Below are 54,898 nucleotides of genomic sequence, written 5' to 3' on the forward strand. Positions count from 1 at the left end.
CAGCACCGCCTCGGACGGCCCGTACAGGTTGGCCAGTGGCACGCCCAGCACCCGCACCGACTCCCACGCCAGGTTCTGCGGCAACGCCTCACCGGCACAGATCACCACCCGCAGGCCCGTGCACGCCGCCGCCTTCGGCGACTGGAGGAAGACCCGCAGCATCGAGGGCACGAACTGGACCACCGTCACCCGCTCGGCGACGATCACCTCGGCCAGGTAGTCGGGGTCCCGGTGCCCGTCGGCCCGCCCCACCACCTGGACCGCCCCCTGCAACAACGGCCAGACGTACTCGAAGAACGACACGTCGAACCCGGACGGGGTCTTCACCAGCACCCGGTCCGCGGCCGACAGCCCGAACTCCCGCTGCAACGCCGCCAGCCGGTGGACCACGGCACGGTGCTGCACCACCACACCCTTCGGCCGGCCCGTCGACCCCGACGTGTAGATCACGAACGCCGGCTGCTCCGGGCGCACCGCGACCCCGGCGCAGACCGCCTCCGGCAGCTCGACGTCCGCCAGCGCCACGCACCCCGGCGCCGGCCGCGACGACAGCACCACCACCGGCCGGGCGTCCTCGACCATGTCCCGCACCCGGCGCACCGGATGGTCCGGATCCAACGGCAGGTACGCGCCACCGGCCTTCCACACCGCCAGCATCGCCACGGTCAGCTCCGCCGACCGGTCCAGCCACAGGCCCACCAGCGACTCCGGGCCCACCCCCCGATCCCGCAGCCACGACGCCAGCCGGCCCGCCGCGACGTCCACCTGCGCGTACGTCAGCCGCCGCTCGCCGTCGACCACCGCGAGAGCGTCCGGGGTCCGCGCCACCTGCTCCGCGAACAACTCCCCCAGCGACACGTCCCGCACCGCCGCCGCGCCGCCGTCACCCGCCGCCAGCAGCTCCCGCCGCCGCGCCGGCCCCAGCACGTCGATCCGGCCGACCGGCGCGGACGGATCCCCGGCCATCGCCGCCAGCACCCGCAGCAGGCAGTCCACCATGCCCCGCACGGTGGACTCGTCGAACAGGTCGGTGGCGTAGGTGAGGCCGCCCCGTACCCCGCCGACGCCGGGCCGCTCGACGAGCTGCAGGTTGAGGTCGAACCGGGCCGGTGGCGGGCCGGTGGGCACCGGCTCCATCCGCAGCCCGCCGAGGTCGACCGGGGACACGCCGGTGGTCTGCACGGCGACCATCACCTGGAAGAGCGGGTGCCGGGCCGTGGACCGGGCCGGCGCGAGCTCCTCCACGAGCCGCTCGAACGGCACGTCCTGATGGTCGAGGGCCTGCAGGCCGGTCTCCCGGACCCGGGCCAGCAGCTCGGCGCAGGTCGGATCGCCGGACAGGTCCGTCCGTACCACCAGCGTGTTGACGAAGAAGCCGACCAGCTCGTCGAGCGCCTCGTCCATCCGTCCGGCGGTCGGGGTGCCCAGCGGGATGTCGTCCCCGCCGCCGAGCCGCGACAGCACCACCGCCACCGCCGCCTGGACCACCATGAACAGGGTCACCCCGTGCGACCGGGCCAGCGCGGCCAGGCGGGCGTGCAGCTCCGGCGGGATCTCGACCGCCACCACCTCACCGGCGAAGGACGCCACCGCCGGTCGCGGCCGGTCGACCGGCAGCGCCAGCTCCTCCGGCAGGCCCGCCAGGGCCCGCCGCCAGTAGGCGACCTGCTGGTCGAGCAGCCCACCGGAGGAGAGCAGCTCCCGCTGCCAGAGGGTGTAGTCGACGTACTGCACCGGCAGCGGCGCCCAGCCGGGCGGCTCGCCGGCCCGGCGCGCCCGGTAGGCCACGGCGAGGTCCCGGGCCAGCGGCCCCATCGACCAGCCGTCCACGGCGATGTGGTGCATCGCCAGCACCAGCACGTGCTCCCGGTCACCGGCCACCGCGAGCGACGCCCGCAGCGGCGCCTCCCGCGCCAGATCGAAGGGGTACGCCGCGGCGGCGGCGACCTCGTCGACGGTGATGCGCGTCAGGTCCACCGTGTCCGGCACGGCGAGCACCTGCTGGTGCGGCTCCCCGTCCACGGCCGGGAACACTGTGCGCAGCACCTCGTGCCGGGCGACGACGTCGCGCAGCGCGGCGCGTAACGCCGCCACGTCGAGGTCGCCGGTCAACCGCAGCGCGATGGAGCTGTTGTAGGCGCTGCCACCGTCGATCTGGTGCAGGAACCACAACCGGCGCTGCGCGAACGACAACGGGATCACGAGGCATCCTCCGGACGGGGCATCCGGCGCAGCCGGGGCCGGGCTTGGGGAGCCGAGTCGAGGATGCGGGCGAGACCCTCGGCGGTCGGGTTCCGGGACAGGGACTGCAGGGACACCTCGCGGCCGAGCGTCGAGCGGACCCGGCCGACGACGCGGATCGCGAGCTGCGGATGGCCGCCGAGGTCGAAGAAGTCGTCCGTGACGCCGACCGTGGGCAGGCCCAGCACGTCGGCGAAGATCGCGCAGAGGGCGGTCTCGTAGCGGGTGGGCGCCGCGCGGGCGGTCCGGGCGTCGACCGGCGCCGGCAGCCCGGCCCGGTCGAGTTTGCCGTTGACGGTCACCGGCAGCGCGTCGAGCTCCACCACCGCGGCGGGGACCAGGTGCTCGGGCAGCCGCCCGGCGGCGAAGTCCCGCACCCCGGTCCCGTCGCCGACCACGTACGCGACCAGCCGTTTGCCACCGGGGCCGTCCTCGCGCACCACCACCGCGGCCCGGCGGACCCCGGGGCAGGCCGCGACGACCGCCTCGACCTCGCCGGGTTCGACCCGGAACCCGCGGATCTTGACCTGGTCGTCGGCGCGGCCGACGAACTCGAGCTGCCCGCCGGCCGACCACCGCACCACGTCCCCGGTGCGGTACATCCGTTCCCCCGGGCCGAGGAACGGGTCGGCGACGAACCGGCCCGCCGTCGGCGCGGGGCGGTGCAGGTAGCCGCGAGCCACCCCGGTACCGGCCACGTAGAGCTCTCCCGGGACGCCGGGCGGGACGAGCCGGAGCCGGTCGTCCAGCACGTACACCCGGGTGCCGGCGATCGGCCGGCCGATCGGCACCGGGCCGGCGCCGGCCAGCGGGTCGCTGACGGTGGCGCAGATCGTCGTCTCGGTCGGGCCGTAGGCGTTGATCATGCGGCGGCCCGGGGACAGGGTCGCGGCCAGGTCGGCGGGGCAGGCCTCACCGGCGACGACCAGGGTCGGCACCCGGACGGCGGCGGCGGGCAGCGCGGCGAGCACCGACGGCGTGACCGTGGCGTGGGTGAGCGCCGCCCCGCCGGTCAGCACCCCGAAGGGGTTGTCGGCCGGCCCGACGACGAGCGTGGCGCCGGTGAGCAGCGCGCCGAGGATCTCCCACACCGAGGCGTCGAAGGCCGGCGAGAACACCTGGGCGACCCGGCTGCCCGCACCGAGGCCGAGGTGACGTCGCTGCGCGGCCACCAGGTCGGTGAGGCCGCGGTGGCTGACCACCACGCCCTTGGGCTCGCCGGTCGAGCCGGAGGTGAAGATGACGTACGCGGCCTGGTCCGGCCGGTGCCGGACCTGCGGCGCGGTCGCGGGCCGGTCACCGGTGCCGGTCACCGTCCGCGCGTCGTCGACGACCAGCGCGGGTCTCGCGTCGGCGAGCAGCCGCTGGATCCGGGCCGCCGGGTGACCGGGGTCGACGGGCAGGTAGGCGGCGCCGGCCTTCAGGACACCGAGGACGGCGACGACGAGGTCGACCGAGCGGGGCAGCAGCAGCGCGACGACGTCGTCGGTACCGACGCCACGATCGACCAGCAGGTGCGCGAAACGGTTGGCGCGGCGGTCGAGGTCGCCGTAGGTCAGTTTCCGCGCACCGCCGACGACGGCGAGCGCGCCGGGCAGACGTCCCGCCACGACCGCGAACATCTCGGCCGCCGTGGTCGGGGCTGCGGCGGCGGGTCCACCGTGCCCCAGGGCGAGCATCCGCCGACGCCCGGCGTCGTCGAGACGCGGGGGGATCGCAGTGTCGTGGGCCGCGCCGTCCCCGGGCGTGGTCACGAGGGACAGCCCGCGCCGGGTACGGCACAGCGGTATCCGTGGCCGGCGCGCCCGCACAGCTCCGTGGGGGTGGCGGCGGCACCGATCGACACCGCGACGCGTTCCGGCGCGCTGCCGGAGATCTCGGGGCCGCCGATGGTGCGCATTCTTTCCCCACTCACTGTCGTTGACGGATCTCGCGGTACGGCTGTCTCGGTGCCTTATGCTCGGATCCGGGCCGAACCGGCGGCATCTGCAATCACCACCGTTACAGCCGTCACGCCGCGAACGACGACGCCCCGGGGCGCGCACTTCCCGCTCGGCGCGGGACGCGGCCTTGGCCCGACCCCAGCCGTCTTTCACAAATGCTTCGTCACGCGCACCGGTGACAACCGGACGTGGCTAGCCTCCCGGAAGGAATCGCGCAACGAAGGAGGCCCGGTGTACGACCCGGCTCGCGGCTTTCCCCACGTGGTCGTCGAACTCGCCTACGCCGACCCCGATCGCGCCGTCGACTGGCTCGTGGGCGTCTTCGGATTCCGCCTGCTCCTCCGGCAGCCGGCCACCGGGACCATCCGCCATGCCGACCTCGACACGGGCGGTGGGATCGTCATGGTCCGGTCGACCGGCGGACGGCACACCGGCGCCTGCGCCGGCGGGCACACCTGCAAACAGGTCATCGTCTGGGTGCCCGACGTCGACGCGCACTTCGTCCGCGCCGCCGCAGCCGGCGCCGACATCGTCCAGCCCGTGACGGACAAGCCGTGGGGGCTGCGCCAGTACCTGGTCCGCGACCTCGAAGGCCACCTGTGGGAGTTCACCCGGCACCTGCGGGACGTGCCACCGCACGAGTGGGGCGCGGTCACCCTGCCGTAGCCTCCCGCACCGCCGAGGCGAGCTCGGACAGGGTGCCCTTCTCGAACACCGTCCGCATCGGCAGGGTGACGCCCCACTCGTCGCGGATCCGACCGGCCAACCGGGTCGCCAGCACCGAGTGACCGCCCAGCGTGAAGAAGTTGTCGCCCGGCCCGACCTCCGGCACCGCCAGCAGCTCCCCGACCATCGCACACAGCCGGCGCTCCACCGACGCGGACGCGTCACCGCCGCGCTCCCCCGCCCGGTACGCCGTCGACGCGGCGAGATCCCGCAACGCCGTACGGTCGATCTTGCCGTTGGGAGTGACCGGGAGCCGCCGCAGCACCCGGACCGACGACGGCACCATGTGCTCCGGCAGGGTCTGCGCCGAGTGGGCGCGCAGCTCGGCAGCCGGCACCTCGACGCCGTCGACGGTGCTGACGTAGGCGGCGAGGCGCGCGCCCGCGAGGTCGCCGACCACCACCACGGCGGCGACGTCCACGGCGGGATGCGCCGCCAACCGCGCCTCGACTTCGCCCAGCTCGACGCGGAAACCACGGACCTTCACCTGGCCGTCGCCCCGGCTGGAGAAGACCAGCTGCCCGTCCGCGCGGCGGTGGCCCCGGTCACCGGAGCGGTACATGCGACTGCCCGGCGGCCCGAACGGGTCCGGCACGAAACGACCGGCGGTCAGCCCCGGCCGGTTCAGGTACCCGCGCGCCACACCGTTACCGGCCAGGTACAGCTCACCGTCGCGGCCGTCGGGGACCGGACACAGCCGCTCGTCGAGGACGTACACGCTGTTGCCCGACCACGGCGTCCCGATGGTGATCTCGTCGGCGACGGTGACGGGACCGGCGATGGTCGACCCGACCGTCGTCTCGGTCGGCCCGTACCCGTTGAACATCCGCCGCCCCGGCGACCACCTGGCCACCATGGCGGGCGTGCACGCGTCACCGGTGGACATCAGCGTGCCGCCGACCAGCACGCCCTCGGGGTCGGTGACGCTCAGCGCGACCGGCGGCAGCACCGCGTGGGTGACCGCGTGGCGGCGCAGCGTGTCGCGCAACGGTTCGCCGGGCAGCAGTTCCTCGGCCGGGGCCACGACCAGCGCCGCCCCCGACAGCAACGCCGCCGACCAGTCCCAGAACGCCGCGTCGAAACTGATCGACGCCCACTGGAGCACCCGGTCACCCGGGCCGGGCGCGATCGACGCGGACTGGGCGGCCACGATGTCGGCGACACCCTGGTGGGTCACGGCGACACCCTTGGGCGCCCCCGTCGAACCCGACGTGTAGATGACGTACATCAGGTGCCGGGGGTCCAGCGGAGCAGCCCGGCACCCGTCGGTCAGGTCGTCGCCCCGCCGCGACCCGATGTCCCGCACCGCGTCCGGGTCGTCCACCACCAGCTCGGCCACCGGCGCGCCGAGGTCCAGCGACACCCCCACCGACCGGACCAGCAGAACCGGCCGGGCGTCGTCGACCATGTGCGCCAGCCGCCGGGCGGGATACTGCGGGTCCAGCGGGAGGTAGGCGCCGCCGGCCTTGAGCACCGCCAGCAGCACCACCATCAGCTCGTCACACTTCGGCATCGCCACCGCCACCGTGGTGTCGGCGCCGACGCCCCGCTCGACCAGCACCCGCGCCAACCGGTTGGCGCGGGTGTTGAGCTCGGCGTAGGTGACCACGCGGGCACCGGAGACCACCGCCGGGTCGTCCCCCGCACGCGCCACCACGGACTCGAACAACTCCGGAACGGTCGGCACCTGCTCACTCCGTCCTCTGCGGTCCCCGGGTACGCGGGCGCTGCCCGGGAACCGACGCTAGCCGCCCGCCGACGCGCCGGTACCCGACGGCGAAAGGATCACGACAGGGCGGACGCCCCCGGACGATCCCTTTCGCGTCCCTGTCACCGGGCCGGCACCGGCGTCACGACCCGGGCCACGCTGGAGCGTCGGCGTCGCCACGCCGTACTGGTCAGCTCACCGACCCTGTGGGGTGGACGCGATGCTCGATGGATGTGTGCCCTGGCCCGAGGACCTCGCCACCCGCTACCGCCGCGAGGGCTACTGGCAGGGACGACCGCTGGGGGACCTGCTCGACGAGGCCTGCGCCCGGCACGCCGACCGGACCGCGCTCGTGTGTGGCGAACGGCGGATCACCTACGCCGACCTGGCGGCGCAGGCCCGCGCCGTCGCCGGCGGGCTGTCGAACCTGGGCATCGCGCCGTTGGACCGGATCGTCGTCCAACTGCCCAACGTGCCCGAGTTCGTCGTGGTGGTCCACGCGCTGCTGCGGATCGGCGCCGTACCCGTCATGGCCCTGCCGGGACACCGCAGGGTCGAGCTCACCCACCTCTGCGCCCACTCGCAGGCCGTCGCCCTGGTCGTCGCCGACCAGGTCAAAGGCTTCGACCACCGCGCACTGGCCCGACAGGTACGGGCCGACGTGCCCACACTGGAACACGTCGTGGTCTGCGGTGACGCCGAGGAGTTCACCGCCCTGACCGACCTGCACCTGCCGGGGCCGGACCTGCCCGCCGTCGACCCCAGCGAACCCGCGCTGTTCCTGCTCTCCGGCGGCACCACCGGCCTGCCCAAGCTCATCCCCCGGACCCACGACGACTACGCCTACAACATGCGCGCCACGGCGGAGGCCCTGCGGTTCGACGAGCACGGCGTGTACCTGGCCGTCAACCCGATCGGCCACAACTCCGCCCTCGGCTGCCCCGGCGTCCTCGGCACCCTGCTGGTCGGCGGCACCGCCGTACTCACCTCCAGCGTCCGCCCCGACGAGGTGTTCGACCTGGTGCGACGGGAACGAGTGACGCTCACGACCCTCGTGCCACCCGTGGTACGGCTCTGGATCGACGCCGCCCGCAGGTCCGGTACCCGGCTGCCGAACCTGACACTCCAGGTCGGCAGCTCCAAGTTCGATCCCGCCCGCGCCGCCGAGGTACGCACCAGCCTCGGCGCCGGGCTGACGCAGTGGTTCGGCGTCGGCGAAGGACTGCTGACCTACACCCGGCTGGACGACCCGGAGGAGATCGTCCTCGCCACCGAGGGACGCCCCCTCGCCCCGCACGACGAGATCCTCGTCGTCGACCCCGACGACCGGCCCGTCCCCGACGACGCCGAGGGTGAACTGCTGGTACGCGGCCCGTACACCATCCGCGGCTACTACCGCGCCGACGAGCAGAACCGTCGCTCGTTCACCCCCGACGGCTACTTCCGCACCGGCGACCTGGTCCGCCGCCGGCCCGACGGCAGCATCGTCGTCGTCGGCCGCATCAAGGACGTCATCAACCGGGGTGGGGAGAAGGTGCCCGCCGAGGAGGTCGAGGAGCACCTGCTCACCCACGCCGCGATCCGGGACGCGGCGGTGGTCGGCGTGGCCGACCCCACGCTCGGCGAGAAGACCGTCGCCTTCGTCATCCTCCGGGACGAGCCGGTCACCTCGGCGACCGTCAAGTCGTTCCTCCGCGAGCGCGGTCTGGCCACCTACAAGATCCCGGACCGCGTGGTGCCGCTCGACGAGTTCCCGCGCACGGCCGTCGGCAAGGTCGACAAGGTCGCGCTGCGGGCGTCGGCGTAGCGACCGGGCCACCGGCGGCCCCGGCCACGGCGACAGCCGAGCGCCGGGGCACCGGTCGGGCGTCGGCGGGCCGGGCCGCGCCCCGCAGACCGCCCCGCTGCCGCCGGGCCGGTCAGCGGCCCACGAAGGTGACCGGGAGGCTGTGGTAGCCGTTGAGGAAGTTCGAGTAGACGCGCCGCGGCGACCCGGCCACCTCGATGCCACGGACGGCCCCGGCCAGCGCGGTGAGCAACGCCCGCAACTCGGCCCGCCCGAGATAGGCCCCGAGACAGAAGTGCGGCCCGTGGCCGAACGACACGTGCCTGTTCGGCGTACGCTCCACCGCGAACCGGCCCGGCCGGTCGAACTCCCGCTCGTCGAAGTTCGCGGACAGGTTCCACAAGGTGACGATGTCACCGGCGCGGACCTGCCGACCCCCCAGCTCGAGATCCGTGGTGGCGGTCCGGGCGAAGTGCATGGCCGGCGTCGCCCACCGCACCACCTCCTCGACGGCGGTGTCGACCGCGACGCCCCCGTCACGCACCGCCCGCCACTGATCGGGGAAGTCCGCGAACGCCTTGACCGCGCAGATCGCCGACACCCGCGACGACTCGTCACCACCGAGAATCAGGCTGTAGCAGTTCAGCGCGACCTCCTCGACGGACAACAACTCCCCACCCACGGTGGCGGTGGCGACCATGCTGACCACGTCGTCACCGGGACGGGCCCGCCGCCGCTCCGCGAGGTCGACGAAGTACAGCAGGATCTGGTTACGGGCCTCCACTGCGGCGTACGGGTCGACGTCGGCCTCGTCCGACGACAGCGCGCTCTTGTTCCACCGCAACAGGTCCGCCCGATCCGCCGCCGGGACGGACAGCAGGTCACAGATCGTGCCCATCGGAAGATGCTCGGCGACCTCGGTGGCGAAGTCGAAGTCCCCGGCCCCGGTGACCCGCCGGACCAGCTCCTGCGCGCGACGCTCGACCCGCCCGACGACCTCACCGAGCACCCGGGGAGAGAACGCGCGCAGCATGACGGTCCGCAGCTCGCGGTGACGCGGCCGGTCGGTGACCGCCAGCATCCGACCACCGGCGGAGTCGTCACCCCGCAGCAGGACGTCCAGCACCGTACCGCGCGCCGAACTCAGCCGCGCCGCGTCCGCGTAGCAGGCGAGCACGTCGGCGTACCGCGACACCACCCAGAACCCGGGGCCCCCCTCCCGGCCGTCGTGCCAGTACACGGGACTGCGGTCACGGACCTCGGACCAGAACGCGAGCGGGTCGTTGCGCACGAACGTCGTCGGGTCGGCGAGGTCGAGCGCCGTGGCGCCGGCCGTGGGCGAGCTCATCGGCAACACCTTCCGTCCTGGATCCGGACACCCGGCGCAGCGACAGGCCGTACCGTCCCCGCATCGTCACAGGCCGCCACCCCGGCCGGCCCGCATCTGGCGCAGTTCTGTCGGAACGGATGCCGATCCGCCCGCCGGCCGACAGATTGGACCGCACACACCAGCCCGGTCGAGGCGGAGGTCATGCTCGCTACCGCTCATCGCGTCACCGGACCCGCGTCCCGGCCGCACCCGCCGCAGCACCCGGCCACCCCGGCCGGTCACGTCGTCGCGGTCCCCCACCCCGGCGCGGGCGTGACCGGCCGTGGCTGAGCCGGGCGACGGCATCGCCGGCCGCACCGTGATCGTCACCGGCGCCGGCACGGGAATGGGACGCGCCATCACCGAGCACCTGCTGGCACGCGACGCGACCGTGGTCGCGGTCGGACGCCGTGAGGCGGCGTTGCGCCAGCTCACCGCCGCCGGTGACAACCGCGTCGAGGTGATCGCCACCGACATCACCCGGCCGGGCGCGGCCGAGCACATCGTGGCCGCCGCGACGGCCCGCTTCGGTACGGTGCACGGCCTGGTCAACAACGCCGGCCTGGCCCGCTTCGCGGCGCTCGACACCGCCACGGACGACGACTTCGACCGCCTGCTGGCCACCAACGTCCGCGCCCCCGCCGCGCTGATCCGCGCGGCGCTACCCCACCTGCGTCAGCATCGGGGCGCCGTGGTGAACGTGTCGTCCGTCGGCGGGGTGCTGGCCATGCCGGGACGGTCCCTCTACGGCGCCAGCAAGGCCGCCCTGAACAGCCTCACCCGATCACTGGCCAGGGAACTGGCCCCGGACGTCCGCGTCAACGCCGTCCTCCCCGGACCGGTCGACACCCCGATGTGGGACGACATGGGCCTGGACGCCGCAGCGTCCGCCACGCTGCGCTCGTCGTTGCTCGCGGCGACGCCCCTGGGCCGCTTCGGCCAGCCCGCCGAGGTCGCCGGCTGGGTGTGCGGCCTGCTCGACCCGGAATTCTCCGGCTGGATCACCGGAGCGTTGATTCCCGTCGACGGCGGTCGCACCTCCTGATGCCCTCCGCACGCCGCCACCACGACCGAAACGGAGAGGTCATGCCCCTGCCGAGCCCTCGACCCCACCTGCTGGACGGCGCCCCGGTCGCATCGACGATCCCCTCCTCCCAACTGCACCGCGTCTTCCGCGAGGCCGACGACCGCGAGCGTGTCAGCGGTGTCCCGGTGACCAAACTGCACGTCGGCGAGCCCTACTTCACCCCGCCGCCCGAGGTCGCACAGGCCCTCGCGCAGGCGGTGACCACCGGGCGCACCGAGTACACCGCGGTCGAGGGCCTGCTGGAACTCCGCGAACGCCTGGTGCGCAAACTCGCCGACGAGAACGGCGTGGACACCGACGTCTCCAGGCTGTTCGTCACCCCCGGCTCCTGCCAGGGCCTGGCCGCCCTGATGCAGGCCGTGGCCGAACCCGGCGCGGAGATCCTGCTGCCGGAGCTGCACTGGCCCATCCACCTGCAGCAGGCCCTGCTCGCCGGCCTCCGCCCGGTGTTCTACCCGCTCGGGCGCGACTACCGCACCGATCCCGAGTCGGTGCTGGCCGCCGCGACCGCGAACACCAGGGTGCTGCTGATCAACTCACCCGCCAACCCCACGGGAGCCGTCCTCGACACCCCGACCCTGCGCGCGTTGATCGACATGGCACGCGCCCGGGGCTGGCAGATCATCAGCGACGAGGCGTACGAGCACTTCGTCTTCGACGGCGAACACGTCTCCACCGCGTCACTGGAACGCGACGTGCCGGTCCCCGAGCGGATCGTGCACAGCTCCTACTCCTTCTCGAAGAGCCTGGCGATGACCGGCTACCGGCTGGGATACCTCAGCACCGCCACCGACCGCACCGCCCAGGCCGTACGGATCGTGCAGGAGGCCAACCTCATCGCGATGTCGACCCCCGTGCAGTACGCGGGCCTGGAGGCACTGCGGTTGGGACACGTGGTGCGGCAGAACCACACGATGGTGCGCACCAACCGCGACGACGTCCTGCCCGCCGTCCACGACGCCGGCCTGCTGCCCGAACTGCCGGCCGGCGGCTGGTACGCCGTGCTCGACATCGCCCCGACCGGCCTGTCCGCCGAGGAGTTCGCCGCCGGCCTGTTGAAGACCAGGAACGTCGCAGTGGTACCCGGCACCGGGTTCGCCCTGATGCCCCGCCTGGACGCCCGGGGACGGGTCACGTCGGCCGAACCGGCGCCCTGGTCCCGTCACCTGATCCGCATCGCCATGTGCGTCGCGCCGCAGGTGCTCCGCGACGGCGTACGCGAGCTGCTCGAGTTCGCCCGGGACCGGCGTGGAGCCGCCTGATGACGACCCTGACCTACGCGGACTACCTGCACGTCGAGACGCTGCTGTCCCTGCAGGAGCCCCGCACCCCGGACACGGCGAGCCGGTCGGTGGTCCTGGCCGAGCACTTCTTCATCGTCACCCACCAGGCCAGCGAGCTGTGGCTCAAGCAGATCACGTTCGACCTGGACGCCGCAGCGGAGGCGATGACGCCGCCCTACGGACCCGAGGACGACGAACTGGCGCTGGAATTCCTCCAGCGCACCACCGAACTGCTCCGGGTGCTCCACGAACAGGTGGTCGCGCTGGAGCGGCTGCCGCTGCGCCACTTCGCCGAGTTCCGCCCGTTCCTCGACGGGGCCAGCGGCGCCCAGTCGGCGCAGTTCCGCGTCCTCGCGCGGCTGCTCGGCGGCAGCCGGCAGGAGGGCCGCCTCTACCGGGCGTTCGAACGGCTGACCGAGCATCACGGCAGCAGCGTCGCCGAGGTCTGCGCGCGCGGCCCCGCCGCCGGCGTGCTCAACCGCCTCGCCGACAGCCTGCTCGACGTGGCCAACGGTTACTGGCGGTGGAAGGTGACCCACCTGGCGCTGGTCTCGAAGATGGTGGGCAACCGCGACGGCACCGGCGGCAGCACCGGCGTCGACCACCTGGCCCGCCGGGTCACCCTGCCGTTCCCCCGGCTACGGCAGCTACGGGCGCAGGTGCACGACGGGCCGACGGTGGAAAGCCCACCCACTGGCAGAGCCAACGATCATCTTCGTCCAGACCACCTTGCCTCCTTCGTCGATTCTCGTCAGAACTGCGGTGGAGATCAGCGAGAAGATAAGGGCGAGCAGCATGATGGGTAGCGCTAGCCCCAGGTTCAACCCTGGTCTCAGCCCATCGACCTACCCATAGTGGACGCTCGCTTGAGAGCTCTGCGCACGCTTCCTACGGGTGCGTCCGTTCCGGCCCTGACGTCGCTCCCGTCGCCACCCTCCCCGTCCGGCCCGACTGCTGTCGACAGCCACGGGCGCGGTGCGCTCCGAAGTCTGCGCGGACTGTCAGTTCGGGAATCGGTTTGATATGCACGATGGGTAGCCGCATCGCCCGGTAGAGGAACACGGAGGGCTCGGTTCGTGGCCGCCGCGATGCCGATGTTGGCTCGCGCTCACCCCCTGCATCGGGCACGTGACCGAGGGCGGGCGTCGTCGGGGTGAGAGGCTGAGTACGTGGGGCTGAACAAGGAGACGGCAGCGCGGCTCGCCGATGCACGTCTGGCGGAATGGCAACGCGTCAGCTATGGCGAGTGGCGCGCAATGCTCGACGACAAGGACATACGCCAGGTCGGCGGCGAGGACGGCAAGCGGTACACCGTGGTCAGCTACGCCCTCGATGACGGCGATGAGCGCATCCGCATCGTGGTGGCCGTGGATGACGGGGGCTGGTCAGCGTTCGCTCCGCTGGTGCGCGACGAAATCATGATGCCGGATGGCACGTTTGTCGAATGACCCCTTCGGGGTGAAGGAGCTACCTTCGCGTACCGAACTGTTTCACCAGGCCATCTGAGCGGCTAGTGCCTCGTCATGCAGCCTTTAACGGGTAATCCGGGTGGCGGATCTTGGAGCCGGTGGCGAATCCGGTCTTGGGTCGGGCGCGTTGGTTGCGCCAGCGGATGTAGTCGCCGAGGGCGGCGTCCTGCTCGGCGTGGGTGCGATGGTCGGTGCCGTTGAGGGCGAAGTACCGCACGGCGGCGAACTCGGCCTCGATCCAGTTCAGCCACGAGGCATACGTGGGTAGGAACACCAGGTCGACGCGGTTGGCGGCGCACCAGGCGCGGACCTCGGGGTGCTTGTGCGGCGAGAAGTTGTCCAGGATGAGATACAGCTTCTGGTCGGGCCAGCGGGCGCGCAGGGTCTTGAGGAAGGCCAGGAACTCCCGCCAGCGTTTGCGGTCGCGGATGCGGTAGTGCAGCTTGCCGGTAGCCAGGTCCAGGGCGGCGATCATGTGCCGTACGCCCTGGTCGCGGGTGTAGGTGGCCCGTAGTCGCACCGGGTGTGCGACGGGTCGCCAGGCCCGTCCGGGGCGGGGTTGCAGATTCAACGGCCCGAACTCGTCAACGCAGAGCACCCTGCCGTCGGAGGGTGGATGGTCGTAGAGGTCCAGAATCCGGCGCATCTTCGAGGTGAAGTCGGGGTCGGTGCTGGCCTTCCACGTCTTGGTGGCCTGCCACGTCACCCCGCGTTCGTGCAGGACACGGCGCACGGTCTCGACGCTGATCGTCGTGACATAGCCGGCGGCGGTGAGGTAGTCGCGCAGCTTGGCCAACGACCAGCAGGAGAACGGTTGGCCGAGGAAGCGGGGGTCGCACCGGGCGATGACACAGATCCAGTCGCGGGTCTGCTCATCGATCCGTCTCGGTGCGCCCCCGCTCCATTTTGGGGACAGGGCGTCGAACCCCCGCTCGTTGAACGCGTGGATCACATCGCGCACGTAGTCGTCGGTCACCGTCAGCAGGTGGGCGATGTCCGGGGCTGGCTGCCCCTGGGCGGACATCAGCACCACGATCGCCCGCCGCAGCTTCACCGGGTCCCTTGCGGTCCTGGTGATCTTCTGCAACCGCTGACCCTCGGCCATCGACACCTGTCGGACGAACACCTCCGGCCGTCTGCCCACCGGCCATCACCTCCCATCACGAGTGCTGGGAGACAGCCTGCCCGATCCATCCTCAGAAACCGACGGATTACCCGTTCGACGTTCCAAGACGAGGCACTAGAACATTCCACCACTGTCCACAGGCGTCCACCGATAATGTTCATGGCGCTCGGTACGCGCCGACGGTGAACACCAAGACCGGGAAATCTCGTCGCACCCTGGCCTTGCCGGCCCGGTGCGTCACCGCGCTCGCCGCCGACCACGAGCACCAGGGCCAGCCTTCCGCTGACCGGCTCGCGTTCGTCTCCGCCACCGGCACTGCCCTCGATCGGCACAACGTGCTGCGGGCTTTCCGCCCTGTCCTCGCCAGAGCGGGCCTCGCCCCGCACGGCTGGACACCCCCGCGTGCTGCGGCACAACCTCGTCTCGCTGCTCTCCGACAGCGGCGTCAGCATCGAGCAGATCGCAGACCTCTGCGGGCACTCCGGCACAACCGTCACCGAGAACGTCTACCGGCATCAACTGCGGCCGGTACTCCTCGGCGGTGCCGTGGTGATGGATCGGATCTTCGACGCTGAGGCGTAGTCACTCAGTTAGTCACCCAGGCATGACAAGAGGGCATATCCATCGATCGGATATGCCCTCTGATCTGCGTCGGGACGGCCGGATTCGAACCGACGACCCCTTGACCCCCAGTCGGACGTCTACATGGCCTCTGACCTGGGCGAACAGCCCATCCGCGAGGTCAGAGGGGTGCTGCAGTGTCACGCAGTGCCCGCCAGTGCAGCCCATGACAAACCCTGCGCTCCCGAGGGAGCGGCCGATTTTCGTACCGTTCGGGCATGGCATACCTGGAACGTCGCGACAACTGCGTCAGGGTTTGTTGGCGCCTCGGCGGTGGTAGCGGACCGATGCAGCGCGCGCCCTTCTACGGCGAACCGGACGCGGCCGAGGAACTCGCCGGCCGCGCCAAGAAGCTCGTCGAGGCCCACCGCGGCCGGATCACCCGCGACGAGGTGATGCGCGAGATCCTCGCCGTCGAGGACCCCGCCCACGAAGGCGTCCCCCTGCTGCGCGACTGGGTCGAGACGTGGCTGAAGGCCCGCACCCCGGCCGACCCGGAGAACCTGGACGAGAACGACATCCAGCCCAGCACGCTGGACTGGTACCGCACCGTGCTCACCTCGTGGGTGGTGCCGTACCTCGGGCACAAGCGCCTCACCGAGATCAACGAGGAGACGATCAAGGAGTGGGTGGCGGTCCTGCGTACCGCCCGGGTCTACCGCCGCAAGAACTCCCCCGAGGGGCGCCTGATCTCGGGCAACTCGGTGCGCCGGGCGCACACCCTGCTGCACATGGTCCTGGGCTCGGCAGTGCCGAAGTACCTGAAGGTCAACCCGGCGGCCCGACCGGCCGGTGCCGGCCGGCACCGGGTGGGGCTGCCCAAGCAGAAGCCCTTCGAGGGGATGTACCTGCGGCCGTGGGAGCACGAGCGCATCCACGCCGCGTGCCCGCCGGAGATCGCCGACCTGTGGTTCGTGCTGATCAGAACCGGTCTGCGGCTCGGTGAGATCCTGGTGCTGCGACCGGTCGACGTCACCGTCGAGGGCAACGCCCCCGAGATCCGGGTGACCCGCGCGCTGAAGGCCCGCGGGGTGATCGGCGAGCCGAAGTCGCGCACGTCGCGCCGGGTCGTGACCGTGTCCAGCGAGGTGGCCGCCGTGCTCGCTCGCCGGTGCAAGGGGCTACGCGCCCAGGACCTGATCTTCCCTTCGCCGATGGGGAAGGTCTGGTCGAAGCACAACCTGAGGAACCGGTTCTTCCTCCCGGCGGTGGCCGAGGCGATGCGGTGTGCCGACCATCCGCCGGCGGCGCCGCCGCGCGGGCCCCGGGGTCCGGCGCGGCGGCTGCGGATCAACGAGGTGTCGACCTGCGACTGCCCGGGGGTGCTGCGGCGGCGGCCCCGCATCCACGACACCCGACACACCCACGCCTCGGACTGCATCCTGGTGGGCCGGATGCTTCCGATCGAGGTGCAGCACCGGCTCGGGCACGCGACGGTGATCATCACGTTGACCGTGTACAGCCACCTGTGGGACGGGGTGGAGCGGGAGCGGCTGGACGAGATGGAGCAGCGTGCGCGCGCCGTCGACCTGCCGGGGCCGCCGGCGGATCCCGATCTGGCGGGTGAGGCTCTGGTCGACCCGGGCGTCGATGGGGACGGTGTCGACGACGAGGAGGACGAGGAGGACGACGAGGGGGGCGTGATCCCGGTCAGGCCGGAACCGAGGCGTCCGTCGGGTCCGCCGCCGGCGGCGCTGTTCATGCCGCCGACGCCCGATGGGGCGGGTGGTCGTTAGGAGGCGCGCCGGGTGTCCTCGACGCCGTCGACGAGCTGTTCGGCGGCGTCGAGGACGCTGAGGTAGGCGGCGGCTTCGCGGCGGGCGCCGTTGGTGCAGTTGGGGTCGTTGACGATGGCCTCGAGCTTGTCGCGCAGGCTGGTTGGCTGGTGGCTGAGCAGGACCGTCAGTTCGGCGGCGGCGTCGGGTCGCTGCGCGGCGACGAGCTGTTGTGGGGTGATGTCCAGTACGCGGGCGAGGCGGGCGAGGGTGTCCGCTGGGGCTTCGACGGGGGCACGGATACCCCGTCCCACGGGTTGGGAACCGCTCACGATGAAGCGTACCCAGTTGTCGGACAGGCCGGCTCGTTCCGCCACCCAGGGGGCCTTGACGCCCTTGCGGGCCATCGCCTCCTCCAGCAGTCGGCCCTCGGGCCGCTGCTCGCCGCCGTCGCTCATGGTCTGGATTCTCGCAGCGAATATTAGCGAAGTCCACTAAGTGAGGCGAGTCTGACTGCTCACTGAGCCTCACTGTGCAAGACAGTCGATCGGGGGTCACCGGCGGAGCAGTGAAGTAAACTGCGCTCACTGCGCTTGACTTCGCTTCACTTCGCGTTAGTGTTTGCCGCATGCCTCCCAGGTCACAGACCCGACGGCCCCGCAAGCCCCTGCGTCACAACCCCGACGCGCTGCGTGAGGCGCGCGAAGCGGCCAGGCTCACTCAGGCTCAGCTCGCCGCCACCGTGGGCATCAGCCCCGGCTTCTACTCGGAACTCGAGAGCGGTCAGCGCGGCGCCAGCGAGGACACCCTCGCGCGGATCGCCACGGCGCTGCGGCTGCCCGTGACGCTCCTCGAGCCGCCCAAGCCCCAGCGGTGCCCGTGGTGCCGGTACCCGTACGCCCCGCGCGCCGACGGTCGGATCCCCCTGCACGTGGTGCGGCCCCGCGGACGGTGGTGCCCGCGCGGCGGAACGCCCGTTGTGGTGCCGCAGGCGGCCGTGGCGTGACGGGGGGCAGCGCCAGCGGCGAGGTACGGCTGATGACGCTGCGAGAGGTCAGCCAGCTGTACAACATTCCGCTGCGGGACCTGCGCCGGCACACCGCGTCCGGGTTCGCCCCCAGCATCCCCATCGGGGAGGGCATCGAGCGGGTGCACCGGCGGATGACCGTCACGCAGGTGCTCACCTACCTGGACCGTCGCGGCACGCAGGCCGCCGCCCGGGACAAGGGTCCGCAGCCCGTCGAGGACGACCCGATCCGGCTGGCCCAGGAGGCGAGCCGCAAGCAACTGGCCCGGCACTCCCGGCGCCGGGCCAACCGCTACTGACCTGCGGGCGCCGGGCCTCGGCGTACCGCGCAGATCGAAAGGCCACCCCCGCGCGAAGGGGATGTCCCACTTGACCTGGAAGGGGTCACTGATGACCGTAACTGCCCTGTCACCCGCCCCGCGACTGCCGAGCCCGGATAGTGACGAGCACCGCCTTCGGTTGACGGCGGCGCAGCTCATCGAGCGGGCCTACTCGGTGGTGCTGCGGCGCGGCCACAGCCGGGGCGCCGGGCTCGGCACGCCGGCGTCCGGGTTCACCCTGGCGGGCGCGATCTACCTCGCGGCCGGGTTCTACGGCGGTCGCGAGGAGCTCGTCGACCCGCGCATCTGCCCGGCCCACCGCCCTGGTCGGGGCGGTGAGTGCCAGCAGGCGTGCGAGTACCCGCTGTGGGTGCAGTGCAACGTCGCGTTCGCCTGGCTGGCCGAGGCGGCCACGACGGGCCGGGACGAGTCGCTGCGCCTGGACCGGGTGGTGCCGACGGCGCGGGACTTCGACATGGCGCGCATCGCCGGCGAGACCGGGGCGGCCTTGTGGTTGCTGGGCCGGGTGCTGTGGGCGCTGGGCATCCCCCCGGTGCGTCCGACGGTGGGTGTGGCGTGACCACCGAGGTCCGGCCGGTGGCCGGGGACGTCGCCGTCGAGGCCGCGCCCGAGGTGCCCGCGCCGGACGGCGAGCGGCAAGGGGAGAGGACCCGGGTGGGCGAGGGGTTGACGGCCGAGCCGGCCAACGAGAGCTACGTGCTGGTGGGTGACGACCCCTGCGAAGTGGCGGCGGTGCGGCTGGACCGGCCCGACGCGAAGCGCGGCGAGTGGTACCGCCTGGTCGGGGAGGGCGGGCAGCCGGTGTCGTACGAGGACCTGCTGCACCCCGGCCCCCCGGCCGGGGAGGCGGGGGCGTGCGGGCCGGCGCCGGCGGTGCGGCTGTACCGGGGGTTCCAGGCGGTGCAGGAGCTGGTGCTGCCGGCCGCGCTGCTGGCCTACCAGCGGTACGTGACGGCGGGGGCGTCGGCGGCGGACGCGGGGACGGCGAGGGCGTACGCGCAGGCGGCGCTCGCGATCAAGGCGCTCGCGGACGACCTGGCGGCGCGGCACGGCGCGGTGCCGCCGCGGTGGCCGGCTCCGCCGGCGCGGGTGCCGGCGTTGGCGCCCGACGGTGAGGCGACCCAGGCGATCGCGCCGGTGTTGCCGCCGGCGCCGGTGGCGGTGCGGCCGACGTCGGAGGGGCCGGCGCCGGTCCGGGGGCGGGCGCGGGTGCCGACCGGCCCGCTGTCGAGGCGGTCGTGGCCGTTGGCGTGGCTGCAGCGACCGCGCCGCGCCGGTGGGCGTCACCGTCCCGACTCGCCGGAGCGCACCGGGGGCCGCCAGTGAGCGCGGAGCAGGAGCTGAAGCGGGCGGCGGCGGCGCACGAGGAGATCCTCGCCGCCGTCCGGCGCGGCGGTGAGGCGGCGCTGGAGCGGGCGCAGCGGGAGCTCGGGCGGGTCAGTGACGAGCTGACGGTGGAACGGATCCGGCGGGTGGCCGCGCTGGCGCAGGTCGCGCGGGCGCAGCAGCACACCGGGCAGGTGTACCGGCGGGTGCGGGGGGTGGACGAGCTGGTCGACGAGTGGGAGAGGGAGTTGCCGGCGGGGTTTGTGGCGGCGGTGCGGGCGCTGACCCGGCCGGACTTCGCGGAGATGTTGGGGGCGCAGCGGTGACGCGGGCCTGCTGGTCGAGCGATCCGGGCGATCCGCTGGACCTGTGCAACGCGACGGTGGGTGACCTGTTGGCGGTGTATCCGGAGGTGGTGACGGCGCTGCGGTTCGTGCTGGTGGCGTCGGTGGTGCTGTCGCTGGGGGTGGTCGCGGCCGGCCTGTTGGTGGCGTGGCGCCGCCGGGCCGCCGAGGACCGGGAGCGCGAGGAGGTCCGGCGGGTGTCGGGGCGGGCCCGGTCGCGGCCGGCGGTGTACCCGGTGCGGTGTCCGTCGTCGGAGACGGTGGTGCTGCGGCGGACCTCCGCGGGCGGGTTGGAGGAGGTGAGCCCTCCGGACGGGTGACTCAACCTCGTTCATGTTGCATTGACCGTCGATCCCTCCCGCCGGTAGCGTTAACCTCGTCCATGTTGTTATGTATGACCTTGAGAGGTGATACCGGCATGTCCCCCATCGCCGCGCCGCCCGCCGCTCCGGCGGTCGAGCGCCCGATGTACCCCGACGGGCTGCTGACGCTGTCGCAGCTCGTCGCGGAACTCGGCGCCCACACGGCCTACGTCCTGTGCGCGGGCTGCCGCAGCGCCGACGCCCGCGAGTGCGCCGCCGCCGCCGAGCCCTGCTGCGACGACTGCCGCCACGAGCTGCCCGCCTCGAGGGTGCTGGCCGCCGTCGGCGGCATGCGGGCCGCCCTCGACAAGCTCTTCCGTGCCGGGGGTGCGTCGTGACCCACCCCCGCCCGCGCCGGCCCACGATCCCCGGCGTCACGCACCGGCAGCTCGACTACTGGATCGAGCGGCGCTACCTGCGCCTCACCCGCGAGTCCCTCGACCGCGCGCCCGGCAAGGGCAACCGGTGGCGGTGGACCGACGAGGACGTCCGCATCGCCACCGACATGGGCCGGCTGCGCGCCAACGGCTTCGCGCTGGCGCGTGCGGCGGAGATCGCCCGCTCCGGGCCCGCCGCCGTCGACCACGCGCTGGACCTCGCGGCCGACCCGGGCGAGTCGCCGTGACCCCGACGACGACCGCCCGGTCGTGGACGCTGACCATCCCCGCCCCCGGGGACTGGGAGCTGTACGTCGGCAAGACCCGCAGCACCTGGCGAGCGAAGCCGAAGTGGCTGACCATGAACTCCCGCCTGCACTGGCGGAAGAAGGACAAGATCAAGACGCTGTGGCGCGCGGCGACCAGAGAGGCCGCGCGCGCCGCCGTCACCCACGACGGGCGCACCGTCAGCCTGCCGGTAGGCCAGGTCAGCCGCGCCCGGGTGGACGCGGTCGTCCACTTCACCACCGTGCTGCTGCGGCGCGACGGCACCAGCCGGCGCGACATCGAGAACTGGCGCGAGGCCACCAAGGTCATCGTGGACACCCTCATCGCCGGCACCCGGACGCACCCCGGGTGGGGCTTCCTGCCCGACGACGGGACCCGGCTGCACTGTCCTGACTGTCCGCACGTGCGGGAGGCGCCGGAGGCGCTGGACACCAAGCCGCCGTACGGACCCGTCGGCCTGGTCGTGGTCACCCTCACCGAGCTGCTGCCGGGGGAGGCGCCGTGACGGCGCTGGCCACCCTGATCGCGCAGGCGCGGCTGCCGTACTGCGTGCCGACGCTCGACGACGGCCCGCCGCTGCGGGTCGAGGTGGGCGACGGCGTGGTGCTCGTCGACGGCGTTCGGCTGGCGATTCGCACGGCCACGGACCTGTCCCGGGCCATCCGTTGCTCCCTGGAGGGGCGGGTGTCGCGCACCGTACGTCCGCGCGAGCGCACGCCGCTGATGGTCTGCCGGATCAGCGACGACCTGGTGCGGGTGGACGGTCGGCGCATCGCCCGCCCGCACGCGGTGCGGCTGTCGGTGGCCCTGGACATGGCCGCCGCGCAGGCGGCGGGGCTCCTCGTTGTCGAGGCCGCTCCCGGCTGAACCCCATCCACAACCACACACATGTTGTCTTGACGGCTCGGGGCGCAGGGCCTAACCTCATACATGTTGTTATGAACGTATTGAGTTGGAGAAGGAGGCGGCGATGGCCGGACAGCACGACGACGTACTCGTCCACGTCGCCGCCCCCGAGGCGGCCCCCGGAACCCTGCGCATCATCGGCAAGAACCTCGCCGAGGCGCTGACGAATCTCGTCGCGGTGCCCGCCGCCGGCAAGAACGCGATCGCGGCCAGCAGGTACGTGTGGATCTACGCCGAGGGCCGCCGGCTCGTCGGCACCGCCACCGACCTCGCCGCCGTCGGCCAAGCCGACGCACCGACCCTCGCCGGGAACCTCCCGCTGCTGGGACTCGCCCCCGGCGACGCCAAGAAGCTCGCCGCCGCCGCCCGCCGGGCGCCGGCGGCCGTCACGCTCGCCACCGCCGGTGACGAGCTGACCTGCACCACCGGTGTCGACACGGCGGCCCGGGTGCCCCTGCGGGTGCCCGGCGCCGTCGAGCTCGACGTCCTCGCCGAGGCCGTCCGCCAGCTCGACGCCGCCCGGTCGCGCGTCGACACCAGCGCCCTGCCGCACGGCTGCGCCCTGATCAACACCGCGCTGCTGGCCAAGTTCCCCGTGATCGCCGCCCCCGCCGGGGGCGCGAAGTGCTGGATCCTGCCCGCCGGGCAGATCTACCTCGAGGTCAACCAGCGATTCCGCGGCTACGTCAAGGGCGCCGGCTCCACGTCGTGGGGCGCGCGCCGCCACCTGCCCGCCGGGCAGGTGCTCCCCGCCATCCCCGCAAGGAGCGCAGCGTGACCACCGTGTTCATCGCCGCCACCCCGGCGCGCGACGCCGTCGCCGCCGGCGCCCGGCTCATGGACCAGCTCGACAAGGAGGCCCGCCACCACGGCGAGCTCGTCGCGGACTGGCCCCACGAGGTCAACCCCGACATCTTCGACGTCAACGACCCCCACCGGTGCGCCCTCGGCCAGCGGTACGGCACCTTCAAGGACGCGCCCATCTTCGCCGACCTCATGCGGCTCGGCTCCTGGCTGTACGGGAAGGACGTCCGGCACCTGTCCAAGATCCTCGGCTTCTGGGCCCTGCCCACCCCCGGGGAGGAGGACGACATCGACGATCCGGGAAACAGCGAGCAGCTCAACACCCGGTGGCGTGAGGAGATCGCCCTGCGCCGGGCGCTCGCCAACCCCGCCTGGGCGCTCGCGGCATGAGCGACCGCATCGCGCACCTGCCGACCGTCGAGCGGGTTGCCATCGGCCTGTGGGGCGTGCACTGCAACGCGCTCACCGACGTACCCGACAGACTCCCCTGGCTGATCGAGCAGTGGCTCGACGGCACCGCGCCGCAGAAGGACCACTGGATCAGCCAGGCCATCGAGGTGCTGCGGCTAGCCCAGGTCAACCCGGGGTTGCTGCGGTGGTGCGACTGGTCGGGCTGCGTCGCCAGCTACGACGCCACCACCGGGCCGGGCGAGAGCGGCTGGATGCGGCACCGCTCCGACGCGCTGCTCTGCCCGGAGCACGACGGGCGCGGACACCACCCCAGCTTCACCTGGCACCCGGAGCTCACCGCGCTGATCGCCGCGTGCTCCTGCGGTGAGCGCAGCGAACCGCTCATCCCCACCAACCGGGGCGCCGTCCTGGCCTGGTGGGCCAACCACATCGCCCAGCTACCGGAAGGAGAAGGTCGGTGAGCACCGACATCGACGCCAAGTCGGCCGCCCTGTTCCGCGTCGACACGGCCAACCACTTCATGGCCATCAAGCTCGACCAGGGGCTCTACCGGCACCTGCGGTTCCGGGGCCCGCGCAACGAGATCGCCGGGTTCGAGGTCGTCACCTGGCCCGGCGCCCTCGCCGTGCGCGGCGACATCGACGGCGGCTACATCTTCACCGGCAACAACGACATGCTCGACTTCTTCCGCCGCTCCGGCGGCGACGAGTACGGCCTCAACCTCGACTACTGGGCCACGAGGCTGCGGGGCGGACGTAGCAGCGTCTGGGGCTACGACGAGAGTGGGCTGCGCGAGCGCCTTCAGGAGGCGCTCGCGACCTACCGGGAGTCCTACCCGGCGCTGCTCGCCGCGCACGAGACCAGGCAGACGACCGAGGATTCCGCCTCCGAGGACGGGCCGACGCGCCCGGAGGTCGCCGAGGCGATCGTCGACGACGCCGAGACCGAGGGTGCCCTCCTGACGCCGGGCAGCGCCCGTCGCCTGCTCATCGAGCTGGAGCAGGAGGGCGTGCTCGACAACGCCCGGCGGTGGGAGCTCGAAGGGTGGACGTGGTCGTACCGGCGGGCGTGCCACGCCATCCGGTACGCCGTCGACCAGTACGACGCCGCCAAGGCGCTCGCCACCCCGGCGGTGCCGGCATGAGCCGCGGGTACTACGCGATCTCCATCGACGGGGAGAGCAACGGGCTGGCCGGACAGATGTTCGCCCTCGCCATGGTGGCCTGCGACGCCACCGGTGAGCGTTCGGCGGCGACCTACCGCTGCCCGATCATCGGTCCGGTCGACCCGTGGGTCGCCGAGAACGTCCTCCCCGTGATCGAACACATCCCCGTCAACTGCGCCGACTACGCGGACCTTATCGCCCGGTTCCGGGCCACGTACGCGAGCTGGGGTGGCGAGGACCGGCGCGACAGCGTCGTCACGCACGTGTCGTGGCCGGTGGAGGCGCGCCTCCTGCTGGACGCGTTCCCCGGCGAGGAAATCTGGAAGGGGCCGTACCCGCTGAACGACACGGCGGTGCTGCTCCAGCGTGCCGGCTACAAGCGGGTGCCGGTCGAGCAGTACCTGGAGGACCACCAGATCCCTCTGCCCGACGGGGCGCCGCACGACCCGCTGTATGACTGCCGGGTTGCCGAGCGCGCCTGGTTCCACCTGATGACGGGAGGGGTCCGGTCGTGAGCGGGGTCGAGGTGCCGGATGTCGTCAGCGCGCAGGGTCTCACCGGCTGCGTCGAGGATGAGGGCACCTGCGGTGCGCCCATCGTCGGCAGGGGGCGCTGCCGCAAGCACTACGGGCGGTGGTGGCGAAAGTCGCAAGGAAGGGTTGTTGAGCCGGCGCTGAACCTGAAGTCGTCCACGCCGGCTGCCCGGTTCAACGCGAAGGTGAGTCGAGGCGGCGCGACGCAGTGTTGGCCTTGGGGCGGAAGCCTCCACCCCAAGGGGCACGGCGAGTTCTACGTCTCCCCCGGAAGGGGTCGGGTACCGGCGCACGCCTTCGCTGTCGAACTCGCAACGGGCGTTCGCTGCCCGGACGGGCTCGAGGCCTGCCACCGCTGCGACAACCCCGCCTGCTGCAACCCGCGACATATCTACTACGGCACCCGCCAGCAGAACGTCGACGACATGTGGGCTCGAGAGCGCACCCCGCGAGGGTCGGCTCGGCCGCAGGCAAAGCTCGACGAAGCGGCCGTGTTGTCGATCCGGACGCGGTTCGCCGCCGGCGAGTTGAGCACCCACCTCGCACTCGAGTACGGCGTCAGCGACTCACTGATTAGCAACATCGTCAACGGGCACGCCTGGCAGCACGTCGGCGGCCCGACCGGGACTCACGGCCGACCCGGCCGACGCCCCTCTACAAGGAAGGCAGTCTGAGATGGCCGGCGATACCACGCTCACTGTGATCGGGAATCTGGTCTCCGATCCTGAGCTTCGTTTCACGCCGTCGGGTGCGGCGGTGGCCAAGTTCCGGGTCGCCTCGACGCCCCGGTTCATGGACCGTGCGACGAACGAGTGGAAGGACGGCGAGCCGTTGTTCCTCTCGTGCACGGTCTGGCGGCAGGCCGCCGAGCACGTCGCCGAGTCGCTGCAGCGCGGCGCCCGGGTGATCGTGTCCGGCCGGCTCAAGCAGCGGTCGTACGAGACCCGCGAGGGTGAGAAGCGCACGGTCATCGAGCTGGAGGTCGACGAGATCGGCCCGTCGCTGCGCTACGCCACGGCGAAGGTGCAGAAGATGACCCGCTCCGGCGGCTCCGGCGGCGGGTTCGGGGCCGAGGGCGGCGGCGGGTTCCCCACCGGTCAGACCCACGGCAACTCCGGCTCGGGCAGCGGCGGGTTCGAGGACCCCTGGGCCTCGTCCGCGCCGGCCGGCGACACCAGGGGCGGTGCCTTCGACGAAGAACCCCCGTTCTGATCCCCCACACCCCCGCACGCCTTCGACCTGGAGGGTCATCGTGACCGTCAGTCTGCCCACCTACGACTTCTGCGGCATGCTCAAGGACGTCTCCGAGTTCGCCCCGAGCGCCCGCGACGCCAAGAACCAGGCCTACGTCCGCATCGGCTGGGACGGGTCCGCTCTGCGGATCAGCACTTTCGCCGAGATCCACGCGGCGATAGCCACCTACGCCTTCCCGGAGTCTCTCCGCAGTGGTGACGGCCCCTGGGAGGTGCTGCTGCGCACCACCCAGGCCAAGTTCATGGCCAAGTTCTTCGAGCTCAAGGGCGTGAAGGGCGCGATCCCGATCTCGCTGTACACCCGACAGGGCCGCCTGGACATCAGCCGGCGGGCCAACGAGGAACACGGCGTCGACGCGCAGCAGCAGCTGTGCGGCGGGGACGTGGACGTCCTCATCAAGCGGGTTGAGGCGGAGTTCGCCGACCTCGGCGCGCGCACCGACGTCCCGGTGCGGATCGGTCCGGTCGCGCACATGGCGCTCAGCAAGGCCGCCAAGCGCACGGGCGAGTGCGTCACCAGCGTCCCCCACGCGCGGGGCATCCGTTCCACCGTCGGCGCCGAACTGGTGGTGTACAGCCGGTGGCCGCTCGAGGTCGACCACGCCGAGGTCGACGCGCAGGCCATGGCCGACGCAGCGGTGGCGGAGCTGTGAGCCCGTCGGAGCCGGGCGCGTCGAACGAGTGGTTGGCGGAGCAGATCATGCACCTCCTGGCCCACGCCAGGGACGGTGAGATGGCCGAGCTGCACGGCCACCTGGAGGAGATCTACGAGCGGGCCAAGCCGAAGGCGATCTACGCGATGTGCTGCGCCCTGGCTGCCGCGTTCATGCAGTTCAGCTTCGGTATCACCGAGCGGGGTGCGGCGCAGGGGGCTGTGGTCGCGCTCGGAACCGACGGGCCGGTCAACCCCGACGAGGCCCGGAACCCTGTCGAGCGGGGCATGGTCTGGGCCGCTCGCTTCGTCGTCGCGTACATGGACGCCGACGACGGTCCCGCCGTGGCCCTCTTCGACGCCAGTCTCGAGAGCCTCGACGAGCAGCACCCGCACGACGTCACGCAGCTGGCCTTGCTGGCCGGGGCCGCCCTGCGGCAGCACCAGAGCCCGCCCGCTCGGCCCGATCCGAGCCTCAACTAACCCACCCTCGAACGGGAGATTGTCATGTCCGCTCGTTACCGGACCCGTCGCCTGACGGTCGGTACCGCGTTCCTGGCGCTGGCCGCCGGCGGGGTCGCCGCGTGCGACGACGCGCCGGACAACACGGTGCAGGAGCAGCACCGCTTCTACTGCACCACCGCCGACGGAACGGTGGTCGACGAGGACCACTGCGACGACAGCGACCACGTCAGCGGTGGTGGCGGCTTCGTGGGGCTGTTCTTCATCTCCCACTCCACCTCCTACCCGGCGGGGCTCGCCCCGGGGGCGAAGGTTCCGCCGGGCGGGCGGTCCTTCCCCTACAACGACAAGGCCACCCGCTCCAGCTGGGGGCTGCCGTCCACCGGCAAGATCGGCAACGGCAGCACCACCAAGGTCAACGTGGTCGGCAAGGGCGGCGCGCCCGTCTCCGGCGGCGGCGCGAAGGCGGGTGGCTGAGATGCGGCGCGCTCACGGCGTCGTCCGGTCGGGCTGGCAGGCGACCAACCACGCCCACGGCCTGATTTACAACAACACCGAGCTGCCCGACGGCACGACGAAGTCGTACTGGGCCGAGGGCCCGTACTACGTGCTCAGCATGGACGAGGTGCGGGAGCTGGAGGAGGCCACCCAGGCGCTCAACCAGATGCGGATCGCCGCCGGCGACCACATCGCCGCGCGGTGCCCGCGCCGCGACCGGGCGGTGCGCTCGCGGGCCTACCTCACCTCGGTCTGCAACCCGGCTACCTGTCCGCTCTCGCGCATCGGGGTGCCGGAGTTCGCCCACGAGCAGGTGTTGCGGACCTGGTTCGACGGGGACGTCGACACCTGGACGCACCACGAGAAGGACCTCGACGGGCGGTACCCGCACCAGAGCCCGGACTACTCGCCGAACGTCTACGGGCGCTACGACCTGTGGTACGGCGGGGCGGGAACGACGCCGAAGCTGCTGGAGTTCAACGCCCAGACCCCCACCGGGCTCATCGAGGCGTCGGTGATCCAGTGGAACTGGCTGGAGCAGACCGGGCAGAACGAGCACCCGGAGTGGCAGTTCAACTCCATCCACGACCGGCTCGTCGGATGGGAGCCGGGTGACGGTGACCCGGGGTGCGAGGGGGCGTGGCGGCGCACCATCGCCGCGCTGCGGGCGGCCCGGCCGTGGCTGCCGGAGAAGCCGAAGGTCTTCTTCGCCTACGAGACGTCCGAGGTCTCCGGTGAGGACCGGATGACCACCGCGTACCTGCAGGACACCTGCTCGCAGGCCGGGTTCCCGACTGAGCTGATCGCCATGTCGCAGATCGCCTGGGACACGGCCGACGACCGGATCGTGTTCAAGCGCAACCCCGCCGACCCGGGCTGCCCGGAGGAGCCGATCGACATCATCTTCGTGCTGTACCCGTGGGAGTGGATCTGGTCCGAGGAGATCGGCAAGGCCGTGTTCCGGGACATGGCCCGGCCGGACAAGTCCGGGACCGTGTGGATCGAGCCTCCGTACACCGCCGCGCTGTGGGGCAACAAAGCTCTGTTGCCGGTGATGTGGAAGCTGTTCGGTGACAAGCCGGAGGGGCGGTACCTCCTGCCCGCCTACTTCGAGGAGGAGCGCCCGGCGGCGATGACCTCGTACGCCATCAAGCCGATCTGGGGCCGGGAGGGCAACGGGGTGATCCTGGTGCGCGACGGCCAGGTGATCGCCGACGGCGGGTACAGCCCGTCCGACGCGGTACCCCGGATCGTGCAGGAGCTCGCCGAGCTGCCGGCGTTCGACAGCCTCGACGGGCCGGTCCATCCGGTCATCGGCTCGTGGGTCATCGACGGCGAGCCGGCCGGTGTCGGCATCCGCGAGGGCGGGCCGATCACCAACAACCTCACCAGCTTCGTGCCGCACGCCATCGGCGCGGACGCTTCCTGACACCTCCCAGCGCGGCTCGGTGACGTGCCGAGCCGCGCTGATCAATGCCCGATTCGACATAGAGAGTGATGATTTTCGTGGAGTCGATCGTTGTGAGTGACCCGGCCGTCGCGGTGGCGGCCCTGGTCGCTCGCCGCCAGGACCTCCGGCGGGAGGACCCGGAGCGAGGGTCCCGGCCGGCTGTCACCGCCCGGCTCGGGTGGCCGTGGCAGCGTCTGACCGACTACGAGGAGGGTCGCGTCACCCCGGGGGTGCTCAGTCTCCAGCGGTGGGCCGAGGAGCTCGGGTGCGACGTCACGCTCTCGCTGAGCCCGAAGGACCTGCGGTGACCGTCCTCGACAAGGCGGACGTCAAGGCCCGGCGGCAGGTGCCGCAGGGCGACTTTGACCGGACGCCGCCGCAGGACGTCAGTGCGGAGCAGAGCACGCTCGGCGGGATGCTGATCTCCAAGGACGCCATCTCCGACGTGGTGGAGATCCTCAAGAGTGCCGACTTCTACAAGCCGGTACACGCCACCATCTTCGACGCCATCCTGGACCTGTACGGCCGGGGTCAGCCGGCGGACGCGATCACCGTCGCCGCCGCCCTGGCCGACTCGGGCGACCTCGAGCGGATCGGCGGCGCCCCGTACCTGCACACCTGCATGGCAGCCGTGCCGACGGCGGCGAACGCCGGGTACTACGCCCGCATCGTCAAGGACCGCGCGGTCGCGCGGGGCCTGGTCAAGGCCGGCATCGAAGTCACCCGGCTCGGGTACAGCGCCGTGGGTGCCGGGCGCGACATGGACGACGTTGTTGATCAGGCCCAGCAGACGGTGTACGACGTCGTCGAGCGGCGGGAGAAGGACGACGCCCTGCCGCTGGCGGAGCTGCTGCAGCCGGCGCTCGACGAGATCGAGGCGGTCGGCAGCAGTGCGGGACTGATGCAGGGCGTCCCCACCGGCTTCGCCGACCTGGACCGCCTGCTCAACGGCCTGCACCCAGGCCAGCTGGTGATCGTTGCCGGCCGACCTGGGTTGGGCAAATCCACTGCTTCTATGGATTTTGCTCGCAACGCCGCCATCCGGGCAAATCAGGCTGCTGCGATCTTTTCGCTGGAGATGAGCAAGGTCGAGATCGTCATGCGGCTGCTCTCGGCCGAGGCTCGGGTACCGCTGCAGCTCCTCCGCAGCGGGCGGTTGTCGGACGACGACTGGACCAAGCTGGCCCGGTGCATGAACGAGATCAGCGAGGCCCCGCTCTTCGTTGACGACACCCCGAGCATGAACCTGATGGAGATCCGGTCCAAGGCTCGGCGGCTCAAGCAGAAGCACGACCTCAAGATGATCGTCGTCGACTATCTCCAGCTCATGACCTCGCCCAAGCGGACGGAGAACCGGCAGCAGGAGGTCGCGGACATCTCCCGGGGGCTGAAGCTGCTCGCCAAGGAAGTCGAGTGCCCGGTCGTCGCGGTCAGCCAGCTCAACCGTGGTCCCGAGCAGCGCACCGACAAGAGGCCGCAGCTCAGTGATCTTCGCGAGAGCGGATCTCTGGAACAGGACGCCGACGTGGTGATCCTGCTGCACCGCGACGACTACTACGACAAGGAGTCGCCCCGGGCCGGGGAGGCGGAGTTCAACGTGGCGAAACACCGCAACGGGCCCACCGACGTGGTCACCGTCGGCGCGCAGCTGCACCTGTCGCGCTTCGTCGACATGGCCCACTACTGACCGAGGAGGTCACCATGAGCACCACCCGTCCCCGGCACTGCCCGCACTGCGGCGCCGACCTGCGCGGCGAGCCCATCCCGCAGGAGTACCTCGACCGCGAGCGCGCGGACTTCGAGGCCATGGGCCAGCCCGCCCCGGCGCGCGAAGGCGACAACCTGCACTTCCGCCGCAGCATCCTGGTCGAGATCCCCGGCGTCTACGACGGCGGGCTGTTCTACCAGTGCCCCGACTGCGGGGGCCGCTGGCACCGGTGGCCGGAGGGCGACCGGCTGTACGAGCTCGCCAAGTCGTACGTGGAGCGCCGGGCCGTCCCGCCGACCATGCCCGACGCGGCGTAGCACCACCCACCTGAACCACCCGCGAGAAGGGGGATTCGCGGTGCCCCGGAGCGAAGCCCCGCAGGATCCGCGTCACTACGTGCGGATCACCGAGAACATCTGGAACAACCCGAAGCTCGACGCCATCGACGACCCCGCCGCCGGCTGGGTCTACGTCGTGTCGATCTGCCTCTGCTCGGCCGCCCTGTCCGACGGCCACTTCTCCCCCCGCTCGGCCGTCCGCCGGGCGGGGGTCGACCAGAGCCTCGCCGAGGCCCTCGTCGAGCAAGGCCTGTGGCACCTGCCAGGCCACACCTGCCCGCGATGCCCCCAGCCGGCGCGCGGGCAGGCCTACGTCCACGACTACCTGCTGCACCAGCGCTCGCGCGCCGAGGTCCTCGACCTGACCCGCAAGCGCCGTGAAGCCGGCCGGCTCGGCGCCGCCGCCCGCTGGGGCACCAAGCCACCCAAGGCAAGCGCCATGGCAGATGCCATCGAAAACGATGGCATCCCGATGGCAGAGAAGAGAAGAGGAGAGGAGACTCCTCCCCCTCCCCCCTCCGTCGACGCCGGCCGACCCTCGTGGGTCGAGCAGCTCGTCGCCGACGTGCTCGCCATCCGGGAAGACTGGACGGCCGAGGCGGTCACCCGGGCGCTGCGCCGCCCCCAGGTGCGCGACCGGCCGCCGGAGCTCGTCGCCCGCACCATGCTGCTGCTCGCCACCGACGAGGCAACGGACCGGCCGAGCCGGCTCTCGGCCAACCACGGTTTCTGGGCGCAGGCCCGCCGGGAGCTGGTTGCCGCTGAGGCCGGAGCGCGCCGGCGGCGGGTCAGCCCGGTGCCGCCGCACCTGCCGGTAGACGACGACGCCGGCGGGTGCGCTCGGTGCCCCCTGCCGGTCACCCACCCCGTACACGACAATCCCGAGGACTGAGATGACCGACGACATCCTGGCCGCAGGTCGGCCGGCGGCGAGCACCCGATGGAGACCGCGGTGCGTCGGCTCCGCGACCGCCAGGGGCACACGGGGCCGCAGCTGCGCCGACGGGCGCCGCGCGAGATCAACCCCGGTGGGAACGTCTGGTGACCTGGCTGGAGAGCCTGCACCTGTGGGCGGTGACGGTGCACCTCGGCGCCGCCGTAGCGGTGGCGGCGGGCCCCGACGAGGCGGACCACGACCTGTTGCGGATCGCCGCGTTCAGCCCCGTCGTGGCGTGCCTGGCCGCGGTGGGCGGCGGCCGGTCAACGACGGTCGTGATGGGGGTTGCCGTCGCCGCGCTGTGGTTCGCGCGGCTCGGCCGGTCGTACGAGGTCAGCCTCGTCGATCAGGGAGAATGATGGCGGGGCCGGACCCCCTCCTGCCCGGCCCCGCACGGTGACCACGGCGTGCCCACGCGATCTCCGCCGCAACCGTACGTCCCACCGCGCGCCAGGAGATCCAGTTATGACCGAGCACACCTGCGTCCTGTGCCCCGCCCTGCGCCCGCACGACGCTCCCCGCCTCACCGACCACCTTCTGGTGTGCGAGGGCTGCCCCGCCCGCCTCGACCGGCTCCTGGTGGCGGTGGCGGAGCTGCACGAACGCCTGCGGGCGCCGGAGCAGGCACCCGTCAACGACCGCTGGTACGCCGTCGTGGATCAGCAGGGGCGGATGACCGGGGAGCGCCGCCGCGCCGACCCCCTGTCCGCCCTCGGCGGAGCCGGCCCGGTGCGCGCCGCCGGGCAGGACGCACCGGTCAGCGGCAGCCGGGAGCGGTCCACGCCCGCCCCGCTGCACACGATCGACCTCACCGCGCCGGCGCGCGGCGGAGCGGTGCGCGACAGCTTCGTGCCGGCCCTGACGGTGCGGCAGGAGCAGGTGCTGGTGCGCCGGACGGTCTGGGTGGACGGGGCGCCGCAGGCCCGCGACGAGTGGGAGAGTCGCACCCGTCGGCTGCCGGTCGTCAACGCGGCCGGCGAGCTGGTGCTCGTGCCGGCCGGCGACCAGGTGGGGCGAGTCAGCGTGGCTTCGGTGCTGCGGTCGTGGTGCCGCGACGTGCGCGACACCCTGTGGCGGGGTTCGCCCCTGCCGGACGACGACGTCGCGTCAATGGTGTCCTGGCTGCGCGACCGGCTGCAGCCGCTTGTGGAGCGGTTCCCGGCGGTGGCCGACCTGGCCGGGGAGGTGCGGTCGCTGGCCGGCGCGCTGCGCGCCGCGCTGGGTGAGCACGACCCCCGGCCGCTGCCGGTGCTCGGGGTGCCGTGCCAACGCTGCGACGTGCGCTCGCAGATCGTGGTGCTGCCCGACGGGTACCGGGAGTGCGCCGGGGAGCTGGGTTGCGGGAAGTTGTACTCCGCGTCGGAGTGGCGGGAGTGGATGGGCAGCGACGAGGTCGGTCGGCTCCTGCCCGGCGGCCGGCCCGGTGACGGCCGGATCAGTGGGTGACGCCGACCTGGGCGGCGAACTCCGGGAGGCCGGGCAGGCGTACCCGGGAGTCGAGCAGGTCGGCGGTCAGCCGGCGGGCCCACGGGCGGTAGAGCACCTCCTGAGGTGCGGTGGCACGGGCGTTCTGCAGCGCGGCCCAGGCCTCGTCGGGCCGGCCGCGCCCCATCAGCGACAGGGCGGCGTCCTCCCAGAAGCGGACGCGCCGCTCGACGCCACCGAGGGCGTCGATCCGGACCTGACGGACGTGGTCCACGGCCTGGCCGTAGTCGCCGAGCGCCCGGGCGATCCCTACCCGGTAGAGGGTCAGGTCGTTGAGGGTGAAGCCCGACGGTCCGCCGGCGCGGGTCAGTGCGTCCTGCGCTTCCGTGACGTAGGCCCAGGCGTCGTCGCGGCGGTCGGTCTGGGCGGCCGTGTACGCGGCGGTGGCCAGCAGGGAGGCGTACTGGGACGCGTCACGGGGGTGGGTGAGGTCGGTGTCGTCGCGCAGGCGGTGCGCGGCGGTGATGACGGCGTGCTGAGCCTGGGTGCGGTGGCCGGAGCGGCGCAGCGCGATCGCCAGCACGCGCTGGGCCGACGCGACGGTGCGGGGGTGTCCGCTGCTGCGGGCGGCGCGCACCGCGCGGTCGGCCATGGTCCAGGCCAGGCCCTCCTCGTGGAGCTTGATCGACAGCTCGGCCGCGAGTCCGTACGCCCCGGCCAGCAGGTCGTCGGCCACCGCGGTCTCGGACTGTCGCGCCTGGTGGCGTACCGCCTCGCCGGCCCGTACGAGGCTGGGCAGCCGCTGGGCCAGCTCCTGGTACCGGACGGCGCGGAACTCCCGGCGGCCGGCCTGCAGCGAGGCGCGCAGCGCCGGCACGCCAGCCGGTGACTCGTCGAGAGGGTCCACCAGGACGGCGTCGAGCGCCGCGAGGGCGTCGCCGGCGGCCGGCACGGGGGTCAGCAGCGCGGCGGTCATCGTGGAGACCCCCACCAGTAGGGATCTGCGTCGCATCTCCTCGTCCCCTTTCCTGGCCAGAGCCTCCAGGTGGCCCTGCGCCCGCAGTGCGGTGTCGAGCGCCTTCGCCAGGGTGGCCGAGGGGTGGCGTAGGCCCCGCTCGATGCGGCTGAGGTGTCCCGGGTCGCAGTGCGCGGCCTGGGCGAGGCGGCGTAGGCCCCACCCTTTCATGGTGCGTCTGCGGTGGACCTCGTCACCGAAGCGTGTTGCAGGTGTTGCGCAAGGGTTGGCATCGGACAACACCTCGACTCCCTTCCCGGAGCCATCGATGCTGGTCGTGCGGCCAATCGGCCGTCACTCTTCGATCATGAAAGGTGACGCTATGAGCACGCTCGTACCGCAGCGTACCGCGCTGCCGCTGCGACCGTTCGACACGGAGCGGGGGTCGACCACCACGGCCCGGCCGTTCGGGCTGTCCCTCTCGCGGCCCGTCGACAACGGCGCGCCGCTGGACCTGACCGGGGCGTTCTATGACCCGGCCACCCAGACCCTGGTCGGCGCCGACGGCACCATCTGGGCCGGCCGGTCGTCGCAGACCATCAAGACCCGGGAGAAGACCCGGTACGACCACTCGCACTTCCAGGACGACGACGAGGAAACCCGCACCGACTGACCGGAGGGAGGGCGACGGTGGCGATCCTGGTCCTCACCCAGCCGCTCGACGTGACCAGCGACCTGGTCATCACCGAACTGCACCGGCGAGGGGTGCCCGTGCACCGGGTCGACACCGCCGACTTCCCGGCACAGCTGACCGTGGCCGCCGACATCGACGGCCACGGTCAGTGGTCGGGAACGCTCGCGGACCCGTACCGCCGCACGGTGCTCGCTGACATCACCCACGTCTACTTCCGGCGGCCCGGCCCGTTCGACCTGCCGGCCGAGATGGACCCCCTCGAACGGCGGTGGGCCGAGCAGGAGGCGCGCCTCGGCCTCGGCGGCCTGCTGTTCGCGCTGCCGCACGCGCGATGGGTGAACGACCCGCACGCGATGACGGCGGCCGAGTTCAAGCCCCGCCAGCTCGCCGTCGCCGCGCGCCTCGGGATGACGGTGCCGCCGACCGTCATCACCAACGACCCGCAGCGGGCGCGGGAGTTCGCGGGCGTCCACGCCGACGCGGGGGTGATCTACAAGCCGCTGCACACGCACTCGTACATCGACCGGGACACCGGGCAGACCATGGCGCTGGCCACCACCCCGGTCGACGCCGGCGAGATCACCGACGCGGTGGCCGGCACCGCCCACCTGTTCCAGCGCCGTATCGCCAAGGCCTACGAGCTGCGGGTCACCATCGCCGGCGCGAAAGTCCTCGCCGCCCGCATCGACGCGCACTCCGACGCCGCGCGCATCGACTGGCGCACCGACTACGACAGCCTTACCTACCAGCCCGTCGAACTGCCCGCGCGGGTGCGGGATGACCTGCTGGCGTTCACCCGGGAACTGCGACTGGTGTTCGCCGCCATCGACCTGATCGTCACCCCCGAGGGCGAGTACGTGTTCTTGGAGGTGAACCCCGGCGGCCAGTGGGCCTGGATCGAAAGCGAGACCGACCTGCCCATCACCGCCGCCATCGCCGACACCCTGGAGACCTGATGACCGTCACCACCGAACACCGCCGCCTGCGCCTGGACCTGGTCGGCCACCTGAGCCGGTCGGCGATGCTGAGCGACCCGTCGGTGGCCGCCGCCCTGGCCGTCGTCGACCGTCACCACTACGCCCCGGCCGTGTACCGGGTCGACCAGCGGGGACGGATGGGCGAGATGCTCGTCGCCACCGACCCGGCCCACCGCCGCTCGTACCTGGAGGCCGTCTACAGCGACGAGGCCATCGTCACCCAGGTCTCCCCCACCGGTATCCCTACCAGCTCCTCCACCCAGCCCGGGGTGATGGCGGTGATGCTGGAGGCCCTGCGCCTGCGCCCCGGCATGGACGTCCTCGAGATCGGCACGGGCACCGGGTACAACGCGGCGCTGCTGTGCGCCATCGTCGGCGACGAGCACGTCACCAGCGTCGACATCGACCCGACCTTGGTCGACGACGCGATCACCGCGCTGGCCGAGACCGGCTTCGCCCCCACGGTTGTCGCCGCCGACGGCCTGGGCGGCTGGCCGGTGCGATCCCCCTACGACCGGGTGATCGCCACCTGCTCGGTGCGGCGGGTGCCGACGGCCTGGCTCGCGCAGACCCGCCCCGGCGGGATCGTGCTGGCCAACCTCTCCTACGGGGTGGTGGCCCTGGCCGTCGAGGCGGACGGGTCCGGCGAAGGCAGGTTCCTGCCGCAGGTGGCCGCCTTCATCGAGGCGCGTCCGGCCGACGGGCCGACGGGGCCGACCAGCGGCGAGATGGTGGCCCGGTGCACGGACGACCCGATGCCGGGCGCGCCGGCCCGCCCTGAGGATGTCGAGTTGCTCACGGCCCGCGACTCGGAGTTCTTCTGGCAGCTCGGCGAGCCGTCGGTGAGCTCGTGCACGATGCTGCCCGACGACGGGGAGATCCACTGCCTGGTCGACTCCGCGACCGGGTCGTGGGCCCGGGTGGAGAACCTGACCTCCGGGGTCACGGTGGCGCAGGGCGGCCCGCGCCGGATCTGGGACGCGGTCGTCACCTGGTGCCGCCGGTGGGAGGCCGCCGGCCGGCCGGCCCACGACCGGCTCGGCCTGACCGTCACCGCCGACGGCGCGCACGAGGTGTGGGTCGACGAGCCGGGAAGCGCGCACCGCTGGCGCCTGTCGTAGAACACAAGAAAGCGCCCCGCCCTCCTGAGCGACGGGAGGGCGGGGTGCTTCGCGCCAGGGGCTGGTGTCCGTAGCATTATCGATGTCATCAGGGCCGTGTCGAGAGCTCGGGGAAGAACCACATGGATCTGCACCAGACTGCCGCCACCGTGATCGCCCGCGCCCGCGCCACCAGCGGCCTTAGTACCCCGGAGTTCGACCTGCGGATCGCGATCGACGGGATCGGTGGAGTCTTCGGCCCGCTCGGCAACGCCACCTACGAGGTGGCCAACGCGCACATGCCGGAACCGCGGCCTGGTCAGGACAACCGTCTGGACGAGTGCGCTGCCAACCAGGCGCGGCTGTGGGAGCTTCTCCGGCCTGAGCTGGAGGCGTACGCCCAGAAGTGCCGGAACCAGAAGTACCTCGGTTGGTCCGACGCCGCCCGCAGCCGTGGTCAGCAGGTCCGCTACGCCAGCTAACTTCTACCGCCCACTGCCCGATCGAGGAGAGTCCGATGAGCAGGCTGCGTGACCTCGGCCGCTACTGGGAGTCGTACCAGCCGAACCGGTTCCGCACCTACCGGATCGCCCGGGAGTGGATGGAGGCCGGCGTGGCGCCCGAGGATGCCACCGCCTGGGCCGACCTTGGGTACCTGCCGCAGGAGGCCGCGCCGCTCATCGCCGACGGCGTCACCGCGGCCACGGCCGGCGAGTTGGAGCGCCACGCCGAGGAGACCGCCGGCGGTTCGGAGGCGCTGCGCGAGCAGCGGATTCAGCAGATGGTCGACGCCGGTGAGTTGCTCGACCCCGCACGGGTCATCCGCGTTCAGGACCCCAACGACCCGACCCGGGAGATCATCGCGGTCCGCGACAAGCCAGGCGAGTAGGCCTGGGCGCGCGGGGGTTCTGCCGACCGGCGCGCGAGCGGGACACAAAAATGGCGCCCCGCCCCTTCCCGGCCGAAGCCGGGAAGGGGCGGGGCGCTCTGTCCTGCGTGACGAAACGCCTTGGCCACGTCGGCGCACCGATACGCGGACGGGCGCGGGCGGCGCAGGGCCACCCTGGTCCTCAGAAGCCTAGATCAAATGGCCGGCTGGGCAGGCGGCGCCGGCCGGTGGGTGGAGCCGTTCGGGACGGCGTAGACGCCGGCGGCGGTGAAGGCGGCCACGATCAGGACGGCGACGTCGGCGGCGCTGATGCCGTCGGCGATCACTCCGACCAGAACGTTGGTGACACCGAGCAGGACTGCGGTGACCGTCTTCGCCCAGGTGAGCGTCGGCACGTTGGTGGTCACCCAGACCTGGGCGGCCGTGGCGACGGCGATGACGACCTGCACCGCCTCGACGGTGGTGACCTGGTTGTCGGTCAGCGCGCCGGCGACCGCGACCGCGACCGCGCCGGCGACCGCGACGAGAAACTTCTTGATCACAGGGTTCTCCCTTGAAGGCGGGCGCCGCCCGGGCGGCGGGTACGGTGCGACAGGTGAACTGGGGTGAGGTGCGGATCCGTGTCGGCGGGCACTACTGCCCCGAGCACGGCGAGGTCCGCCCGCGCGCCGGCACGCTGGTGCCGGCCTGCCCGCACTGCGGCCGGGCCGCGCACCGGGGCGTGGACGCCGCCGGTGCGGTGGTCGTGGTCGAGGTGCGGCCCTGCGCCTGCGGCCAGGGCCACCGGCTCGACAAGGTCGGCGCGGCGGTGGGGACCCAGCCGTGCAGTTGCGCGGTCGACGGGATCCACCGGACGTGGACGTGCGGACAGTGCGGTGACGTGCGGCGGTGGCCCCCGCACGACGAGACGAAGGTCGCCCCGTACTTCGGGCCCGGGGCCGGCCGGCGGTCAGCTGGCGACCGGTGAGCCCTACGGGCGCCTACCGTTGGGGCTGTCCCCGTGGTCGGCGAGCACCAGCACCCGCAGCTGCTCCAACGTCATGTCGGGCGACAGGATCGCGGTGCGCCACGTGCGCAGCGTGATCATCGCCCGGTCGATGTCGACGGTCAGCTCCCGGATCTGCTGACGGGCCGCCAGGAGGTCGTTGCGGGCGGCGGTCGCCTCCCTCTCCGCCTCGGCGGTGCGTTCCTGCAACTCGTTGACCTGCTTGAGCGCGCTGTCGGTGAGCAGCGCCACCGCGTCGGCCCGGACCTTGGGCCGGCTGAACACGCTGGTGATCAGGGTGCCCACCACGCCGGCCAGCCCTCCGCCGCCGACCGCCGCGGCGAGCAGCGCCCACAGCTCCCCGCTCACTGCCGGTCACCTGCCTGCCGCAGCGCGCGGATGCTCCGCCACACCTGCCAGCCCCGCCAGGCCGAGGCTGCGGCCCAGGCCAGGCAGAATCCCGCGGCGAACCCGACCGCCGCCGACCCGGTGGAGGCCAGCGCCACCCCGTAGATCAGCGGGGCGGCGGTCTGGCCGTACATGGCGGCCAGCTCCAGGGTCAGCGCGCGGTGCGTGGTCGGCAGGGCGATCGAGGCCAGGCCGAGCAGGCCCGACCCGAGCAGCAGCAGGTACCACGCCCACAGCACCCACGGGTCGACGAGCTGCTGCACGGTGGTGGGCGGGTGCGCGCCGGCGACGAACAGGGCTCCCAGGATGGCCGAGAGCACCAGAAGCATCACCTCGTGGGGGCGGTGGCGGCCGGTGACGACGATCGCCTGCACGCCGGCTACTGCTGCGTCGGGGTGGCGGTGAACCGCCGCCCCAGCTCGTCGGCGACCTGGCGGGCCAGGTCGGTGGGGATCGCGGCGGCGATGGCCTGCGGGGACAGTCCGGCGAGCACGCCGGCGACGATTGCCGGCTCGTCCACCGGGTCCCGGCCGGTGAGCTGGGCGATCATCGCCAGCACCTCGGCGACCTGGGCGCGAGTGGCCCGCGCGGTCTCGGCGATGGTCTGCAGTGTGTACCCGACGGTCCACTCCTTGTTGCCCACCTTGGGGTTCGCCGGGTCGCCGTAGTCGCTGTTGTGGTGCGGCGGTCGGGCCGCCGGGACGGTGTCCGATCGGGTGACCTGCCGGCCGAGCGCGTTGTCGCCGGCGGCCTTGAGCAGCGCGTCGAGGCTGCCGGCCAGGGTGCGCCCGTCCGGGGTCTTGTACTGCTCCATCAGGTACTTGGCGACCTCGGCGGCAGTGGGCATGTCATCCTCCTGGGAGGTCGGCTTGATCAGGCCGATGGTGGTCAGGTACCGGCGGAACACCGGCGTCTGGTCGCGGCCGGCCTTGGTGGCGTCGCGAAAGAAGCTGATGTGGGTGTGCCACAGGTGGGAGCGGTCGCCGCTGGAGCGCCGGCCGAGGCGGTCCCAGCGCTTCACCACCCGACCGTCCGGGGAGTAGATGATCTCCCGGATGTCGCGGGTGTCGGCCGCGCCGGCGGCGCACTGCCCCGCCAGCCACACGCTGAACGTGTGCAGGGTGTGGGTCTTGCCGCCGACGGTGACGGTGAAGTCGCCGACGTCGAGGGCGGAGGCGTCCAGGGTGAGGCCGGCCCGGTCGCGCGACGACTCGACCACCGAGTAGTCGCCGTTGACCACGCGGTTGGACCCGCAGTGGTAGCCGCCCCGGTGGGCCGCGTCGCCGACGATGCCGACCTCCGCCGGCTCCAGGTCGGCGTCGCGGACCCGGGCCCGGTCGGTGTTGAGGTGCGTCAACAGCAGGCTGCGCACCGCCATCAGGTTCGCCGGAGCCCGGGTCATCGTCGTCCCCTCGCCGCTCAGGCCGCCGACTGCTCGTCGTCGTCCGACGCCGGCGTCTCCTCGGAGCCGCCGCCCAGCGGCGGGGTCGGGTTGTTCAGCGCGGCGAAGAAGTTGCGCTCCGCAGAGGTGGTCATCCGCAGGTGGTAGCCGCCCGGCTCGTTGTGGTTCCAGGCCAGGGCGATCGCGCCCCGGATGTAGATGTCGACGATGTCGCGCTCCCACTCGACGCGGGAGAAGCGGTTGGGGTCCAGGCTGGACTGGACCTTGACCCGAATCATGTCGCCGGGCGTGGCGTCCAGAGCGCGCAGCGCGTACTCCAGCGGAACGGTGTGGAAGCTCACGAGATCCCCCTGATGATGTAGATGAGGTCGAGGCGGTCGTCGCCGGCGTTGTACTGCCAGGCGAGCTTGTCGCGCCGGCCACCGGTGGTGGTCAGCGTCGCGTTGGGGTTGGTGGTGGAGAACCGGAACTTGGACCCGAGGGTCATCGTTCGGCTGCCGGTGGCGTCCTGGGTGATGTCCAGGTAGATCATCTGGCCGTCGATCAGGTTGGTCGGGTTGGCCAGGGTGAAGTTGCCGGTGGCCTGCATCCGCCAGTGCGAGCCCCGGGACCCGTCGATGGTGATCGTCGACGTGCCCGTGTTGCCCAGCAGCACCACGGCGTGCGGGTAGCGGCCCAGCGGGCTGCGCATCACGGTGGCCGAGGTGCCCGTGCCCCGGTCGGTCACCTCTCCGAGCAGCGTGGTGCGCGCCGGGTTCGGCGAGTAGGTGACCGACGTGCCGATCTCGCTGAGCAGCGAGGCACGGCCGATGCGGTTGGGCGCCGACGGGGCCACGGTGCTCGCGTCGTTCATGAGCACCGCCGACAGCGGCACATACCAAAATCCGAGGTTGACCGTGTTGCCCCAGGCATTGGCGTCGCAGTAGACCGCTGACAGGCCGCTGGCGCTGCGCAGCTCCGCGTACCCGACCTCGACGTAGTTGTCGTAGCCGGACTGGACCGTGACGATCCGGTCGAACCACTCGACGGTGGCGTTGCGCACCGTCGAGTGGGTGACCGTGCCGCCGGATGCGCCCCGGATGAGCACACCCGTCGTCCCCGTCCCGTCCCCCGCCGCGTCGAACGAGCTGACCCGGACCTGGGTGAGGCGGGTGTTGGCGCCGGTGGCCTCCAGGGCCAGGGCCGTACCGTTGTCGGACACCACGTCGGAGTGGATGCGATCCAGCAGCAGGTGCCCGCACGCGCCGGTGCTCACCAGCCGGATGCCGTTGCCGACACCGGTGACGTACAGGTCGACCAGCCGGGACCGGTCGGGGCCCTGCAGGTGCAGGCCCCAGCCGGTCTGCGTCGGTTCGTAACTACCCTCCACCCGCAGGCTGGCGAAGGTGCCGCCCACGAACCCGGGGTCGCCGCCCGTCGACACCGAGGAAATGCCGTGGCTGGCGCCGTCGATCACGATCCGGAAGTGCCCCAGGTGCGGAGTCACGCCGGCGCTCAACTGGATCGCCGCGCTCACCCCAGTCCCGACGGTGAGGGTGGTGACGGCGGCCCCGTAGCCGGCGAGCGTGCGCTCCACCGGAGTCATCAGGTCGCCGCTGCCGACCAGGGTCACCGGCGCCGACAGCTCGAAGCCGCCCGGGGACAGGCGCACCAGCCGGCCGGCGGCGGCGTCGATCGCCGCTTGGATCTCCACCTGGTCGTCGACGCCGTCGCACACGTACTGCGCGACGGCGAACTCCGGCGGCGCGTCGGCGGCGGCCACCCACAGCACGCCCGGGTCGCCGATGCCGGTGCCGCCGCCGGCGGGCAACCGGGCCGGGTCCAGCACGCCGGTCGCGATGTCCGCCGCGTCGTGCAGGTGCGCCGGCAGATCGAGGGTGCGCATCGCGGCCCGGGGTCCGCCGCCGGCGGAGGCCCACAGGACCGCCACGCCGTCGGGTCCCCAGAACTGGGGGATCTGGCCGACGGCCTGGCCGTCGCCGCCGCTGCTGGTGATCACCGCCGTCACCGGTTCGGTGTCCATGTCCAGCAGGTCGGTGTAGCGGGTGCCGCCCTCGGGCGCCGACCACAGGGTGATCTCGATGCCGCCGGCCAGCTGGGCCAGGTTGGCGGTCTCCTCGAGGGTGGTGGGGACGAACGTCCAGTCGGCGATGCCTCCGCCGAAGAGGTAACGCGCCACGCGGACTCCAGGCGAGCGACGCCGGGCCGACCGGTCAGCCGACCGGCCAGCTCAGCGGATGGATGTTGACGAACCGGTTCTTCTCGAGCCCGTGGTAGAGGACGAGCTGCACGAGGCCGGACGGGTTGACGACGATGCGCCCGTCGCCGGAGGACGGGGCGTTGACCAGCCCCTCGAACACCCGGCTGCAGTGGTAGCCGGTGGGCAGGTTGCCCAGCGTCACCGGGCCGGTGCCGATGTTGCCGCCGGTGCGCTGCGGGGAGGCCAGCAGGTAGGCGACCCCGTCGACCCGGCGCAGGTTGTTGATCGTGGCCGACCAGCCGGTGGCCAGCGGCAGGGACTCCCAGTCGGTGTCCTCGGACTGCACCCGCCACCGGGTACCGGTCGACAGCAGCCACCGGTTCGTCGTCGTCTCGTAGACGATGCGGCCCTGGTCGTGCGGGGGCCGGGTGTCGCCGGTGCACAGGATCTGCCCGTCGGAGCGGACGTACCAGGCCAGCAGCTTCGTCGCGCCCGCCGCCAGCGTGCTGGCGTTGTGCGCGACCGTCACCGCCGCCAGCGGGAAGTCGAAGTAGGCGCTGGTGTCCAGCGGACTCGGCGCGCCCTGCCCGGGGGTGCCCGTGATGACGGCCTCGCGGACCCGCCAGGTGCTGCGGTCCAGGCGTAGCACCACGAGGTCGACCCGGGTGGTGCCGGAGGTGTTCGCCGCGAGGGTGACCTCCAGGTCGGTGCCGCCCGAGTCGTAGATGAAGCCCCGCACGTAGGCCCGCCGCGAGCGGATGATCCGCACGACGCGGGTGCCGACCCCGTTGGTGAACACCGGCGGGTCGTCGGAGGGATGCCCGATGAGCCCGTCGGGGGTCAGCGGCGCCATCAGCCGCTCGTACTCGCCCTCGACGACCTCGCCGTCGTTGTAGTCCGGGTTGGGGTAGCTGAAGGAGACCACGCTGCTCCTCTCAGGACGGGGCGACCAGGGAGCGCCGCTCCAGGCGGCTCAGCCGCCGGTCCACGCCGCGCAACTGCCGCACCCAGGCCGAGTTGGTGGTGGCCTCCTGCGTGCCGACGGTCGCCGAGACCAGCTCCCCGGCGGTGTCCCAGGCCTGCAGGTGCACCACACGGACCAGGTCGGTGACGGCCTCGCCGGGGCCGACCTGCACGGACACCCGGTCGCCCAGGCGGTAGTGGTCGGGGAAACGCTGGTCGGGGCTGTCGAACGCCGAGGTCTGCAGCCGGGCGGTCTCGCCGCCCTCGGCCAGCGCCTCGTCGCCGGCGGCCTGCAGGTCCTCGACCGGGTCCTGGCCGGAGCGGGCCACGTGCACCTCGACCCGGCCCCACGCCGTCTCGGCGGTGGTGTTCGTGCGGGTGATCAGTGCCCGGTCGGCGCCCGGCTCGCCCTGGCCGCCGACCAGCGTGGTGGTGGCCGTCGGCGCCTCCCGGCCGTAGGACAGGTAGCGCAGGTTGTTCAGGCCGAAGCCGAAGCGCACCGAGTCGGACAGGTCCCGGGGCGCGAACACCTCGAAGTAGATCTGCCGGGCGGTGATGTCGTAGCGGGTGCGGAAACCCAGGTCGCCGCCGGCCAGCGCGGTGGAGCGCAGCACCTCCAGCAGCGGCTCCAGGCCGGTACGCACCGACACCGTCGACCCGACCCCGGTGACCGCGCCCAACACCAGCCGCGGGGCCCGGCGTTCCAGGCGCGCGCCGGCGCCGACGTTGAGGTGCACCAGCTGGCGCAGTGCCTGCTCGGCGTTGCCGGAGAACACCCACTCGTCGGTGGTCTGCGCCTCGGGGGTCAGCGCCGGGTCGGCGTAGGTGATGCGGTTGCCGACGTGGACCAGGTCATCGGCGAAATCCACGGTCAGCTTCCCGACGCCGGAGTTCTCGCCGTCGTCGGACTGCTCCACGAGCGTCTGCTCGATCGGGCCGGCGATGAACACCTCGCCGTTGCGTACCACCACCATCCGGCGGCCGGCGTCGACCAGTTCCCGGAACTCCGGCCAGGCCGGCATCGTCACGTGGCCGGAGCCGACCGCGTTGTGCCGCAGGGTGCAGTCGACGGTGCTCCAGCGGTTCACCGGGTCGCCGAGCAGGTTGCACTCGGCGTCGGTGACCAGCACCTGGATGCGGGTACGGGTGGGGATCGCCATCAGGCTGCCTCGAAGCGCGGTCGGTACGTCATCCGCACGCCGGTGGTGTCGCCGGCGCCGGAGATCGAGATGGTCAGGTCGTTGAGTCCGCGCGCCAGTGGCCACAGCTCGACGGCGGGCCAGTTCAGGGCGCCGAACAGGTTCTGGCCGGCGGGCCCGCGCACACGCGGGCGCGACGGGGTGGTGTCGACGGTGACCACCCCTCCGGCGCCGAGCGGGTAGGTGATCCCGAAGCTCAGGCCGAGGGTGTTGTTGGTGATCGTGATCAGCGACGCCGGACCGGCGATCTCCCAGACGGGCCAGGCGTCCACGTCACCGGGGTTGAGGACCTCGGCGCTGCCGAGGGACCGCCCCGACGAGACGGTGATGAACGGGTGCAGGAACGGGCCGCCCGGCTCCGCCCGGTACCCCCACGGCACCTCGACGGGCTCCGGCGCGCGCCAGAAGCCGTCGGGGCAGAACAAGGTCAGCACCGGGTTGGCGCTGACCCAGTTCTCGCCGGCGTTGCCCTCGAAGCCCTCCTCGTAGAAGGCCTCGATCTCGCGCTCCTCGCCGCTGGGGCGGGCGATACGCAGGATCCCGGGACGGCCCACCTGGGCGGTCAGCAGGAACGCGGACATCAGCCGCCGCCACCGGCCCAGGAACTCCTCGTGGGTGTCCCCGTACACGTGCAGCGGCCAGGTGATGCGGCGGGGCTCGGTGCGGATGAACCGCACCGACACCCCGCCGGTGGCCTGCGGGTCCGTCACGTACGTGCGCGGGCCGGCCCCCCACCCGGCGATGTCCCGGGTGGTGAGCCAGCCGTGCAGCTCGTGCGGACCGCTCAGCTCGAACCGCTGCCCCAGCGGGTCGAGCCAGACGGCGCGCATCGTGCCGACCTGGAACGGCGGCGGTGGGGACCACGTCGACGCCACCAGGGTCGGGGTGGCTGTACCGACGGCGAGAGGCATCGATCACCCCCCTCGCGACGGTCAGGAGCGGCGCCCGACCCGGGCCATCGCGTCACGCCGGTCGAAGAACGCGGCCAGGCGGCCGTGGTCCAGGTCGGCGTTCTTGAAGTGCCAGTGGTGCACCTCGCGGGGTTCGTCGCGTCCTCGGGCGAGGGTGGCGATCTGGTCCCACTGCCACGGGTTGAGCACCGGCTCCGGGCGCCCGGTGTTGTTGACCACCGTGCTGACCCCCGGCGGCAGCAGCCCGCCGCTGTCGTAGGCCCAGTGCACGTGGGCGTTACCGCCGGCGAAGTTGTGCTGGTTCCACACCGCGCCGGTGTACCGGTGGGGCTTGCCGTTGTGCAGGTTGAACTGCTGGAACGGCGTGATCAGCTCCCGGGTGCCGCGCCCCCACGTCCGGTGGATCCAGGCCGCCACGTCCCGGATCGGCGCGACGTCGACCGCCCGGTCCAGGGCGTGGTACGACTGCTTGCCGGTCAGGGTGATCGACCCGGGCCGGTAGCCACTGATCAGCTGCAGGTCCGGGAACTGGGTGCGCAGCACGCGCATCATGCCCCGGGAGCCGCCCAGCCCGTTGCCGGGCCCGCCGGCTGGTCCGCCCGGGTCGCCGCCGGTCAGGGCGTCCTTGACCGTGTCGATGATCGGGTCGATCAGCGACCGGGTGACGCCGGTGGCCAGCCGGGTCATCAGGCCGTCCGGCTCCGGCGCCTGCTTGATCAGGTCTTCGGCGAGCTTGCGCAGCGTGCCGGCCGGGTCGGTGAAGAAGTCCTTGACGCCGGTGATGACGTCGGAGGCTCTCTTCGTTGCCCGCTTCAGCAGGTCGCCGAAGCCGAAGCCGTCACCGACGGGACCGCCGTGGCGGAACGCGCCGGTGTGGCCCTCCAGCACCGCGCGGCGCATCGCCTGGACCTCGGCGTGCCCGCCGGCGGCGGCCACCTCGGCCGCCGTCCAGACGTGCTCGCCGTGGGACAGGCGCCCGAGGATGCTGTCGGAGGTGCCGGTGCCCGGCCCGATGACCGGCCCGCCGGTGGCCCAACCCGGGGGCAGCGTGATCGAGACGTCGGAGGGTTTGACCTTGAACTTCTTGGCCACCGAGTTGTAGGCCCAGAGGACGCCGTCGTTCAAGATCGTCTTGACGAAATACTTGATCGGTTCCTTCGTCCAGCCGACCAACTTCGACCAGATCTCACCCAGAGCCTTGATCCCGCTGTCCCACTTGGGATGCACTTCGTCTTCGATCAGCGAGCCGAGCTTGACGAAGATCGGACGGATCTTTCGCCAAATCGGCTCGATGAAGCCGTAGTAGAAGATGCGAAACTGCGCTCCGGCGTTCTTCGCCGCGATCTGGAACAGGCCGAAGGCGACCTGCACGGCGGCGGCGCCGATCCGGAAGGCGATTTGCACCCGGTCCCAGATCGGCCGCACCGCCTCGCGGTAGAACCAGCTAAACGCCGGCGCGACGACGTCGGTGAGCAGCCACGCGATGCCCTCGAAGGTCGGCTTAATGATCTTGTTGTAGGACCAGAGCAGCCAGTCCTGGATCCACTCGACGCGCTCGATGATGAGGGCCGCCGCCGTGGCGACCGCCACGGCCACCACAGCAGCGAATGCGCCGGCACTGGCCCCCGCGATCGCGGTCGCGGCAGCGAAAAGGCCGATGACGAGAGCGGCCGTACCGATCGCACCGATGATGATCGTCAGCGAATCGATGGGGATCTTGTTCAGCGCCTCGGTGAGCCGGATCAGCCCCTCGACGACGACGAGGCCGATCGGGGCGGCGGCGACGACGAAACGCCAGGCGAAGATCGCGAGCTGCTTCAGCAGCTCCGCCACCCGGGGGCCCTCCTGGCGGACGAACCCCAGGAACTTCTGGAACCCCTCGTTCTCGTCGAGCGTCGTCGCCCAGGTGGCGAACTTGTCCGCGAGGGACTCCAGCCCCCCACCGACACTGCCATTGAAGGACGTCAACTCCAGGAACAGTGCCGCGAGACCCCGGGACAGCTTCTCGCCGATGCTCCAGAGACGATCCATCGTGGGCACCGTCTCGTCGCCGATGAACCGCCAGAACCTGCGCCACGTCGGGTCGGTCGTCAGCACGTCGGCGGTGCGACGGAACAACCCGCCGAGCGCCCGCGAGACCTTGCCGATGAACTCGTTGAACTGCGGCAGGTACGGCAGGATCGCCTCGATCGAGTCCTGCACACCCGGCAGTAGGTTCTCCTGCGCCGTGGCCCGCAGCTCGTCGAGCTCCGGCTTCAGCCCGAACAGGAACCGAGCGAACTCCTGGCCCGCCGGCGACAGCTCCTCCATCGCCTTGCGCAGGTTGTCCAGGGCCTCGCCGCCCGCGACGCTGGACGCCTTGATCGCCTGTTGCAGCTGACGCTGGCTGGAGATCACCCCCTGCTGGGCCTGTTGGATCTGGAACATCGACTGGCGCTGCTGCTCCGCCGCCGCCCGCTGGGCCTGCGCCACCCGGCGCTCGGCATCGGCCACCCGCTGCGCCCCGTCGAGCTGCGCCCGGACCAGCGCCTCCCGGCTGTCACCGAGAGTCCGCTGGGCCGCCGCGAGCTGCTCGTCGATCTCAGCGAGACGCTCACGGGCCCGCACGACCTCGTCGGAGCCTTCGACCCCCCTGCGGTCGGCCTCGGCCTGCTCGTCGGCCAGCCGCTGCCCCTCGCGCTGCAGATCCTGGATCTGCAGCAGCTGCCGCTCATAGGTGATCCGGGCCTGCTCGCGCTGTTCCTCGGTGGCCCGAGGGTTGGCCAGGATCCGGTCCAGGGCCTGCTTCGCCTCGGCGACCTCCAGGTTGGCCTGGCGCTGGTCCAGCGCGTTGCGCTGCACCGACGACCGCAGATCCTCCAGAGACTCTTGGGCGTCGCGGTACGCCTCCGTCAACGCCTCCCGGACGCGCCGGGACTCAGCCTCGACGCGCGCCAACGACCGCTGACTGTCGGCCACCCGGCGGGTGGCCGCCTCGACCGCCTCGGCGGCGGCCCGGCGAGCATCGCCGACAGCGCGCTCCGCCTCGGCGATCTGCTCGGCCGAGCGGCGCTCCGCCTCAGCCGCCGACGCCCGCGTGTTGGCCAGGGACCGCTGCGCCGATGTGACCGCGTCGGTGGCCGAGGCCACCCGGGTCTGGGCCGCCGCCACCGACACCGCGGACTTGGCCGCGTTCTCCTGGTACTCGTTGAGCCGCTTGACCGCCTCGCCGATCCCGGAGAACCCGAGGACCATGGTGCCGATCCCGACGCCCACAGCGGCGATCGAGGCGCCGATCATGCCCAGCGCGCCGACCACCGATGCGGCCACCGGCACCAGGACCGGGCCCAGCGACGCGACGGTCACGACGAGGGCGCCGAGCCGACCGATGTTGACGTCGAAGGCGCCCTGCGCCTCCCGCAGCTTGGCCAGCGCCCGGGCGACGTCGACGTCGACGTTCATCTTGAGGTTGCGGCCGTCCAGCCCGTCGGCGACCTTGTCGACGCCCCGCAGCTCGGCCACCGCCTGGGCGGCGGCGACCCGCACCTCGATGCTGGCGGTGCGGCTGTGCGCCAGGCGCGCCAGGGCGGCCTGAACGTCGGCGATGTTGCGCACCGCGGTCTTGCTGTCGACGTCGATACCGACGCGCTGGCTGCTGATCTGCGTCAACCGGTGACGCAGGGCCGCCAGGTCCTTATCCGCCTTCGAGGTGTCCGCCCGCACCGGCATCGCCGGAATCGACCGGAACGCCTTGGTGACCTGGGTGCGGATCCGGCCGGCCCACGTGGCGTTGAACGCCTGCTCGGCGACGCGGGCTCGCTCCTTCATCTCCCGCTCGACCCGGGCCGCGGCCTCCCGCGCGAGCCGCTGCCGCTCGCGCTCCTGCTCCTTGAGGGCCTGCAGCTCCTCGGCGTGCACCTGTCGCGCGATGCGCAGGAAGCTCTGTTCGAGCTCCTCCTCCTCGCGCAACGCCTGAGCGTGCGCGGCGTCGACGATCCGCTGCCGGGCCCGCTCCTGCTCCTTGAGCATCTGCAGCGCCTCGGCGTGCGCGGCGTCGACGATCCGCTGCCGGGCCCGCTCCTGCTCCTTGAGCATCTGCAGCGCCTCGGCGTGCGCGGCGTCGACGATCCGCTTGCGGTCACGCTCCTGCTGCTCGACCATCCGCAACGCCTCGGCGTGCGCCCGCTCGACGAGCTTCTTGCGCTCGGCCTCCTGCTGCTCCAGCTCACGGGTCGCGCGCTGCCACCCGGCCTGGGCCTCGACCAGCGCACGGGCCTGCGCCTTCGCGAACTCTTTCTCCGCCTCCGTCGCCAGCCCGTTCAGCAGACCGCGCAGGCTCTTGAAGGCCTCGTTGGTGTCGTAGCGCAGCCGCAACTGCTCCGACTGCCGGGAGAGCCGGTCCAGCTCGGCCTGCATCCGCTGGAGCTGCCGGATGGTGTCCTCGCCGCCGAGCACGTCGTCGGACTTCTCGAGCAGCTTCTGCATCTCGTCGCGCAGCTCGCGCATGCGGCCGATCAGCGGCGCGTCGGCGCCGGCGTCGAAGTCCGATTCGAGCTCGGGCAACGCCGCCGACGTCGACGACACCACCGCGCGGATGCGCCGCACCAGGGCGCCGGCGGCAGCCTTGCCCGCCTCGTCGCCGGCGTCGGCCGCCTCCTTGGCAGCCTGCTTGCCGGCGCTCTTCAGGCCCTTCTTCAGGTCCTTGGTGACGCCCTCGGCGAGCTTCTCGCCGGCGGTGTCCCCGAGCTCCTTGCCGAGCTTCTCGCCGGCCTCCTTCGCCGGACGCGCGGCAGCGTCGCCCGCGTCGGTCACACCCTGGGAGACACCCTTGGCGAGCTGGTCGCCCAGCGCCTTGTTGAGCTCCCCGCCGACGCTGTTGGCCAGCCTCTCCAGGTACTGCTCCATGCGCCGGAACGAGGGCACCACGTGCAGGACGGCGGTGCCGACGTCGTACGCCACACTGACCTCCCCGCGAGGTCAGGAGGCGGGCGCGCCGCTCCGGTTCTGCGGCAGGAGACCGGCCTTGAGCCGGTCGTGGCGCGCCTGGTTGCGGCGGTCGGCCACCCGGTCCAGCGCGGTGGTGGGGCGGGGCGCCGGCGGGGCCCGTTTGGGTCGGGAGCCGGCGCTCATCGCCACCACCCGGATCAGCTCACCCATCCGGTCGTACAGGTTGGTGAGCATCTCCAGCTCCGCCGACCAGTCCGCCAGGCGCACCGACGGCTTGCCCTTGCTGGAGTCCGGGCGGGCGAGGACCGCCTCGGCCCAGGCGTCGTCGTCAGTCAACTCCTGCATGTACGCGCTGTTACGCGGCAGGCGGTCGACGATGGCGAGGATGAAGTCGAAGCGCTGGTCCTCCCAGAGCAGCTCCAGGTCGAAGCCGCGGTCGGCCAGGTCGGCGGCGATCGCCTCTCCGTACCGGTCCACCAGTACGCAGAGGCGCGCTATTCCCCCTGCTCGGCCACCCCGTGGTGGGTGTTGTACTCCTCCAGCAGCGCCTCGACGAAGTAGATGTCCACCTCGGGCTGGGCCATGAGCAGGTCGTAACTCTCCTGGCCGAGCAGGGCGAGCAGGTTGTCGTGGATGTCGCCGCCCCGCAGCTCCTTCAGGGTCTTCAGGTGCAGACCCTTCGGGTCGGCGAACCGCAAGACCCGGCCGTCCTCCAGCTCGTACTCGAAGGGCTCGACGGTGCGCTTGGCCTGCGCGCGCTGCTGGAGCTTGGCGGCGGTGAACCGTGCCATGGGTGGGCCTTTCTGGTGATCAGGACGTGGACTTGGTGGTGCTCGCCGCCGAGCCGAAGGACTTGCGACCGGTGCGCTTGCGCTTCCAGCCGTCGAACTCCAGCGAGACCTTCTCGGCGGGGGTGGACGGCGTGCGTTCCATCTGCTCGCCGCTGGTGGGGTGGGTCTTGACGTAGGTGTCGAACTCGGCCATGACCGCCTCCGTGAATCGGTGGGCTGAAAGGGAGACCGGGGCGGCGAGCCCACCCATGGCGCCGCCCCGGTCGTGTGTGGACGGGCTCGGCTACGGGGTCTCCTGGTCGATGCCCATGGCGTCGAGCAGGGCCAGCCAGCCGGCGCCGCCGAAGATCCACCGGTGGCTGTAGCCCAGGTCGGACGCCTCGAAGCCGGTGAAGGTCAGGGCGTACTGGACCGGGTCGTCACCGTCGGAGGTGTAGGCCGTCTCGCCGAACTCGGTGATCTTGGCGTTGGGCATGTACCGCGCCATGTAGATCTCGCCGTCGGAGGTCTCGTCCACGAAAACGCCGAGCACGTGGTAGTGCCGGGGGTTCGGCAGCGCCGCCTTGGCGATCGACAACTCACCGGTGACGGCGGCGGCCTCCAGGCCCGTCGTGTCGACGCCCGTCGACAGACCGATGGTCAGCAGCTTCGTTTCCTGCGCCGTGACCGTCATCGTCAGCGTGTCGTTGATGATGTCCTCGCGGGTCGGCTCCACCGACCCGAACGACCGGATCTGGCTCGACTCGGTCTCCCGGCCGAACGTCACACCGTCGGTCGACGTCCACCCCAGGTCCTCGTAACCCGTCGGCAGCGGCGACAGCACCGGCGGGGTGCCGGTCGTCAGCGCGACGATCGGGTCCGCCGACCGGGGGGCGATGAACACCGACCCGTCCCGGGCCCGGCGGATCAGTTCGTTCAGCTTGTTCTTGAGCCCGGCGTAGTTGGGCATGGACGTCCTCTTCCTGATCGAGGCATGCGAAGAAGCCCCGACAGGCGGGGCGGGCAGGTGGGTGGGCTCAGATCGAGGTGGTGTAGCGGCGCGCAGTGACCTGGTAGGTGGCGCCGAAGCGGCGCACGCCCGGCGCCCAGGGCAGCTCGACAGGACCGGAGTCGCAGGTGATCCGGTCCAGCACCGCCGCGCCAGCGCGCAACGGCGGGCCGGTCAGCAGCTGGCGGACCCGCTCGGCGAGCAGCTCCGCCGCGCCGTAGCTGGCGGCGAAGACGTCGACGTCGACGACCGCGAAGTCACTGAGGCGGTCGGATCCGCCGCCGATGCGCAGCACCCGGATGAACGGAAGCTTGGCCTGCAGGTCCGTGGGCGTTTCCACGCCGGCGCGGCCCGCGCCGGCCAGCGGCTCGAGGATCGTCACCAGGGCGCGCTGCACGTCCGGGAACCGGCGCAGCGGCGTGGTCACCGCTTCGACCCCCGGTGCGCGGCGCGGAACGCGACGAGGGTCTTGCCGAGCACCCGGAACTGGTTGCGGCGCTGCACGCCGCCCTTCGGGCCGGTCACCTGGACGCCGCGCTCGACGATGATGGCGTGGGGCGCGACGTTGGCCAGGTCGGCGCAGACCCGGGCGGCCCGGTACGGGGAGTCGTGCGGCCAGTCCCGACGGATGTGCAACTTGACCCGGAACGACGTCTTGTAGACGCCCTCGTCCTCGGGCGAGATGCCCTCGGCGTGCGCCTTCATCTTCTCGGCGACCTGGCGCACCATCACCCGGCAGCCGGGCCCGGTGGCGATCTTCTCGATGCCGCCGTTGTTGATGTACAGCTTCTTGAGGTGGGCGTACGTGCGGGGCATCGCCACCCCCTCAGCCGGTGACGAGCCTGACCACGATCTCCACGCCGGCCCGGCCCCACCGGCGGGGGCGGCCGACGACCTCGTAGACCTCGCCACGGATGCGCAGCCGGTCGGTCTCGGTCACGTCGGCGCCCGGGTGCGCGTACACCGTCCCGTCGACGTCGACCTGGTTGGCGCCGTTGAGCATCTCCGCGCTCGGCCCCGGCGCGAACAGACAGTCGGGCAGCACCAGCTCCCCGCCGCTGCCCGGGATCGGGTCGCCGAACGGGTCACGCTGCGGAGGGCGGATGCGCACCACCGTCTCCAGGTCACCAGCCGCGAACATCGCCCCACCGACGCCGGCTCGGGTAGCCCATGCCGGCCGCCACCCGGATCGTGCGCGCCGGCGGCGCTGGCGCGCCGGACTCCTGCGGCGCCAGGAGCGCTTCCTCCGCCGCCGTGATGGCCAGCTGCGCGCTCTGGGCGTCGTCGGTGGCGAACTCCCGCCGGAACGGGCCCACCGTCTCCGCCCGCAACCCGCCCGGATTCCGGGCGATGCGCAGCACCATCCCCACGGCGGCAGCCGCCGCCAGGGTCGCCGGCAACTCCCCCGAGGCGATCCGGGCGTCCAGGTCCGGCCAGCGCCGGCGCAGCATCGCCGACGCCTGGGCCAGGCGCGCGGTGACAACCTGCGCCTCCTCGTCAGACAGCGGGCGGAACACCGCGGCGAGCTGCTCGGCCGTCGCCAGCGGCGGCAGGCCCGGCGCCTCGGCGAACACGTAGAAGTGCTGCACGGCCGTGGCCGCGCCGGAGGCCGTGAACGTCACCCGCCACATACCGGGCTGGGTCAGCACCACCTCGAACCGGTACGTGCCCGGGGCGTCCGGGTCCTCGTCCACCCCTGCCGGTGTGGTGCTCGCGCCGGTGGGGGTGGTGGTGGTCGCGGTCACCGCCGCGCCAGGTCGGGTGGTGAAGATCAGCTCGACGCCGTCACCGACATCGCTCACGTCACCCTCCTCACCGCGCGCGGGCAG

At 72.2% G+C, this 54,898-nt stretch carries 65 protein-coding genes and 1 pseudogene (1 of these 66 cut by a window edge); 41 read left to right on the plus strand and 25 right to left on the minus strand.

All coding sequences use genetic code 11. From position 1 onward, the window contains the following. Positions 1 to 2,202, minus strand: partial view of a non-ribosomal peptide synthetase gene (locus ACQUFX_RS12790; RefSeq protein WP_428966244.1) — the start only. It extends 8,013 nt beyond the left edge of the window; the window shows 2,202 of its 10,215 coding nt (coding positions 1-2,202); the start codon lies at positions 2,200 to 2,202; its stop codon lies beyond the left edge, outside the window. Then, a complete protein-coding gene (locus ACQUFX_RS12795) occupies positions 2,199 to 3,995 on the minus strand; it encodes a non-ribosomal peptide synthetase (RefSeq protein WP_428966245.1) in 1,797 nt (598 codons plus the stop codon). Before ACQUFX_RS12795 ends, ACQUFX_RS12790 begins: the two co-directional genes overlap by 4 nt. Positions 3,996 to 4,415: 420 nt before the next feature. Between ACQUFX_RS12795 and ACQUFX_RS12800 the strand changes: the two genes are divergently transcribed. Continuing rightward, positions 4,416 to 4,850, plus strand: a complete 435-nt coding sequence (locus ACQUFX_RS12800; RefSeq protein ID WP_428966246.1) for a VOC family protein — start codon at positions 4,416 to 4,418, stop codon at positions 4,848 to 4,850. Here ACQUFX_RS12800 and ACQUFX_RS12805 read toward each other — a convergent pair. Beyond that, positions 4,837 to 6,597, minus strand: coding sequence for a non-ribosomal peptide synthetase (locus tag ACQUFX_RS12805; protein ID WP_428966247.1), 1,761 nt, complete (start codon positions 6,595 to 6,597; stop codon positions 4,837 to 4,839). The two genes, ACQUFX_RS12800 and ACQUFX_RS12805, sit on opposite strands and share 14 nt — an antisense overlap. A gap of 241 nt (positions 6,598 to 6,838) precedes the next feature. On the opposite strand from ACQUFX_RS12805, the gene ACQUFX_RS12810 reads away from it, so the two are divergent. Continuing rightward, the gene (locus ACQUFX_RS12810; RefSeq protein ID WP_428966248.1) at positions 6,839 to 8,425 is read left to right on the plus strand and encodes a (2,3-dihydroxybenzoyl)adenylate synthase; all 1,587 of its coding nucleotides are present in this window, start codon (positions 6,839 to 6,841) and stop codon (positions 8,423 to 8,425) included. A 112-nt stretch (positions 8,426 to 8,537) separates the two neighbouring features. Here the strand turns inward: ACQUFX_RS12810 and ACQUFX_RS12815 are convergent, their stop codons facing one another. Beyond that, entirely contained in the window at positions 8,538 to 9,752 is a 1,215-nt protein-coding gene (locus ACQUFX_RS12815) for a cytochrome P450 (protein ID WP_428966249.1), read from the minus strand. A gap of 304 nt (positions 9,753 to 10,056) precedes the next feature. On the opposite strand from ACQUFX_RS12815, the gene ACQUFX_RS12820 reads away from it, so the two are divergent. The 4 genes from ACQUFX_RS12820 (at position 10,057) to ACQUFX_RS12835 (ending at position 13,591) form a co-directional block, all read left to right on the plus strand. Continuing rightward, positions 10,057 to 10,818 (plus strand): SDR family NAD(P)-dependent oxidoreductase, encoded by a 762-nt coding sequence (locus tag ACQUFX_RS12820; RefSeq protein WP_428966250.1) that lies wholly within the window; start codon positions 10,057 to 10,059, stop codon positions 10,816 to 10,818. Positions 10,819 to 10,859: 41 nt separating this feature from the next. Further along, complete coding sequence (locus tag ACQUFX_RS12825) at positions 10,860 to 12,122, plus strand: pyridoxal phosphate-dependent aminotransferase (protein ID WP_428966251.1); 1,263 nt, start codon at positions 10,860 to 10,862, stop codon at positions 12,120 to 12,122. Beyond that, on the plus strand, positions 12,122 to 12,949 hold the full coding sequence (locus ACQUFX_RS12830) for a tryptophan 2,3-dioxygenase family protein (protein WP_428966252.1): 828 nt from the start codon (positions 12,122 to 12,124) through the stop codon (positions 12,947 to 12,949). The genes ACQUFX_RS12825 and ACQUFX_RS12830 overlap by 1 nt, the downstream gene beginning before the upstream one ends. Before the next feature lie 363 nt (positions 12,950 to 13,312). Then, a complete protein-coding gene (locus ACQUFX_RS12835; RefSeq protein ID WP_428966253.1) occupies positions 13,313 to 13,591 on the plus strand; it encodes a hypothetical protein in 279 nt (92 codons plus the stop codon). Between the two features lie 73 nt (positions 13,592 to 13,664). Here the strand turns inward: ACQUFX_RS12835 and ACQUFX_RS12840 are convergent, their stop codons facing one another. Then, positions 13,665 to 14,756 carry an IS630 family transposase gene (locus ACQUFX_RS12840; RefSeq protein ID WP_428964293.1) on the minus strand — a complete coding sequence of 364 codons (1,092 nt, stop codon included), beginning with the start codon at positions 14,754 to 14,756 and terminating at the stop codon, positions 13,665 to 13,667. 142 nt (positions 14,757 to 14,898) lie between these two features. On the opposite strand from ACQUFX_RS12840, the pseudogene ACQUFX_RS12845 reads away from it, so the two are divergent. Together ACQUFX_RS12845 and ACQUFX_RS12850 are read left to right on the plus strand one after the other, a co-directional pair. Then, positions 14,899 to 15,320 (plus strand): annotated as a pseudogene (locus tag ACQUFX_RS12845) (tyrosine-type recombinase/integrase); the annotation flags it as partial. A 326-nt stretch (positions 15,321 to 15,646) separates the two neighbouring features. Further along, the gene (locus ACQUFX_RS12850; protein WP_428966254.1) at positions 15,647 to 17,095 is read left to right on the plus strand and encodes a tyrosine-type recombinase/integrase; all 1,449 of its coding nucleotides are present in this window, start codon (positions 15,647 to 15,649) and stop codon (positions 17,093 to 17,095) included. Here ACQUFX_RS12850 and ACQUFX_RS12855 read toward each other — a convergent pair. After that, a complete protein-coding gene (locus tag ACQUFX_RS12855; protein ID WP_428966255.1) occupies positions 17,092 to 17,532 on the minus strand; it encodes a helix-turn-helix domain-containing protein in 441 nt (146 codons plus the stop codon). The two genes, ACQUFX_RS12850 and ACQUFX_RS12855, sit on opposite strands and share 4 nt — an antisense overlap. 170 nt (positions 17,533 to 17,702) lie before the next feature. Here ACQUFX_RS12855 and ACQUFX_RS12860 point away from each other — a divergent pair, with 170 nt between their 5' ends. From ACQUFX_RS12860 to ACQUFX_RS12990, 27 genes are all read left to right on the plus strand, one after another. Beyond that, on the plus strand, positions 17,703 to 18,080 hold the full coding sequence (locus ACQUFX_RS12860; protein WP_428966256.1) for a helix-turn-helix domain-containing protein: 378 nt from the start codon (positions 17,703 to 17,705) through the stop codon (positions 18,078 to 18,080). A 32-nt stretch (positions 18,081 to 18,112) separates the two neighbouring features. Further along, on the plus strand, positions 18,113 to 18,400 hold the full coding sequence (locus ACQUFX_RS12865) for a hypothetical protein (RefSeq protein WP_428966257.1): 288 nt from the start codon (positions 18,113 to 18,115) through the stop codon (positions 18,398 to 18,400). A 160-nt stretch (positions 18,401 to 18,560) separates the two neighbouring features. Beyond that, positions 18,561 to 19,001, plus strand: coding sequence for a hypothetical protein (locus tag ACQUFX_RS12870; protein ID WP_428966258.1), 441 nt, complete (start codon positions 18,561 to 18,563; stop codon positions 18,999 to 19,001). Continuing rightward, a complete protein-coding gene (locus ACQUFX_RS12875) occupies positions 18,998 to 19,768 on the plus strand; it encodes a hypothetical protein (RefSeq protein ID WP_428966259.1) in 771 nt (256 codons plus the stop codon). The genes ACQUFX_RS12870 and ACQUFX_RS12875 overlap by 4 nt, the downstream gene beginning before the upstream one ends. Then, positions 19,765 to 20,094 carry a hypothetical protein gene (locus tag ACQUFX_RS12880; RefSeq protein WP_428966260.1) on the plus strand — a complete coding sequence of 110 codons (330 nt, stop codon included), beginning with the start codon at positions 19,765 to 19,767 and terminating at the stop codon, positions 20,092 to 20,094. Before ACQUFX_RS12875 ends, ACQUFX_RS12880 begins: the two co-directional genes overlap by 4 nt. Continuing rightward, entirely contained in the window at positions 20,091 to 20,432 is a 342-nt protein-coding gene (locus tag ACQUFX_RS12885; protein WP_428966261.1) for a hypothetical protein, read from the plus strand. Before ACQUFX_RS12880 ends, ACQUFX_RS12885 begins: the two co-directional genes overlap by 4 nt. Before the next feature lie 98 nt (positions 20,433 to 20,530). Further along, on the plus strand, positions 20,531 to 20,812 hold the full coding sequence (locus ACQUFX_RS12890) for a hypothetical protein (RefSeq protein ID WP_428966262.1): 282 nt from the start codon (positions 20,531 to 20,533) through the stop codon (positions 20,810 to 20,812). Next, entirely contained in the window at positions 20,809 to 21,099 is a 291-nt protein-coding gene (locus ACQUFX_RS12895; protein ID WP_428966263.1) for a MerR family transcriptional regulator, read from the plus strand. Before ACQUFX_RS12890 ends, ACQUFX_RS12895 begins: the two co-directional genes overlap by 4 nt. Further along, complete coding sequence (locus ACQUFX_RS12900) at positions 21,096 to 21,644, plus strand: hypothetical protein (protein WP_428966264.1); 549 nt, start codon at positions 21,096 to 21,098, stop codon at positions 21,642 to 21,644. The genes ACQUFX_RS12895 and ACQUFX_RS12900 overlap by 4 nt, the downstream gene beginning before the upstream one ends. Continuing rightward, on the plus strand, positions 21,641 to 22,006 hold the full coding sequence (locus ACQUFX_RS12905; protein WP_428966265.1) for a hypothetical protein: 366 nt from the start codon (positions 21,641 to 21,643) through the stop codon (positions 22,004 to 22,006). The genes ACQUFX_RS12900 and ACQUFX_RS12905 overlap by 4 nt, the downstream gene beginning before the upstream one ends. Positions 22,007 to 22,109: 103 nt before the next feature. Beyond that, positions 22,110 to 22,823, plus strand: coding sequence for a hypothetical protein (locus ACQUFX_RS12910; RefSeq protein WP_428966266.1), 714 nt, complete (start codon positions 22,110 to 22,112; stop codon positions 22,821 to 22,823). Further along, positions 22,820 to 23,239: a hypothetical protein gene (locus ACQUFX_RS12915; protein ID WP_428966267.1), complete on the plus strand. Its 420-nt coding sequence runs from the start codon at positions 22,820 to 22,822 to the stop codon at positions 23,237 to 23,239. Before ACQUFX_RS12910 ends, ACQUFX_RS12915 begins: the two co-directional genes overlap by 4 nt. After that, positions 23,236 to 23,721, plus strand: a complete 486-nt coding sequence (locus ACQUFX_RS12920) for a hypothetical protein (RefSeq protein ID WP_428966268.1) — start codon at positions 23,236 to 23,238, stop codon at positions 23,719 to 23,721. The genes ACQUFX_RS12915 and ACQUFX_RS12920 overlap by 4 nt, the downstream gene beginning before the upstream one ends. Beyond that, positions 23,718 to 24,404 (plus strand): hypothetical protein, encoded by a 687-nt coding sequence (locus ACQUFX_RS12925; protein ID WP_428966269.1) that lies wholly within the window; start codon positions 23,718 to 23,720, stop codon positions 24,402 to 24,404. Before ACQUFX_RS12920 ends, ACQUFX_RS12925 begins: the two co-directional genes overlap by 4 nt. Next, on the plus strand, positions 24,401 to 24,940 hold the full coding sequence (locus ACQUFX_RS12930) for a hypothetical protein (protein ID WP_428966270.1): 540 nt from the start codon (positions 24,401 to 24,403) through the stop codon (positions 24,938 to 24,940). Before ACQUFX_RS12925 ends, ACQUFX_RS12930 begins: the two co-directional genes overlap by 4 nt. Further along, positions 24,937 to 25,632, plus strand: coding sequence for an HNH endonuclease signature motif containing protein (locus ACQUFX_RS12935; protein ID WP_428966271.1), 696 nt, complete (start codon positions 24,937 to 24,939; stop codon positions 25,630 to 25,632). Before ACQUFX_RS12930 ends, ACQUFX_RS12935 begins: the two co-directional genes overlap by 4 nt. A gap of 1 nt (position 25,633) precedes the next feature. After that, the gene (locus tag ACQUFX_RS12940) at positions 25,634 to 26,170 is read left to right on the plus strand and encodes a single-stranded DNA-binding protein (protein WP_428966272.1); all 537 of its coding nucleotides are present in this window, start codon (positions 25,634 to 25,636) and stop codon (positions 26,168 to 26,170) included. Positions 26,171 to 26,210: 40 nt separating this feature from the next. Continuing rightward, on the plus strand, positions 26,211 to 26,864 hold the full coding sequence (locus ACQUFX_RS12945) for a hypothetical protein (RefSeq protein ID WP_428966273.1): 654 nt from the start codon (positions 26,211 to 26,213) through the stop codon (positions 26,862 to 26,864). Continuing rightward, the gene (locus ACQUFX_RS12950; RefSeq protein ID WP_428966274.1) at positions 26,861 to 27,346 is read left to right on the plus strand and encodes a hypothetical protein; all 486 of its coding nucleotides are present in this window, start codon (positions 26,861 to 26,863) and stop codon (positions 27,344 to 27,346) included. Before ACQUFX_RS12945 ends, ACQUFX_RS12950 begins: the two co-directional genes overlap by 4 nt. Positions 27,347 to 27,370: 24 nt before the next feature. Continuing rightward, positions 27,371 to 27,802: a hypothetical protein gene (locus ACQUFX_RS12955; protein WP_428966275.1), complete on the plus strand. Its 432-nt coding sequence runs from the start codon at positions 27,371 to 27,373 to the stop codon at positions 27,800 to 27,802. 1 nt (position 27,803) lies between these two features. After that, positions 27,804 to 29,252, plus strand: coding sequence for a glutathionylspermidine synthase family protein (locus tag ACQUFX_RS12960; RefSeq protein ID WP_428966276.1), 1,449 nt, complete (start codon positions 27,804 to 27,806; stop codon positions 29,250 to 29,252). A gap of 92 nt (positions 29,253 to 29,344) precedes the next feature. After that, positions 29,345 to 29,581, plus strand: coding sequence for a hypothetical protein (locus tag ACQUFX_RS12965; RefSeq protein WP_428966277.1), 237 nt, complete (start codon positions 29,345 to 29,347; stop codon positions 29,579 to 29,581). Next, positions 29,578 to 30,960, plus strand: coding sequence for a replicative DNA helicase (gene dnaB / locus ACQUFX_RS12970; RefSeq protein WP_428966278.1), 1,383 nt, complete (start codon positions 29,578 to 29,580; stop codon positions 30,958 to 30,960). The genes ACQUFX_RS12965 and dnaB overlap by 4 nt, the downstream gene beginning before the upstream one ends. Before the next feature lie 14 nt (positions 30,961 to 30,974). Beyond that, a complete protein-coding gene (locus ACQUFX_RS12975; RefSeq protein ID WP_428966279.1) occupies positions 30,975 to 31,298 on the plus strand; it encodes a hypothetical protein in 324 nt (107 codons plus the stop codon). A gap of 79 nt (positions 31,299 to 31,377) precedes the next feature. Beyond that, positions 31,378 to 32,211 (plus strand): hypothetical protein, encoded by an 834-nt coding sequence (locus ACQUFX_RS12980; protein WP_428966280.1) that lies wholly within the window; start codon positions 31,378 to 31,380, stop codon positions 32,209 to 32,211. Between the two features lie 149 nt (positions 32,212 to 32,360). Next, complete coding sequence (locus ACQUFX_RS12985; protein WP_428966281.1) at positions 32,361 to 32,615, plus strand: hypothetical protein; 255 nt, start codon at positions 32,361 to 32,363, stop codon at positions 32,613 to 32,615. Positions 32,616 to 32,721: 106 nt separating this feature from the next. Next, positions 32,722 to 33,702, plus strand: a complete 981-nt coding sequence (locus ACQUFX_RS12990) for a hypothetical protein (RefSeq protein ID WP_428966282.1) — start codon at positions 32,722 to 32,724, stop codon at positions 33,700 to 33,702. On the opposite strand, the gene ACQUFX_RS12995 is transcribed toward ACQUFX_RS12990, so the two are convergent. Beyond that, a complete protein-coding gene (locus tag ACQUFX_RS12995; RefSeq protein WP_428966283.1) occupies positions 33,692 to 34,939 on the minus strand; it encodes a helix-turn-helix domain-containing protein in 1,248 nt (415 codons plus the stop codon). The genes ACQUFX_RS12990 and ACQUFX_RS12995 overlap by 11 nt on opposite strands. A gap of 79 nt (positions 34,940 to 35,018) precedes the next feature. Between ACQUFX_RS12995 and tgmA the strand changes: the two genes are divergently transcribed. From tgmA to ACQUFX_RS13020, 5 genes are all read left to right on the plus strand, one after another. Next, on the plus strand, positions 35,019 to 35,309 hold the full coding sequence (tgmA, locus tag ACQUFX_RS13000) for a putative ATP-grasp-modified RiPP (protein ID WP_428966284.1): 291 nt from the start codon (positions 35,019 to 35,021) through the stop codon (positions 35,307 to 35,309). A 17-nt stretch (positions 35,310 to 35,326) separates the two neighbouring features. Further along, positions 35,327 to 36,286: an ATP-grasp ribosomal peptide maturase gene (gene tgmB / locus ACQUFX_RS13005; protein WP_428966285.1), complete on the plus strand. Its 960-nt coding sequence runs from the start codon at positions 35,327 to 35,329 to the stop codon at positions 36,284 to 36,286. Next, the gene (locus ACQUFX_RS13010) at positions 36,286 to 37,428 is read left to right on the plus strand and encodes a methyltransferase domain-containing protein (RefSeq protein WP_428966286.1); all 1,143 of its coding nucleotides are present in this window, start codon (positions 36,286 to 36,288) and stop codon (positions 37,426 to 37,428) included. The genes tgmB and ACQUFX_RS13010 overlap by 1 nt, the downstream gene beginning before the upstream one ends. Positions 37,429 to 37,550: 122 nt before the next feature. After that, positions 37,551 to 37,889 (plus strand): hypothetical protein, encoded by a 339-nt coding sequence (locus tag ACQUFX_RS13015; protein WP_428966287.1) that lies wholly within the window; start codon positions 37,551 to 37,553, stop codon positions 37,887 to 37,889. A 35-nt stretch (positions 37,890 to 37,924) separates the two neighbouring features. Continuing rightward, the gene (locus ACQUFX_RS13020) at positions 37,925 to 38,296 is read left to right on the plus strand and encodes a hypothetical protein (protein WP_428966288.1); all 372 of its coding nucleotides are present in this window, start codon (positions 37,925 to 37,927) and stop codon (positions 38,294 to 38,296) included. Between the two features lie 194 nt (positions 38,297 to 38,490). On the opposite strand, the gene ACQUFX_RS13025 is transcribed toward ACQUFX_RS13020, so the two are convergent. Then, positions 38,491 to 38,838, minus strand: coding sequence for a hypothetical protein (locus ACQUFX_RS13025; RefSeq protein WP_428966289.1), 348 nt, complete (start codon positions 38,836 to 38,838; stop codon positions 38,491 to 38,493). A gap of 53 nt (positions 38,839 to 38,891) precedes the next feature. Between ACQUFX_RS13025 and ACQUFX_RS13030 the strand changes: the two genes are divergently transcribed. Continuing rightward, a complete protein-coding gene (locus tag ACQUFX_RS13030; RefSeq protein WP_428966290.1) occupies positions 38,892 to 39,263 on the plus strand; it encodes a hypothetical protein in 372 nt (123 codons plus the stop codon). A 3-nt stretch (positions 39,264 to 39,266) separates the two neighbouring features. Here the strand turns inward: ACQUFX_RS13030 and ACQUFX_RS13035 are convergent, their stop codons facing one another. The 17 genes from ACQUFX_RS13035 to ACQUFX_RS13115 all read right to left on the minus strand — a co-directional run bounded on the left by ACQUFX_RS13035 (position 39,267) and on the right by ACQUFX_RS13115 (position 54,871). Next, positions 39,267 to 39,650, minus strand: coding sequence for a hypothetical protein (locus tag ACQUFX_RS13035; protein ID WP_428966291.1), 384 nt, complete (start codon positions 39,648 to 39,650; stop codon positions 39,267 to 39,269). Further along, entirely contained in the window at positions 39,647 to 40,063 is a 417-nt protein-coding gene (locus tag ACQUFX_RS13040) for a hypothetical protein (protein ID WP_428966292.1), read from the minus strand. The genes ACQUFX_RS13035 and ACQUFX_RS13040 overlap by 4 nt, the downstream gene beginning before the upstream one ends. Before the next feature lie 5 nt (positions 40,064 to 40,068). Further along, positions 40,069 to 41,091, minus strand: coding sequence for a hypothetical protein (locus ACQUFX_RS13045; RefSeq protein WP_428966293.1), 1,023 nt, complete (start codon positions 41,089 to 41,091; stop codon positions 40,069 to 40,071). A gap of 17 nt (positions 41,092 to 41,108) precedes the next feature. After that, positions 41,109 to 41,432: a hypothetical protein gene (locus ACQUFX_RS13050; protein ID WP_428966294.1), complete on the minus strand. Its 324-nt coding sequence runs from the start codon at positions 41,430 to 41,432 to the stop codon at positions 41,109 to 41,111. Continuing rightward, on the minus strand, positions 41,429 to 43,270 hold the full coding sequence (locus ACQUFX_RS13055) for a hypothetical protein (RefSeq protein ID WP_428966295.1): 1,842 nt from the start codon (positions 43,268 to 43,270) through the stop codon (positions 41,429 to 41,431). The genes ACQUFX_RS13050 and ACQUFX_RS13055 overlap by 4 nt, the downstream gene beginning before the upstream one ends. A gap of 34 nt (positions 43,271 to 43,304) precedes the next feature. Next, positions 43,305 to 44,216, minus strand: coding sequence for a hypothetical protein (locus tag ACQUFX_RS13060; protein ID WP_428966296.1), 912 nt, complete (start codon positions 44,214 to 44,216; stop codon positions 43,305 to 43,307). Positions 44,217 to 44,226: 10 nt separating this feature from the next. Beyond that, positions 44,227 to 45,414: a siphovirus ReqiPepy6 Gp37-like family protein gene (locus tag ACQUFX_RS13065; RefSeq protein WP_428966297.1), complete on the minus strand. Its 1,188-nt coding sequence runs from the start codon at positions 45,412 to 45,414 to the stop codon at positions 44,227 to 44,229. Continuing rightward, positions 45,414 to 46,364 carry a phage distal tail protein gene (locus ACQUFX_RS13070; protein WP_428966298.1) on the minus strand — a complete coding sequence of 317 codons (951 nt, stop codon included), beginning with the start codon at positions 46,362 to 46,364 and terminating at the stop codon, positions 45,414 to 45,416. The genes ACQUFX_RS13065 and ACQUFX_RS13070 overlap by 1 nt, the downstream gene beginning before the upstream one ends. Positions 46,365 to 46,385: 21 nt before the next feature. Beyond that, complete coding sequence (locus tag ACQUFX_RS13075) at positions 46,386 to 51,302, minus strand: coiled-coil domain-containing protein (protein ID WP_428966299.1); 4,917 nt, start codon at positions 51,300 to 51,302, stop codon at positions 46,386 to 46,388. Between the two features lie 18 nt (positions 51,303 to 51,320). Continuing rightward, the gene (locus ACQUFX_RS13080) at positions 51,321 to 51,767 is read right to left on the minus strand and encodes a hypothetical protein (RefSeq protein WP_428966300.1); all 447 of its coding nucleotides are present in this window, start codon (positions 51,765 to 51,767) and stop codon (positions 51,321 to 51,323) included. A 17-nt stretch (positions 51,768 to 51,784) separates the two neighbouring features. Then, positions 51,785 to 52,081 carry a hypothetical protein gene (locus tag ACQUFX_RS13085; protein WP_428966301.1) on the minus strand — a complete coding sequence of 99 codons (297 nt, stop codon included), beginning with the start codon at positions 52,079 to 52,081 and terminating at the stop codon, positions 51,785 to 51,787. Positions 52,082 to 52,100: 19 nt separating this feature from the next. Next, positions 52,101 to 52,274 (minus strand): hypothetical protein, encoded by a 174-nt coding sequence (locus ACQUFX_RS13090; RefSeq protein ID WP_428966302.1) that lies wholly within the window; start codon positions 52,272 to 52,274, stop codon positions 52,101 to 52,103. A 90-nt stretch (positions 52,275 to 52,364) separates the two neighbouring features. Beyond that, entirely contained in the window at positions 52,365 to 53,030 is a 666-nt protein-coding gene (locus ACQUFX_RS13095) for a phage tail tube protein (protein ID WP_428966303.1), read from the minus strand. 67 nt (positions 53,031 to 53,097) lie between these two features. Further along, positions 53,098 to 53,496 (minus strand): hypothetical protein, encoded by a 399-nt coding sequence (locus tag ACQUFX_RS13100; protein WP_428966304.1) that lies wholly within the window; start codon positions 53,494 to 53,496, stop codon positions 53,098 to 53,100. Continuing rightward, the gene (locus ACQUFX_RS13105; RefSeq protein ID WP_428966305.1) at positions 53,493 to 53,885 is read right to left on the minus strand and encodes a hypothetical protein; all 393 of its coding nucleotides are present in this window, start codon (positions 53,883 to 53,885) and stop codon (positions 53,493 to 53,495) included. The genes ACQUFX_RS13100 and ACQUFX_RS13105 overlap by 4 nt, the downstream gene beginning before the upstream one ends. Before the next feature lie 10 nt (positions 53,886 to 53,895). Then, complete coding sequence (locus ACQUFX_RS13110) at positions 53,896 to 54,210, minus strand: hypothetical protein (protein WP_428966306.1); 315 nt, start codon at positions 54,208 to 54,210, stop codon at positions 53,896 to 53,898. Next, positions 54,194 to 54,871: a hypothetical protein gene (locus ACQUFX_RS13115; RefSeq protein ID WP_428966307.1), complete on the minus strand. Its 678-nt coding sequence runs from the start codon at positions 54,869 to 54,871 to the stop codon at positions 54,194 to 54,196. Before ACQUFX_RS13115 ends, ACQUFX_RS13110 begins: the two co-directional genes overlap by 17 nt. Between the last annotated feature and the right edge of the window lie 27 nt (positions 54,872 to 54,898).

Source organism: Micromonospora fluostatini, from assembly GCF_050410825.1.
GTDB lineage: Bacteria > Actinomycetota > Actinomycetes > Mycobacteriales > Micromonosporaceae > Micromonospora > Micromonospora rosaria.

Bases quoted from the DNA above. Each gene is read 5' to 3' on its own strand.
- ACQUFX_RS12810 (WP_428966248.1), top strand. From the start codon at position 6,839: ATGCTCGATGGATGTGTGCCCTGGCCCGAGGACCTCGCCACCCGCTAC.
- ACQUFX_RS12815 (WP_428966249.1), bottom strand. From the start codon at position 9,752: ATGAGCTCGCCCACGGCCGGCGCCACGGCGCTCGACCTCGCCGACCCG.
- ACQUFX_RS12825 (WP_428966251.1), top strand. From the start codon at position 10,860: ATGCCCCTGCCGAGCCCTCGACCCCACCTGCTGGACGGCGCCCCGGTC.
- ACQUFX_RS12830 (WP_428966252.1), top strand. From the start codon at position 12,122: ATGACGACCCTGACCTACGCGGACTACCTGCACGTCGAGACGCTGCTG.
- ACQUFX_RS12850 (WP_428966254.1), top strand. From the start codon at position 15,647: ATGCAGCGCGCGCCCTTCTACGGCGAACCGGACGCGGCCGAGGAACTC.
- ACQUFX_RS12855 (WP_428966255.1), bottom strand. From the start codon at position 17,532: ATGAGCGACGGCGGCGAGCAGCGGCCCGAGGGCCGACTGCTGGAGGAG.
- ACQUFX_RS12860 (WP_428966256.1), top strand. From the start codon at position 17,703: ATGCCTCCCAGGTCACAGACCCGACGGCCCCGCAAGCCCCTGCGTCAC.
- ACQUFX_RS12865 (WP_428966257.1), top strand. From the start codon at position 18,113: ATGACGCTGCGAGAGGTCAGCCAGCTGTACAACATTCCGCTGCGGGAC.
- ACQUFX_RS12890 (WP_428966262.1), top strand. From the start codon at position 20,531: ATGTCCCCCATCGCCGCGCCGCCCGCCGCTCCGGCGGTCGAGCGCCCG.
- ACQUFX_RS12910 (WP_428966266.1), top strand. From the start codon at position 22,110: ATGGCCGGACAGCACGACGACGTACTCGTCCACGTCGCCGCCCCCGAG.
- ACQUFX_RS12920 (WP_428966268.1), top strand. From the start codon at position 23,236: ATGAGCGACCGCATCGCGCACCTGCCGACCGTCGAGCGGGTTGCCATC.
- ACQUFX_RS12930 (WP_428966270.1), top strand. From the start codon at position 24,401: ATGAGCCGCGGGTACTACGCGATCTCCATCGACGGGGAGAGCAACGGG.
- ACQUFX_RS12940 (WP_428966272.1), top strand. From the start codon at position 25,634: ATGGCCGGCGATACCACGCTCACTGTGATCGGGAATCTGGTCTCCGAT.
- ACQUFX_RS12955 (WP_428966275.1), top strand. From the start codon at position 27,371: ATGTCCGCTCGTTACCGGACCCGTCGCCTGACGGTCGGTACCGCGTTC.
- ACQUFX_RS12960 (WP_428966276.1), top strand. From the start codon at position 27,804: ATGCGGCGCGCTCACGGCGTCGTCCGGTCGGGCTGGCAGGCGACCAAC.
- ACQUFX_RS12975 (WP_428966279.1), top strand. From the start codon at position 30,975: ATGAGCACCACCCGTCCCCGGCACTGCCCGCACTGCGGCGCCGACCTG.
- ACQUFX_RS12990 (WP_428966282.1), top strand. From the start codon at position 32,722: ATGACCGAGCACACCTGCGTCCTGTGCCCCGCCCTGCGCCCGCACGAC.
- tgmA (WP_428966284.1), top strand. From the start codon at position 35,019: ATGAGCACGCTCGTACCGCAGCGTACCGCGCTGCCGCTGCGACCGTTC.
- ACQUFX_RS13010 (WP_428966286.1), top strand. From the start codon at position 36,286: ATGACCGTCACCACCGAACACCGCCGCCTGCGCCTGGACCTGGTCGGC.
- ACQUFX_RS13015 (WP_428966287.1), top strand. From the start codon at position 37,551: ATGGATCTGCACCAGACTGCCGCCACCGTGATCGCCCGCGCCCGCGCC.
- ACQUFX_RS13020 (WP_428966288.1), top strand. From the start codon at position 37,925: ATGAGCAGGCTGCGTGACCTCGGCCGCTACTGGGAGTCGTACCAGCCG.
- ACQUFX_RS13045 (WP_428966293.1), bottom strand. From the start codon at position 41,091: ATGACCCGGGCTCCGGCGAACCTGATGGCGGTGCGCAGCCTGCTGTTG.
- ACQUFX_RS13065 (WP_428966297.1), bottom strand. From the start codon at position 45,414: ATGGCGATCCCCACCCGTACCCGCATCCAGGTGCTGGTCACCGACGCC.
- ACQUFX_RS13070 (WP_428966298.1), bottom strand. From the start codon at position 46,364: ATGCCTCTCGCCGTCGGTACAGCCACCCCGACCCTGGTGGCGTCGACG.
- ACQUFX_RS13085 (WP_428966301.1), bottom strand. From the start codon at position 52,081: ATGGCACGGTTCACCGCCGCCAAGCTCCAGCAGCGCGCGCAGGCCAAG.
- ACQUFX_RS13090 (WP_428966302.1), bottom strand. From the start codon at position 52,274: ATGGCCGAGTTCGACACCTACGTCAAGACCCACCCCACCAGCGGCGAG.
- ACQUFX_RS13095 (WP_428966303.1), bottom strand. From the start codon at position 53,030: ATGCCCAACTACGCCGGGCTCAAGAACAAGCTGAACGAACTGATCCGC.
- ACQUFX_RS13105 (WP_428966305.1), bottom strand. From the start codon at position 53,885: ATGCCCCGCACGTACGCCCACCTCAAGAAGCTGTACATCAACAACGGC.
- ACQUFX_RS13110 (WP_428966306.1), bottom strand. From the start codon at position 54,210: ATGTTCGCGGCTGGTGACCTGGAGACGGTGGTGCGCATCCGCCCTCCG.